This window comes from Gammaproteobacteria bacterium (assembly GCA_029881255.1).
In the GTDB taxonomy this organism is placed as follows: domain Bacteria; phylum Pseudomonadota; class Gammaproteobacteria; order S012-40; family S012-40; genus JAOUMY01.
The window spans coordinates 1-57375 of the sequence record JAOUMY010000003.1 but is presented as its reverse complement, the minus strand read 5'-3'; the positions used below and the strand labels follow the sequence as shown (position 1 = coordinate 57375).

At 49.1% G+C, this 57375-nt stretch carries 56 protein-coding genes and 1 pseudogene (1 of these 57 only partly in view); 31 read left to right on the top strand and 26 right to left on the bottom strand.

Features of this window, described 5'->3' with window-relative positions:
• A protein-coding gene (gene leuA, locus OEZ43_07710; GenBank protein MDH5545461.1) for a 2-isopropylmalate synthase crosses the window boundary here: on the top strand, positions 1-1183 show its 3' portion. The gene continues 536 nt to the left of window position 1, outside the view; the window shows 1183 of its 1719 coding nt (coding positions 537-1719); its start codon lies off the left edge, out of view; the stop codon is at positions 1181-1183.
• 139 nt (positions 1184-1322) lie between these two features.
• Complete coding sequence (locus OEZ43_07705; protein ID MDH5545460.1) at positions 1323-1523, top strand: hypothetical protein; 201 nt, start codon at positions 1323-1325, stop codon at positions 1521-1523.
• Between the two features lie 14 nt (positions 1524-1537).
• Here the strand turns inward: OEZ43_07705 and OEZ43_07700 are convergent, their stop codons facing one another.
• On the bottom strand, positions 1538-2164 hold the full coding sequence (locus OEZ43_07700) for a hypothetical protein (GenBank protein ID MDH5545459.1): 627 nt from the start codon (positions 2162-2164) through the stop codon (positions 1538-1540).
• Between the two features lie 40 nt (positions 2165-2204).
• Positions 2205-3167, bottom strand: a complete 963-nt coding sequence (locus OEZ43_07695; GenBank protein ID MDH5545458.1) for a hypothetical protein — start codon at positions 3165-3167, stop codon at positions 2205-2207.
• A gap of 686 nt (positions 3168-3853) precedes the next feature.
• On the opposite strand from OEZ43_07695, the gene OEZ43_07690 reads away from it, so the two are divergent.
• The 11 genes from OEZ43_07690 (at position 3854) to OEZ43_07640 (ending at position 17740) form a co-directional block, all read left to right on the top strand.
• Positions 3854-4054 (top strand): hypothetical protein, encoded by a 201-nt coding sequence (locus tag OEZ43_07690; protein ID MDH5545457.1) that lies wholly within the window; start codon positions 3854-3856, stop codon positions 4052-4054.
• Positions 3987-7274, top strand: coding sequence for a PKD domain-containing protein (locus OEZ43_07685; GenBank protein MDH5545456.1), 3288 nt, complete (start codon positions 3987-3989; stop codon positions 7272-7274). The genes OEZ43_07690 and OEZ43_07685 overlap by 68 nt, the downstream gene beginning before the upstream one ends.
• 135 nt (positions 7275-7409) lie before the next feature.
• Positions 7410-8657, top strand: coding sequence for an ATP-binding protein (locus tag OEZ43_07680; protein MDH5545455.1), 1248 nt, complete (start codon positions 7410-7412; stop codon positions 8655-8657).
• Positions 8654-10033 carry a sigma-54 dependent transcriptional regulator gene (locus tag OEZ43_07675; GenBank protein MDH5545454.1) on the top strand — a complete coding sequence of 460 codons (1380 nt, stop codon included), beginning with the start codon at positions 8654-8656 and terminating at the stop codon, positions 10031-10033. The genes OEZ43_07680 and OEZ43_07675 overlap by 4 nt, the downstream gene beginning before the upstream one ends.
• Before the next feature lie 17 nt (positions 10034-10050).
• A complete protein-coding gene (gene fliE / locus OEZ43_07670; GenBank protein ID MDH5545453.1) occupies positions 10051-10392 on the top strand; it encodes a flagellar hook-basal body complex protein FliE in 342 nt (113 codons plus the stop codon).
• 35 nt (positions 10393-10427) lie between these two features.
• On the top strand, positions 10428-12194 hold the full coding sequence (gene fliF, locus OEZ43_07665) for a flagellar basal-body MS-ring/collar protein FliF (GenBank protein MDH5545452.1): 1767 nt from the start codon (positions 10428-10430) through the stop codon (positions 12192-12194).
• Positions 12195-12196: 2 nt separating this feature from the next.
• Complete coding sequence (gene fliG / locus OEZ43_07660) at positions 12197-13243, top strand: flagellar motor switch protein FliG (protein ID MDH5545451.1); 1047 nt, start codon at positions 12197-12199, stop codon at positions 13241-13243.
• Positions 13244-13271: 28 nt separating this feature from the next.
• Positions 13272-14018 (top strand): flagellar assembly protein FliH, encoded by a 747-nt coding sequence (locus OEZ43_07655; protein MDH5545450.1) that lies wholly within the window; start codon positions 13272-13274, stop codon positions 14016-14018.
• Positions 14011-15630, top strand: a complete 1620-nt coding sequence (fliI, locus tag OEZ43_07650; GenBank protein MDH5545449.1) for a flagellar protein export ATPase FliI — start codon at positions 14011-14013, stop codon at positions 15628-15630. Before OEZ43_07655 ends, fliI begins: the two co-directional genes overlap by 8 nt.
• Positions 15631-15643: 13 nt before the next feature.
• Positions 15644-16075, top strand: a complete 432-nt coding sequence (fliJ, locus tag OEZ43_07645) for a flagellar export protein FliJ (GenBank protein MDH5545448.1) — start codon at positions 15644-15646, stop codon at positions 16073-16075.
• Positions 16076-16192: 117 nt separating this feature from the next.
• Positions 16193-17740 carry a flagellar hook-length control protein FliK gene (locus OEZ43_07640; protein ID MDH5545447.1) on the top strand — a complete coding sequence of 516 codons (1548 nt, stop codon included), beginning with the start codon at positions 16193-16195 and terminating at the stop codon, positions 17738-17740.
• A 123-nt stretch (positions 17741-17863) separates the two neighbouring features.
• On the opposite strand, the gene OEZ43_07635 is transcribed toward OEZ43_07640, so the two are convergent.
• Positions 17864-17998, bottom strand: a complete 135-nt coding sequence (locus OEZ43_07635; protein ID MDH5545446.1) for a hypothetical protein — start codon at positions 17996-17998, stop codon at positions 17864-17866.
• Positions 17999-18176: 178 nt separating this feature from the next.
• Between OEZ43_07635 and OEZ43_07630 the strand changes: the two genes are divergently transcribed.
• The 4 genes from OEZ43_07630 (at position 18177) to OEZ43_07615 (ending at position 22793) form a co-directional block, all read left to right on the top strand.
• Entirely contained in the window at positions 18177-18803 is a 627-nt protein-coding gene (locus OEZ43_07630) for a sel1 repeat family protein (GenBank protein ID MDH5545445.1), read from the top strand.
• A 7-nt stretch (positions 18804-18810) separates the two neighbouring features.
• Complete coding sequence (locus OEZ43_07625) at positions 18811-20244, top strand: glutamate--cysteine ligase (GenBank protein MDH5545444.1); 1434 nt, start codon at positions 18811-18813, stop codon at positions 20242-20244.
• A complete protein-coding gene (locus OEZ43_07620; protein ID MDH5545443.1) occupies positions 20241-21278 on the top strand; it encodes a M14 family metallopeptidase in 1038 nt (345 codons plus the stop codon). Before OEZ43_07625 ends, OEZ43_07620 begins: the two co-directional genes overlap by 4 nt.
• Before the next feature lie 234 nt (positions 21279-21512).
• Positions 21513-22793: a diguanylate cyclase gene (locus OEZ43_07615; GenBank protein MDH5545442.1), complete on the top strand. Its 1281-nt coding sequence runs from the start codon at positions 21513-21515 to the stop codon at positions 22791-22793.
• 166 nt (positions 22794-22959) lie between these two features.
• Here OEZ43_07615 and OEZ43_07610 read toward each other — a convergent pair whose 3' ends face one another.
• Positions 22960-23382, bottom strand: a complete 423-nt coding sequence (locus OEZ43_07610; GenBank protein ID MDH5545441.1) for a hypothetical protein — start codon at positions 23380-23382, stop codon at positions 22960-22962.
• A gap of 140 nt (positions 23383-23522) precedes the next feature.
• Here OEZ43_07610 and OEZ43_07605 point away from each other — a divergent pair, with 140 nt between their 5' ends.
• Both OEZ43_07605 and OEZ43_07600 read left to right on the top strand, forming a co-directional pair.
• Positions 23523-24734 (top strand): argininosuccinate synthase, encoded by a 1212-nt coding sequence (locus tag OEZ43_07605; protein ID MDH5545440.1) that lies wholly within the window; start codon positions 23523-23525, stop codon positions 24732-24734.
• A 237-nt stretch (positions 24735-24971) separates the two neighbouring features.
• A complete protein-coding gene (locus OEZ43_07600; protein ID MDH5545439.1) occupies positions 24972-25805 on the top strand; it encodes a hypothetical protein in 834 nt (277 codons plus the stop codon).
• Positions 25806-25878: 73 nt separating this feature from the next.
• Here the strand turns inward: OEZ43_07600 and argA are convergent, their stop codons facing one another.
• From argA to OEZ43_07575, 5 genes are all read right to left on the bottom strand, one after another.
• Positions 25879-27198 (bottom strand): amino-acid N-acetyltransferase, encoded by a 1320-nt coding sequence (gene argA / locus OEZ43_07595; GenBank protein ID MDH5545438.1) that lies wholly within the window; start codon positions 27196-27198, stop codon positions 25879-25881.
• Between the two features lie 112 nt (positions 27199-27310).
• Entirely contained in the window at positions 27311-28765 is a 1455-nt protein-coding gene (locus OEZ43_07590) for a DUF5666 domain-containing protein (GenBank protein ID MDH5545437.1), read from the bottom strand.
• Complete coding sequence (locus OEZ43_07585; GenBank protein MDH5545436.1) at positions 28762-29592, bottom strand: DUF6502 family protein; 831 nt, start codon at positions 29590-29592, stop codon at positions 28762-28764. Before OEZ43_07585 ends, OEZ43_07590 begins: the two co-directional genes overlap by 4 nt.
• A 57-nt stretch (positions 29593-29649) precedes the next feature.
• Entirely contained in the window at positions 29650-31098 is a 1449-nt protein-coding gene (locus OEZ43_07580) for a DUF5666 domain-containing protein (protein MDH5545435.1), read from the bottom strand.
• A gap of 322 nt (positions 31099-31420) precedes the next feature.
• Positions 31421-32530 carry a DUF5666 domain-containing protein gene (locus tag OEZ43_07575; protein ID MDH5545434.1) on the bottom strand — a complete coding sequence of 370 codons (1110 nt, stop codon included), beginning with the start codon at positions 32528-32530 and terminating at the stop codon, positions 31421-31423.
• Between the two features lie 271 nt (positions 32531-32801).
• Here OEZ43_07575 and OEZ43_07570 point away from each other — a divergent pair, with 271 nt between their 5' ends.
• The 3 genes from OEZ43_07570 (at position 32802) to OEZ43_07560 (ending at position 36001) form a co-directional block, all read left to right on the top strand.
• The gene (locus OEZ43_07570) at positions 32802-33677 is read left to right on the top strand and encodes a GGDEF domain-containing protein (protein MDH5545433.1); all 876 of its coding nucleotides are present in this window, start codon (positions 32802-32804) and stop codon (positions 33675-33677) included.
• 70 nt (positions 33678-33747) lie between these two features.
• Positions 33748-35598, top strand: coding sequence for a dihydroxy-acid dehydratase (ilvD, locus tag OEZ43_07565; protein MDH5545432.1), 1851 nt, complete (start codon positions 33748-33750; stop codon positions 35596-35598).
• Between the two features lie 28 nt (positions 35599-35626).
• Positions 35627-36001, top strand: a complete 375-nt coding sequence (locus OEZ43_07560) for a hypothetical protein (protein MDH5545431.1) — start codon at positions 35627-35629, stop codon at positions 35999-36001.
• 5 nt (positions 36002-36006) lie between these two features.
• Here the strand turns inward: OEZ43_07560 and OEZ43_07555 are convergent, their stop codons facing one another.
• Both OEZ43_07555 and OEZ43_07550 read right to left on the bottom strand, forming a co-directional pair.
• The gene (locus OEZ43_07555; protein ID MDH5545430.1) at positions 36007-36372 is read right to left on the bottom strand and encodes a response regulator; all 366 of its coding nucleotides are present in this window, start codon (positions 36370-36372) and stop codon (positions 36007-36009) included.
• Between the two features lie 21 nt (positions 36373-36393).
• Positions 36394-36789, bottom strand: coding sequence for a response regulator (locus OEZ43_07550; GenBank protein MDH5545429.1), 396 nt, complete (start codon positions 36787-36789; stop codon positions 36394-36396).
• A 324-nt stretch (positions 36790-37113) separates the two neighbouring features.
• On the opposite strand from OEZ43_07550, the gene OEZ43_07545 reads away from it, so the two are divergent.
• A complete protein-coding gene (locus OEZ43_07545) occupies positions 37114-39330 on the top strand; it encodes an NADP-dependent isocitrate dehydrogenase (protein ID MDH5545428.1) in 2217 nt (738 codons plus the stop codon).
• Here the strand turns inward: OEZ43_07545 and OEZ43_07540 are convergent.
• Both OEZ43_07540 and OEZ43_07535 read right to left on the bottom strand, forming a co-directional pair.
• A complete protein-coding gene (locus OEZ43_07540; protein MDH5545427.1) occupies positions 39327-41195 on the bottom strand; it encodes a hypothetical protein in 1869 nt (622 codons plus the stop codon). The genes OEZ43_07545 and OEZ43_07540 overlap by 4 nt on opposite strands.
• Positions 41167-41847 (bottom strand): response regulator transcription factor, encoded by a 681-nt coding sequence (locus OEZ43_07535; protein ID MDH5545426.1) that lies wholly within the window; start codon positions 41845-41847, stop codon positions 41167-41169. Before OEZ43_07535 ends, OEZ43_07540 begins: the two co-directional genes overlap by 29 nt.
• A 426-nt stretch (positions 41848-42273) precedes the next feature.
• Between OEZ43_07535 and OEZ43_07530 the strand changes: the two genes are divergently transcribed.
• Positions 42274-42753, top strand: coding sequence for a hypothetical protein (locus OEZ43_07530; GenBank protein ID MDH5545425.1), 480 nt, complete (start codon positions 42274-42276; stop codon positions 42751-42753).
• Between the two features lie 180 nt (positions 42754-42933).
• On the opposite strand, the gene OEZ43_07525 is transcribed toward OEZ43_07530, so the two are convergent.
• From OEZ43_07525 to OEZ43_07485, 9 genes are all read right to left on the bottom strand, one after another.
• A complete protein-coding gene (locus tag OEZ43_07525) occupies positions 42934-43362 on the bottom strand; it encodes a hypothetical protein (protein ID MDH5545424.1) in 429 nt (142 codons plus the stop codon).
• 228 nt (positions 43363-43590) lie between these two features.
• Entirely contained in the window at positions 43591-44007 is a 417-nt protein-coding gene (locus OEZ43_07520) for a hypothetical protein (GenBank protein MDH5545423.1), read from the bottom strand.
• A gap of 329 nt (positions 44008-44336) precedes the next feature.
• The gene (locus OEZ43_07515) at positions 44337-44747 is read right to left on the bottom strand and encodes a hypothetical protein (protein ID MDH5545422.1); all 411 of its coding nucleotides are present in this window, start codon (positions 44745-44747) and stop codon (positions 44337-44339) included.
• Positions 44748-44761: 14 nt separating this feature from the next.
• Positions 44762-45235 (bottom strand): hypothetical protein, encoded by a 474-nt coding sequence (locus OEZ43_07510; GenBank protein MDH5545421.1) that lies wholly within the window; start codon positions 45233-45235, stop codon positions 44762-44764.
• A gap of 253 nt (positions 45236-45488) precedes the next feature.
• Complete coding sequence (locus OEZ43_07505) at positions 45489-45959, bottom strand: hypothetical protein (protein MDH5545420.1); 471 nt, start codon at positions 45957-45959, stop codon at positions 45489-45491.
• A 2-nt stretch (positions 45960-45961) separates the two neighbouring features.
• The gene (locus OEZ43_07500; protein MDH5545419.1) at positions 45962-46261 is read right to left on the bottom strand and encodes a PEGA domain-containing protein; all 300 of its coding nucleotides are present in this window, start codon (positions 46259-46261) and stop codon (positions 45962-45964) included.
• Positions 46258-47196, bottom strand: coding sequence for a hypothetical protein (locus tag OEZ43_07495; protein ID MDH5545418.1), 939 nt, complete (start codon positions 47194-47196; stop codon positions 46258-46260). The genes OEZ43_07500 and OEZ43_07495 overlap by 4 nt, the downstream gene beginning before the upstream one ends.
• Positions 47193-47825, bottom strand: coding sequence for a DUF799 domain-containing protein (locus tag OEZ43_07490; protein MDH5545417.1), 633 nt, complete (start codon positions 47823-47825; stop codon positions 47193-47195). The genes OEZ43_07495 and OEZ43_07490 overlap by 4 nt, the downstream gene beginning before the upstream one ends.
• Before the next feature lie 9 nt (positions 47826-47834).
• Positions 47835-48146 carry a hypothetical protein gene (locus tag OEZ43_07485; GenBank protein ID MDH5545416.1) on the bottom strand — a complete coding sequence of 104 codons (312 nt, stop codon included), beginning with the start codon at positions 48144-48146 and terminating at the stop codon, positions 47835-47837.
• Between the two features lie 587 nt (positions 48147-48733).
• Here OEZ43_07485 and OEZ43_07480 point away from each other — a divergent pair.
• Both OEZ43_07480 and OEZ43_07475 read left to right on the top strand, forming a co-directional pair.
• Positions 48734-49171, top strand: coding sequence for a hypothetical protein (locus tag OEZ43_07480; protein ID MDH5545415.1), 438 nt, complete (start codon positions 48734-48736; stop codon positions 49169-49171).
• A gap of 18 nt (positions 49172-49189) precedes the next feature.
• Positions 49190-49684, top strand: a complete 495-nt coding sequence (locus OEZ43_07475; GenBank protein MDH5545414.1) for a hypothetical protein — start codon at positions 49190-49192, stop codon at positions 49682-49684.
• Between the two features lie 215 nt (positions 49685-49899).
• Here OEZ43_07475 and OEZ43_07470 read toward each other — a convergent pair whose 3' ends face one another.
• The 4 genes from OEZ43_07470 to OEZ43_07455 form a co-directional block, all read right to left on the bottom strand.
• Positions 49900-50331, bottom strand: a complete 432-nt coding sequence (locus OEZ43_07470) for a group 1 truncated hemoglobin (GenBank protein MDH5545413.1) — start codon at positions 50329-50331, stop codon at positions 49900-49902.
• An 85-nt stretch (positions 50332-50416) separates the two neighbouring features.
• The gene (locus tag OEZ43_07465) at positions 50417-52165 is read right to left on the bottom strand and encodes a flagellinolysin (protein ID MDH5545412.1); all 1749 of its coding nucleotides are present in this window, start codon (positions 52163-52165) and stop codon (positions 50417-50419) included.
• Positions 52166-52463: 298 nt separating this feature from the next.
• Complete coding sequence (locus OEZ43_07460) at positions 52464-52889, bottom strand: type II toxin-antitoxin system death-on-curing family toxin (GenBank protein MDH5545411.1); 426 nt, start codon at positions 52887-52889, stop codon at positions 52464-52466.
• Positions 52840-53067, bottom strand: a complete 228-nt coding sequence (locus tag OEZ43_07455; GenBank protein ID MDH5545410.1) for an AbrB/MazE/SpoVT family DNA-binding domain-containing protein — start codon at positions 53065-53067, stop codon at positions 52840-52842. Before OEZ43_07455 ends, OEZ43_07460 begins: the two co-directional genes overlap by 50 nt.
• 347 nt (positions 53068-53414) lie before the next feature.
• Between OEZ43_07455 and OEZ43_07450 the strand changes: the two genes are divergently transcribed.
• The 5 genes and pseudogenes from OEZ43_07450 to OEZ43_07430 all read left to right on the top strand — a co-directional run bounded on the left by OEZ43_07450 (position 53415) and on the right by OEZ43_07430 (position 56916).
• Complete coding sequence (locus OEZ43_07450) at positions 53415-54206, top strand: DUF4198 domain-containing protein (protein MDH5545409.1); 792 nt, start codon at positions 53415-53417, stop codon at positions 54204-54206.
• 13 nt (positions 54207-54219) lie between these two features.
• On the top strand, positions 54220-54771 hold the full coding sequence (locus OEZ43_07445) for a hypothetical protein (protein MDH5545408.1): 552 nt from the start codon (positions 54220-54222) through the stop codon (positions 54769-54771).
• Positions 54771-55391: a cobalt transporter CbiM gene (gene cbiM, locus OEZ43_07440; GenBank protein ID MDH5545407.1), complete on the top strand. Its 621-nt coding sequence runs from the start codon at positions 54771-54773 to the stop codon at positions 55389-55391. Before OEZ43_07445 ends, cbiM begins: the two co-directional genes overlap by 1 nt.
• Before the next feature lie 2 nt (positions 55392-55393).
• Positions 55394-56182 carry a cobalt ECF transporter T component CbiQ gene (gene cbiQ, locus OEZ43_07435; protein MDH5545406.1) on the top strand — a complete coding sequence of 263 codons (789 nt, stop codon included), beginning with the start codon at positions 55394-55396 and terminating at the stop codon, positions 56180-56182.
• A gap of 14 nt (positions 56183-56196) precedes the next feature.
• Positions 56197-56916 (top strand): annotated as a pseudogene (locus OEZ43_07430) (energy-coupling factor ABC transporter ATP-binding protein).
• Positions 56917-57375: the final 459 nt, after the last annotated feature.

Here is a 57375-nt window from a genome sequence, read left to right as displayed (position 1 = left end):
TACCAGTACCGAGATGGATTACGCCGTGGAAGTCTGCGACGCGGTCACCGATGTGTGGCAACCGACGCCGCAACACAAATGCATCATCAATCTGCCGTCTACCGTCGAAGTCGCCACGCCGAATGTGTTTGCCGACCAGGTCGAATATTTTGCTACGCGCGTGAAGCGTCGCGACAGCATCGTGCTTTCGGTACACACCCATAACGATAGAGGTTGTGCGGTGGCCTCTGCCGAGCTGGCGATCATGGCCGGTGCCGATCGTGTCGAAGGGACTTTATTGGGTAATGGCGAGCGTACCGGCAATATGGACGTGGTCACCATGGCCATGAATCTGTATAGCCAGGGTATTGATCCGCAACTGGATTTGTCTAACCCGGACGAGATTATCCACGTCGTTACCGAGTGCACCAATATCCCTTTAAATCCGCGTCACCCGTGGATAGGCGAGCTGGTATATACCGCGTTTTCCGGCAGTCATCAGGACGCGATACGCAAATGTCTGCACAAACAAAGAGACGACGAGCATTGGCAGGTGGCCTATCTGCCTATCGACCCCAAAGACTTGGGGCGCGACTACCAGGCTGTGATACGCGTCAATAGCCAATCGGGTAAGGGCGGCGTTGCCTTCGTCATGGAGCGTGATTTTGGTTTGCAATTGCCCCGTTGGGTACAGACCGAGCTGGCGACCCATGTTCAGAAAGTCAGTGAGACGCAAAGCGGCGAAGTCGATAGCGCACAGATCTATGAAATCTTTCGCGAACACTATGTACACGATCAGTCGCCGTTGAGTTTGCACGGCTTCCACATCGACAAGAACGGTCGAGACGTGATTGAAGCGCGGATTAGTAATCAACAGGGTGAGCACACCATGCACGGTGAAGGTGAGGGCACCATGGCCGCCTTCGTCGATGCCTGGCAACAACATTGCGGGCAACAAATCAGTATCGTTGACTATAGCGAACATGCGATGGAAGAGGGCACCGATGCAGTCGCGGTCGCCTATGTGCACGCCAATATCGATGGCCAACGCATCATCGGCGTGGCCTTTGATCAGGACACGATTAGTGCATCGTTGAAGGCCTTGTTGTCGGCGATCAATCGTCACTTTATACGCGCCGGGGTGGATGTGCGCATTGCTGCTAAGTCTGCAAACAAACCGCAGTTGAGTACTATTACCGGCTGAGTTTGTCAGCCGGTGTATGGAATCCCCGAATCGGCGGCAAAAAAGTGTCGAACCCTTGACGGGGTCTGATTTAGGCTTTTTAAGTCGCTGATTTCAATGCCCAATTCTGGGGCATGCTTCTTGCTCAAAGCATTCCGTTATGCAAACAGACGGAACCAGCGGAGCACATTTCTTGGCCAAGACCAAACCAGGCAAGCCAAATCCCAAAGAGCTGCAAGAGGCTTTTAACGCTTTTAATGGCGTAGCCGATCAGCTTACGGCGACTTGTCGCGACACGAGTATGATGAGTCTTTGTGACCTAAAGATCATATTGGCCTTAGGACTAAAGACGTTTAGGTGACGTATACTCTCTCATCAATACCACGTAACTGCCACGCCCATACTTATACCGCTGCCATCAGCGGTATAGTTGCTCGTGGAATCATTAATCTGGTACTTGACGATTTGTACACGCGTAAAAAACAGCAAGGCGATTGCATAGGTATCCATGTAATTTGGATTGCCACCGTCGAATACATAGTTGTATTCGACAGTGTATCCGAGCGCATTTTTGAAATACGTGTAGTCTTGGCACAGGCCAGTGAATTCGCATTCTAGAACGGGTTTTATGTGATAAACCACACCACCGCCAATCATATGCTTTTTTTCCCGGCCCAGTCGAATGAGTCCGGTTCCTTCTGCCACCCACCGCCTGAACCCTGCGCCGCCATTGTCGCCAGTTTGTCTAACAGACATAAAGCCGATTCCCGCTCTAGTTTCAAAATAGTTATTTCGAAGAGTTGAGCCGACTATAACGGAAGCTCCATTTCCGGCGTAAGTTGTTCCTTTCGTCCCATCGGTATAACCGATTTCCAACAATCTGTCTCCGCCAAGGCCAAGTGCTAGGCTGAGGTAACCGCTGAGATCAAGGCTGCTTGCTTGTGTCTGGTTAAATGGGAATAAAAAAACACTTAGTAGTAGCAGTTTGTATGTTTTTGTCATCGACTTCTTCTCATGATGATTTGACGTTTGCTTACAAGGCTTAGCCTTTATCCAACTTGTTGCTTGCCTTCCAGGTTTTGGCGCCGTCTGTTGTTTTCCATGTTCTACCGGAACAAATCAGGCTCATGGTATTCGGGTCACTTTCGCTAACTTTCAGGGCGCCACACCGTCTTCCAGGCGTATCGACAGTTCGCCAAGTTTTTCCGTCGCTAGTGCGTATGTAGAATTCCTCGTTAAAGAGATTCTCAATACGTGGGCTGATTACAAGGGTGTCGTTAGACTCCAAAATACTTGGTATATCACGTATAGATTCCGGTAGCGAAATAGCCGAAAAAGATTTCAATTTGCTGTCACTTTCCCAAATGCCGAAATTTCCGCTTTTTTCACGCGAATTTGCGTAAACGTAATATTTGTCGGGACCGAGATATACACCATAGGATTCAGAGCCATAGTTGTTAAGATACTCGTTCGCCGCGAACTGAGGCTGGCGACTTACCGTACTTTTATGTGCCGTAGTCCAGGAAACACCGGCGTTTCGGGAAACAAATATAGACCCAGCTTTATCGATGAGCATTAATTTTTGTTTGTCTAGAATCCGGATAGTGTCGGCTACTATGCCGTCAGGCAAACTGCGTTTGTATGCCTTTTTTCCATCTACGACGAATAGTTTACTCGGGGGGAATAGACATGCGACAATTTTTTCATGCGACTTGCAATTGCTCATATCAAGCGTCGTATCTATGTCAATAGGGGTTTCCAAAGGAGAGTTCTTGTTGGATAAATCATATCTCGCAATGCTTCCGATAGGGCCTAGTACATATCCTTTGACGTTTAGCGGTCTAGTTTTGTCATCCATACGAGAAATTAGCGTATTGCGGGTGATATGATTACGAATATTATTTATCTTATTTCCTTTAACGTACTTGTTCGGAATCAGAGATATTTCGGTCAAGTTAATCTTTGTCGATTCATTTGGGTAGGCGTTGTTAAGAAAATATTTCATTTCTTCATTGTTGTCCAAATACCAAATAAAAAACTGATTAGTTTTGCTTTGTATTTCAATATTTAGCAATCCGAAATTGGTGACTCTTTTGGAGTTAATAGTGAATGCTAGATTAATGGGGTAGCGATTATATAAGTTGGTTCCGGGTATAGGAACGTTTACAGAATTTATCGTATGATTTCCAGGTGAATGTAAAAATTTTATTTTTCCGCCGAATCGAGAATTTCCTCGTTCTACACCGTCGATAACGACACTTGCGTATTTAAAATTTGGAATACTGGTTGAAATTATCTCGCCAACAAGTAGTCCAGACTTTTCGTGTCCTTCCGGTACTAATGTGTGTTCCACAGGTGTTGTTACGCACGAAAATAGGAAAAGTAAATTCGTTGTTAGAGCTAATTTATAGATTATATTTTTCAAATTGGCGGTTCTCATGAGTGGCGCATATTGCTATGTATATCGTCGGACGTGTTTCTATCTTTAAGTAGGTGCGTGGCAGTTTAGGATCGGCGTTGTTCGATGACGACGATGTAATTGGTATGTTGTCTGTGTTAACTAGTCTTGTAGTATTCGTATAGAACGTTTACAAATATTTAGATCGAGAAATTGTTTGGGAATAAATCCAATAGTGCAGAAAGTAATGCGTGTTTTTTTGTGCCATATGCCAGTTATAGGGAGAGGATTGCTTGAAACTTGATGAAAGAGTTGGAGTTGTTCTGTCGGTTTATCGGAAAATTATGGTTTTGTTGGCAAAAATTGTTATAGATGCGCGTTTGGCTAGTCCGATAGATGTATCAAATACCAAAGAGGAAAGTTTAGATGCGTTTTTATTTTCCAAAGCTGATCACTATCTCGCCTATTCTTCTACTTTCCTCTTGCTTAAATGAATTCCCACTTGATAATCAGGCTCCTGTCGTCCATGCCGGTACGGATCAAAATATTGCTACCGGATCGCTTGTTAAGCTTGATGGTAGCTTGAGCGTGGATCCAGAGGGAAGTCGTATTACCTATAGCTGGAAATTTGTTGACGTTCCAGAAAACAGCGCGGCAACTTTATCGAATCCGACCACTGTTGCGCCCTCATTTATTGCAGACTTGGATGGTGTATATCGAGTTTCCCTCGTCGTGCACGATGAACTTGATAAGTTTGCTGACGATGAAGTGGTGATTGTAGCAAGTACAAAAAATTCTGCTCCTGTTGCAAACGCGGGTAGAGATTCGTCAGCAAAACCCGGTGATAAGGTTACGCTCGACGGGTCTCTTAGTTCGGATTTTGATAGTGACATGCTCACTTATCTTTGGACGTTGGTCGCGCCAGACGGAAGTTCCGCAAGTTTATCTGACGCTACGGCTGCGAGACCTAGTTTCGTTGCCGATGTAGTTGGTGTGTATCGCGCAACATTGGTGGTGAACGACGGAAACCTTGAAAGCGCCGCTGACGAGGTTTTAGTATCAGTCGCATTCCAGGCTGTCCCGATTGCCCACGCAGGAGAAAACCAAACTGCAATCCTGGGTAGGCTAGTTACACTGGACGGTAGCGCTAGCTCGGATGCAAACAACGACTTCATAACGTATAGCTGGTACGTGGTCTCCGTACCTGCTTCCAGTAACGTGATTTCATTGAACAATGCCGCTACAGTTAGTCCGAGTTTTACCCCAGATGTTGAAGGCACATATATTTTCTCACTCACTGTTAATGATGGTACGGACAACAGCAGCCCAGCGACAGTATCAGTACTTGCGGCGGTTGATGCGCCGCCGGTTTCCAGTGCGGGAAGCTCAAAATATGTTACCACTGGAAGCGTGGTGACGCTGGATGGAAGTGCAAGTTATGATCCCAATGGACAACTTCTCTCGTACACTTGGACGACAGTATCGCTTCCAACAGGCAGTATTTCGACTCTGTCGAGCAACAGCGTCGTTTCCCCAAGCTTTACGGCCGACGTGGATGGAGACTATGTTTTTTCCTTGGTCGTTAGCGATGGACAGTTACAAAGTAGCAGTTCAACTGTAACGATTACGGCCGGTGCACCTAATAGTCCGCCGAATGCGCACGCAGGTCCTAGACGATCGTTAATCGTCGGAAATGCGGCTTATCTCAATGCTAGCTTAAGCATCGACCCAGACGGTTCTCCAATTACTTACCTGTGGTCGATTGTGTCTGTACCGGTCGGAAGCAGTGTTACGGCATTGTCTGATCCTACTGTTGTTAATCCAACTTTCGTTGCAGATGTTGAAGGATACTATGTGATATCACTGGTGGTGAACGATGGATATTTTAGTAGTAGCCCAGCCACGGTAACTATTAGTGCGGGCGCAAATATGCCGCCTGTTGCACATGCGGGATATGATAGATCTGTCTTAACCGGATCCCTGGTTGGTCTCGACGGATCACTAAGTACAGACAAGGATGGTTCTATATCTACTTATTCCTGGAATATCGTTTCTGTGCCTACTGGAAGCACACTAAGTATGCTGAATGAACCACTTTCGAGGATTCCTAGTTTTACTCCCGATGTAGATGGAAGCTATGTAATATCGTTATCGGTAAGCGACGGGGTGCTGACGAGTCTATTAAGCCAAGTAGTGATTACTGCCGCGCAAAATGTACCTCCAGTTGCTGACGCTGGTCGTGATCAAACGGTTTTAAGCGGTTCATATGTCGAGCTTTCAGGGGTCGCTAGCAAGGATAATAACGGAGACAACCTGAGTTACTCCTGGTCTATAAATTCAGTACCTGCGACAAGTGGTCTTAGTTTGCTTGATACGCCTACTAGCGTATCGTCGGGATTTGTAGCTGATGTTGACGGCAGCTATGTTATAAATTTAGTTGTGAACGATGGAGTATCCGATAGTGCTGTCGATACTGTCATAATTACTGCAGGTAGCGGAAATGTCGCGCCTGTCGCATACGCAGGAGCTGATCACGCGGTAGCAGTTGGCTCTTCACCCTTTGTCTTTGGCTATCAGAGTTACGATGTTAATTATGACGCGCTGAATTACAACTGGACACTTATTTCTTCTCCGGCCGGTAGTAACGCGACTATCGTCGATCCTGGCGCCAAGTATTTCCAATTTCAAGCAGACCTCATTGGTGACTACGTTTTTAGTCTCATCGTCAACGATGGCACATTGAGTAGTCAAACAGATACGGTAACGATTACAGCAGTTACACCGCAAGTTGTTGCATACGATACAGAGGATTTTCCGCTGCGCGGTTCAATTGGTGTCAACTATGGTTTGTTCGAAATCACTGGTTTATCCTCTGGCGTTACATATAGGGCGACGATTTCAAATACGACGGCTTCTTCGATTTCTCTTTCATTGTATAGTGAGGGTTCGTTTAGCGGCACTTATTGCTTTACCCATTTCGAGTGCGATTTGACTGCCAGTGGAAGTTCGATGTTCTTGCTGGTTGACACGCTCTACAGCGATAACGGTGGTGAATTTTCAATTACTATAGAACCGGCCCCAAGTCCGATTGTAATGGATTTGTCAGAGTTTCCCGATACTTCTGGCAGCGCCCATAAAGGCAAGGTCTATTATGAGGTAACCGGTCTTGCAATTGGAACGGCCTACTATTTTAACTTGGCGAGCATGACTGACTCGGGAACATATCTTAGTGTCTATTCGGACGCAGATTATAGTTCGGTACTTTGCGAACCCTACTACTTCGGCACAGGAGATGACTGTGTAGCTGTCGCTCAGAGTACAAGTGCATATATAGTGGTCGATGCGAGCATAAGCTATTCGGGTTCAGATTTCGTCCTGGAAATTCTCGAATTTAGTGTAACTCCACAAGCGCTATCGCTAAGTACTCCCTTTGATGACACGATAGTAAAAGACGAATACCGATATTATCGCGTCGATGGCTTAATCGCTGGAGGTTTATATTCGATTGAGGTTTCGAATCAGACCGACGACGTAGATGTCTGGGTGTACGACGACGATAACTATGCACGTACGGTTTGTGATGTTGCGTATGCAGGAACGTGGAACGACTCCTGTATCGCAAGCTCCAGCGGTAGCTCGTTATATATCCGCGTAGACGAAAAGAACTCGTTTTCTGACAGCGCTAATTTTACGCTGACGGTAAATCCTTTGTGATTCTGCTGCTGTATGGATTCCCCGAATCCGCGGCAAAAAAGTGACGAAGCCTTGACGGGGTCTGATTTAGCCTTTTTAACTCTCTGAATTTAAAGCCCTAAACAGGGGCATGCTTCTTGCTCAAAGCATTCCGTTATGCAAACAGACGGAATCATCGGAGCACATTTCTTGGCCAAGACCAAACCAGGCAAGCCAAATCCCAAAGAGCTGCAAGAGGCTTTTAACGCTTTTAATGGCGTAGCCGATCAGCTCACGGCGACTTATCGTGCCCTGGAAGATCACATCTCCAATCTCAGTGAAGAGCTGAATTCCGCGCAACACGATCATGGCGAACAACTGGCGGAAAACGCGCGGCTCGCCTCCCGTCTCAGCAATCTACTGGATGCACTGCCCGCCGGAGTTGTGGTTATCGATAACCGCGGCCGTATTCAAGAGACCAATCCAGCTGCGCGCGAATTACTTGCGATGGAACTCGACGGCGCGCTGTGGCGCGATGTGGTCGAACAAGGTTTTCTGCAATCCGGTGGCTCCTTTACCGGTCAGGAAGCGATTACGCTCGCTGGTCGTTGGGTGTCGATTTCCACCTGTCCTTTAGGTAACGAGCCGGGGCAGATAATTCTACTCAACGACATCACCGAAGCTCGCGGTCTGCAAACCGCCCTCGAACGTTACAAGCGTCTATCCGCCATGGGCGAGATGAGTGCCAAGGTTGCCCATCAGATACGCACACCGCTGGCCTCGGCACTGTTATATGTTTCCAATCTGACCAAGCAAGGCATTAAAGAAACCGATCGCAATCGTTTTGCCGACAAGGCGCTGGATCGCATGCGTCACATGGAAAAAGTGGTCAACGATATGTTGTCCTTCACCCGTGACGCGGCGACGGTGTTACAGGAAGTCGACCTCGGACAGCTACTCAACGACCTTGGCCAATATATGGAAGCGCAGGTGAGTGAGGCCGGTGCGATGTTACACCTCCAGCCGCCGCAACAAGAGATCCTGTTGCGCGCCAATCGCGATGCCTTGTTGAGCGTAATGCAAAACCTGGTTTCCAATGCGCTACAGGCCTGTGGCGAACAGGCACAGATTCACATCGTCACTGATTTACCGAGACAAACACAGAGTTTGCCCTCGGTAGATATTTATATCGCCGACAACGGTCCCGGCATTTCTGCCGAAGATCAGAAGCGAATTTTTGAGCCGTTTTTTACCACCAAGTCCAAAGGCACAGGCCTGGGCCTGGCCGTCGCCCAGAACGTCGTCCAGGCCCATGGCGGCAGCCTGTGGTTGGGTAAAAGCGATGAACAAGGAACGACTTTTGTTATGCGCCTGCCGATTATGAACAGCACACCCGCCCCCGAATCCAAGAGGAGTCAAGCATGAGCCACACCAGCGTACTGATCGTAGAAGACGATGCGAGTTTGCGCGAGGCGCTCACCGACACTTTGCAGATCGCAGGTTATAACGTGCTCGAAGCAGACAACGGTCACGCGGCGCTGGAGTGTCTGGAAAACGATAACGTCGGCATGGTGATTAGCGATGTGCAAATGGACGGCATGGATGGTCACACACTGCTGAAAAAAATGCGCGAGCTACATCCGGAAATTCCGACGGTGTTGATGACTGCCTACGGCACTATCCAGAAAGCCGTCGAAGCCATGCACGATGGCGCGATTGATTATTTGGTTAAGCCTTTCGAGGCCGAAGTGCTGGTGAATATGGTTGCCAATCATGTGTTGGGGCAGGAGACTGTCGACGGCGACATGATTGCCGAAGATCCAAAAACAAAAGAGGTTTTGGCACTCGTCGCCAAGGTCGCCGACAGCGAAGCAACGGTGTTGATTTCTGGTGAGAGCGGTACCGGTAAAGAAGTCTTTGCCCATCAGATTCATCAAATGTCGCCGCGGCATAAAGGTCCGTTTGTGGCGCTCAATTGCGCCGCGATTCCGGAAAACATGCTCGAAGCGATGTTGTTCGGATATGAAAAAGGCGCGTTTACCGGCGCATATAAATCCAGCCCGGGTAAGTTTGAACTGGCCAATGGCGGCACACTATTACTCGATGAAATTTCCGAGATGGACATCGGCCTGCAAGCCAAACTCTTGCGTGTGTTACAGGAGCGCGAAGTCGAACGTCTAGGCGGAAATAAACTTATTCCCCTGGATGTGCGCGTACTCGCCACCACCAACCGCGACATGAAAAAGGAAGTCGCCAACGGACGTTTTCGTGAAGACTTGTATTACCGCCTCAATGTCTTTCCTATTCATTTACCGCCGCTGCGTGATCGCAAACAAGACGTGGTGCCATTGATGCAATTTTTACTGCGTCGGCATACGCGCAGTGGTGGACCAGTGCCAGAACTCAGCGATGCTGCACAGCAAAAACTGATGGGGCATAGCTGGCCAGGAAACGTGCGTGAACTGGACAACGTCGCCCAGCGTGCGCTGATTTTGCAGGTCAATCAACGCATCGACGATGAACAAATCATGTTTGAACCTTCGTCGATGAATACTAGCTCGCCCAGCAGTGCAAGCGCGCCAAGGCCCATAGAAACAGACGACGAAAATTCGCAAGGGCAACTCGGTGACAGTCTGCGCGACAGAGAACACGTTTTGATATTGGAGGCCTTAAAGGCGTCCAACGGTAGCCGCAAAACTGCGGCAGAAAAACTCGGCGTCAGTCAGCGCACCTTGCGCTACAAACTGGCGCGCATGCGCGAAGACGGTATCGAAGTCCCCAGCGCCTACGGCAATTTTTAACAGAGGAAGGAGCCGATATGAATGACTTAAATATGAGCCGCATGATGTCAGATTTGCACCGACTTGCTTCGCAGGCGAGGGCGCAGGTGCCACATGTGTCGACTCAAAACGCACAGCCAGTGACCAATGATCAACCCCCCGGTTTTGGTTCACTGTTTCAGAAAGCAGTTAACGAAGTGAATAACGCGCAACAGAATGCGGCGACGTTGAAGAAAGCCTTTGAAGCCGGCGTCGAAGGTGTGGATTTGCCGCAAGTAATGGTAGCGAAGGAAAAGGCCAGCGTCGCATTCGAGGCCTTGCTCACGGTACGCAAGGAATTACTCAAAGCCTATCAAGATGTGATGAGCATGCAGGTGTAGTGGCGAAACGTTTTACTAAACAGGCGTAAAAAAGTATGGCGGTTCCAGCAGAAAATCTTCCTCAAAATCCCAATGCAGCGGGTCGTACCGATATGGCGACGACGGACCTGGATACGCGCCTGCCTGTCGATACCATGCAGGATTATTCCGATGAGGATTTAACTGAAAAGCCGATGGTGGCGCGTTTTCGCGCCTTATCCCGTCGGCAGCAAATGCAGTTGGTTATCGGTGTCGCGGCGGCCTTCACCGTGATTATTGCCATCTTCATGTATACCACCGAAAAGAATTATGAGTTGCTCTATGCAGGTCTCTCGCAACAATCCAGCGCTGATATCGTGCAGGTGTTAGATCAAGAGGGGATACCGTATCAACTGGATGACAAGACCGGTGAGATAAAAGTGCCGGGGGATAAAGTGCATGAGGTACGTTTGCGTCTTGCGACCCAGGGGCTACCTCAGCAGGAAGGTACTGGCTTTGAGATGTTGGCCGAGCAGCAGGGCTTCGGTACCAGCCAGTTTATGGAGCAGGCACGTTATCACAAGGCGATAGAAGGTGAACTTGCCCGTTCGATCACAGCGATGTCATCAATCGAATCTGCGCGTGTGCATCTTGCCATACCTAAACAGTCTGTGTTTATTCGCGATCGCAAAGAACCAACCGCATCGGTGATGGTGAAACTCGGTCGCGGGCTTTCACTCGATGAAAGTCAGGTTGCAGCGATTGTGCATTTGGTCGCATCAAGCATACCCGAACTCAAATCCGATAATGTTACCGTCGTCGACGAACGCGGACGCATGTTAACTAAGCGACACATGTCAGGTGACATGGCGCTGTCTTCTGCGCAATTCGATTTCAAACAAAAGATGGAAGAGTATTACATTCATCGTATCGAACGGATACTGACGCCGGTCGTTGGTTTCGAGGCATTGCGTGCGCAAGTCGATGCCGACATCGACTTCACCATGACCGAGAGCACCGCCGAAAAATTCAATCCGGATTTGCCTTCGATACGCAGTGAACAAACCGTGCGTGAAGAGAGCCGCGGTGGTGATGTAAGCGGCGTACCGGGTGCTCTGACCAATCAACCGCCGGGCGCGGGCGAGGCTCCCGAGACTTTGCCCGCAGACGGCAAAGGTGCTTCTCAGGCCCCGTCTAAGAAGAGTGATCGTTCCACTTTTAACTATGAATTGGATAAAACCATCAGCCACACGCGCAAGGCGCCGGGCACGCTGAAAAGGCTGTCGGTGGCGGTCGTGATGGACGATAAAGTGGTTGTGGGAGCCGACGGCAGTGTTGCCCGCGCCACCTACTCTCCCGAGGAAATCGAGAGTATTCGGTCACTTGTACGCGAGGCGGTAGGGTTTAGCGAACAGCGTGGCGATAGCCTGAATATCATCAACGCCGCCTTCCAGATCTCCCAGGATATTCCGCCAGCACCGAGTGGTCCGCTGTGGGAACAACCCTGGTTTATCGATCTGGCCAAGCAGGGCGTAGGTGTGTTGGCGGTGCTGGTGATCATCCTGCTGGTAGTGCGTCCGGTAATACGCGCCATGACCACGCCGGAAGAGGTCGAGGAAGAGGAACAAGTTCAAGAGGACGAAGGTTCGCAGTCTGCAGAAGACATCCACTACGACCCTCAACGTCCTGGTGGTTTGAGTCTGGAAGACTGGGCGGCGCTTGGCGTCAGTCACGAGGAATACCAACGTATGCTGGAAGTGCTGCGTAAGATGGTGAACGAAGATCCGCGCATCGTGGCGCAGGTTGTGAAGACCTGGCTGGCGCTGGATGAAGAAGAGGATTAAACATGGCCGAAGACAATCCATTAGCGCCGCAGAATGGCGATCCCCGTCTCGGGCCTCCGCTTACCGGCCTGGAGCGTGCCTCGATTCTGATGCTCACCCTGGGTGAGGAAGAAGCGGCCAGTGTTATGAAACACATGGAGCCGAAAGAGGTGCAACGCATCGGTATGGCCATGGCCAGCCTCAAGAACGTCACCAAGATCCAGGTTACACGCGTCGTCAAAGAGTTTTATGACATTGTTGAAACGGCGACTGCACTTGGCCTCGATACCGACGAATATATACGCAACGTACTCGTTAAAGCCCTCGGTGAAGACAAGGCCGCAGGACTCATCGACCGCATACTCATGGGCGGTCATATCAAAGGTCTCGAAGCCTTTAAGTGGATGGACCCGAAATCGATTGCCGATCTCATTCGCAACGAACATCCGCAAATTATCGCCATCGTGTTGACCTTCCTCGAACACGATCAGGCAGCGGAAGTCTTAACCATGTTCTCCGAACCCGTGCGCGTCGACGTCATTTTGCGTATCGCCACACTCGAGGGTATCCAGCCTTCTGCACTGCAGGAGCTGAACGATATTATGGAACGTCAATTTGCAGGTAACGCCAACGTGAAATCTTCTTCTGTAGGTGGTGTTAAGGCCGCCGCCAATATCCTCAACTTTGTTGATACGGCCACAGAAACCGAAATCATCGACAACATCAAAGACGTGGACAACGAGCTTGCCGAAAACATTCAAGAGCTCATGTTCGTATTCGACAATCTCAACGATGTCGACGATCGCGGTATCCAGTCACTGCTCAAGGAAATTTCCACCGAAGATCTGGTGGTGGCGCTCAAGGGTTCCGACGACGCGATGAAGAACAAGTTCTTCAAGAATATGTCACGGCGCGCAGCGGACATACTCAAAGACGATCTGGAGTCCAAGGGGCCGGTACGCGTCAGCGATGTGGAAGCGGCGCAGAAAGGTATCGTGGCAGTTGCCAGACGCATGGCCGAGGCGGGCGAGATCATGCTTGCCGGCACCGGCGGCGAAGAATTTATTTAATTTGGCGTGTCCATAGAAGGAGCATCGGATGCCAATAAAGAAAGTAAATCCCAGTGACGCGTTTTCGCAGATTGCGGTTTGGGATCTGCCAACGTTCGACGAACAACCCGACGCGCGTCTGGTGAATGTCAGCAAGAAGTCCAAGTTGAAAATGCCTACTGCCGATGAATTGGAAAAGATTCAGAAGACGGCATATGACGAAGCGTTTCAACGGGGACTGGTAGAGGGCCGGGCCCACGGCAAAGAAGAAGGACGCGCCGAAGGTCACGCAATCGGTGTGGAAGAAGGACGGCACCAGGGACACGAACAGGCCTATCGCGATGCGCAGCCCGAATTGATGGCGCAACTCGATATGGTCAGAAAACTCATTTTGAGTTTCGATGCGCCCCTATTACAGCTTGATGACGAAGTTGAACAAGAATTGGTGGCAGTGGCGATTGCCATCGCCAAACATGTGGTACGCCGTGAATTACGAACCGACCCCGGACAAGTGGTTGCAGCGGTACGCAAAGCTGTTGCGATCTTACCGATTAACAGCCGCAATGTTCGTGTGTATCTACATCCGGAAGACGCGGCCCTGGTGCGCGAAAGTTTTTCCATGCCCGATGCCAGCGAAGAAGAACAGCGCTGGAAGATCGTCGAAGACCCAGCCTTAACGCGAGGCGGTTGCAATGTGGAAACCGATGAGTCCCGCATTGATGCCACTATAGAATCACAGCTTGCCGCGACCATCGCCAAAGTATTAGGCGGCGAGCGCGAGGGCGATCATGAGTGACGACCCGCTCAAGCGAAGACGGCATAACTGGAGTAAACGATTACATAAATATGCGGAGCGTTTAGACGGTCCGCTTCCCATGGCCTGTGACAGGCCACACCCCCGCAGTAGTCAGTGGCGTGATCGTCTGCATTTTCACCATGAACGACTTGAAGGCCGTTCTGCCATTCCACCCCGTCGACCCATTCCGCGTTTATATCGTTTGGAAGGTCCGCATCCACGTAGTGCAGAGTGGACCGAGCGTCTACAGGTCTATGAAAAGCGTCTTGATGAACCCATGCCTTTGCTCGTCGAGGGCAAGCTCAAGCGTATTGTCGGCCTGACACTGGAGGCTACCGGCGTGCAGGCGCCCATCGGCGCCCGTTGTCTGGTCGCCAATAGCGATGGCAAGAATGTCGAGGCCGAAGTCGTGGGATTTTCCGAGGACAAACTCTTTCTCATGCCTACCGGAGACATGCGCGGTATCACGCCCAACGCGCGGGTGGTCCCGACAGGACAGACGTATGAGGCTCCCGTTGGCGAAGGCCTGCTCGGGCGGGTTATCGATGGACGCGGTCGTCCGTTGGATGGTCTCGGGCCTCTGGATGCAGACGAATATGTGCCCATGCAGGGAAGACCGATCAACCCCTTATCGCGCAATCAGATCAGCGAACCACTCGATGTTGGCGTGCGCGCCATCAACTCTATGCTCACCGTCGGCAAGGGGCAGCGTATCGGTTTGTTTGCCGGTAGTGGTGTGGGCAAATCGGTATTGCTCGGGATGATGACGCGCTTTACCGAGGCCGAGGTAATTGTCGTCGGCCTGATCGGTGAACGTGGGCGTGAGGTAAAAGAGTTTATCTATAACACCCTGGGCGAAGAGGGAATGTCGCGCTCAGTCGTCGTTGCGGCGCCCGCCGATGCGCCCCCGGTGTTGCGTCTGCACGGTGCGTCATTGGCCACGCGCATTGCCGAGTATTTTCGTGACCAGGGCAAGAACGTATTACTGCTAATGGATTCGTTGACTCGTTATGCCCAGGCGCAACGGGAGATTGCTTTGGCCATCGGCGAACCGCCAGCGACCCGTGGCTATCCGCCATCGGTGTTCGCGCGGATTCCGCAATTGGTAGAGCGCGCCGGCAATGGCGATGTTGGTGGCGGCTCGATTACGGCTTTTTACACGGTGCTCGCCGAGGGTGACGACCAGCAAGACCCGATTGCCGATGCGGCGCGGGCCATACTCGATGGCCACATCGTGTTGTCGCGCAGTATTGCCGAGATGGGGCGTTATCCGGCCATTGATATCGAACAGTCGATTAGCCGGGTCATGACCGAGATTGTCGATCCGACCCATTTGCGCGCGGCGCGACTGTTTAAACAACACTACTCGAATTATGAGCGCAACCGCGATCTGATCAGCGTGGGGGCTTATAGTGCGGGCAGCGATCCGGCAGTGGACGCGGCAATCAAGATGCAGCCATTGATCAATGCCTTTTTGTCCCAGGACATGGGCGAGCCGGTGGATTTTCCCAGCAGCCGTGGATTACTGTTGCAGGCCATGCAGGTTCAGGAGGCCAAGCAGCAACAACGGCAGGCAGCGCCAGGTCCCGTGCCGGCTGCGGCTCGCGTTTAGGTCGGGATAGGCCATGAAAGGTAGCCAACGACTGAAGCCGGTTCAACGCCTCAACGAATTCCGCGAGGATCAGGCGGCAAGGGCGCTTGGTGCCCACAATGCACAACTGGCCAATCACCGCAAGCGCCTGGATGATTTGTTGCAATACCAGCAGGAATACGGGCGACAGTTTCTGAGCCTGGGCCAGAACGGCATACCGGCGCGAAAACTGAGGGATTATCAGGCGTTTATGGATAACCTCACCCGCGCGATCGAACAGCAGCGCCAGATCATCCAGCAGTTCGAGGCGGAAAACGAACGACTCAAACGGCAATGGCTGGCCGTCCACCACCGCACCAAGGCGGTCGATAAGGTGGTCGAGCGCATGGTTCAGGGGGAAAATCGCGCCGAGGAGCGGCGTATTCAGAAGGAACTGGACGACCGTTTTAATCGAGATAAGTCTTAAAATTCATTTTCTTAGCTTTGGTCATCCTACACATCTCGCCAGACCATAAAGCCTGATCCTCCCAATTGGCACCCCACTTGCTGATAGCTCACTAGAAACTAGCGAGGATCATCTCCAATGATGGATGCAATGGCCAATATATTCCTGGATCAGGGCAGCTTGAGTCAGAGCGGCGTCGGTGCCGCCGGCATGGGCGCTGGTCAGGGCAAACAGTCCGGTGATCGGTTTGCTGCCGAGATGCGCAAGCAGGAACAACAGACTCCGGCGTCGAAAACCTCTCAGGCAAGCGAGCGCAGCAGCAAGAACGACACACCGGCGACACGCAATGAACAAAACAACGCCGCTTCCCGTTCTCAGGAAAATGCCGATCAGCAAACTGTGGCAGACAAGGTCGAGACCAAGCCAGCACAGGGGCAGAGCGAAAAGGATGAACAATCCGGCCAGGGGCCACAACAGGCTGCGCAACGCATGGAAGAAAAGGCTGATGATGAGAAGGCCTTGCCGGCGCAGGCCGAGCATGGACAAACACAATCCTCAGAAAAACACGCGATGCTAGCCGAACTCTTTCGCCAAATGGTGGAAGATAAATTGAAGGCTGGCGAGCTCCCCGAGCTGACCACAGAAGAATCCATTGATGATCTGTCTTCCCTGTTGCCCGAACTGGAAGATCTGATAGTCGGTGGCGAAGAAGAAACTGATCCCACCACAACATTGGAGGCGCTGGTCGCCGAGGTTTCCGAAACCTCCGATGACACCGCTACTGAAGAGGTAGTGGAATTGCCACAGGAGGTTGTGAACATGGTTGCACAGGCGGATGTAGAGGTTGAAGACCTGGCGGAAGATATCGAAGAAACTGCGGCTGAATTGGCCCGTCGTGGTGCGGTCAGAGCGGATCAGATACCGCAACACCTCAAAAGTGGCGAGCGTGAAAAGCCCTCGGAAAAACAGCTTGTCTCAGCAGATGAACTTGCCAGCGAAGAAGAATCAGAACATCTGGTTCAGGAGACTTTGCGCCAACTCGAACGCAATAGTACCCGCTTCGAGACCATCGTCGAGGCACGCAATGCGCAGCAGAAACAGCAGTCCGCGGCTGAATTGTTTGATCAGTTGACGGAAAAGATGAGCCTGATTGGTGGCGCGGAAAGAGGGGCGGGTAGCACCAATAGCGCCAGCGCCGGTGTGCGTCCCCTGTCTGCCACGGGAACGCCGTCCTATGTGATGAACACGCCATTAGAAAGCGAGGAATGGGGTGCGGTGTTTAGCAAGCGCATCAATTTTCTGGTGAAAAATGGCGTGCAAACCGCTGAGCTAAGACTAGACCCTCCGGAGATGGGTCGAGTGAACATCAAGATCAAGATGTCGCAGGAACATGCGTCTATTCAATTTACGGCGCAGCACAATAATGTGCGTGAGGCGATAGAAACGGCGATGCCACGTCTGCGCGATATGTTGTCGGAAAGCGGTTTGTCTCTCGGCAATGTGGATGTCTCGACTCAGCAATTTGCCCAACGCCAGCACGATGGTGCGCACGGTCAGGAAGGACGTCTGGGTAAACCGATTTTTCCTGGATCTGGTGGCGACAACGGGGAAGACGATGTCGTAAGCGAATCGAGTGGAAAAATGAGAGGTTTAAGCACCGATAACCTGGTTGACTACTACGCATAGGGCGGTTTGCCTTATGTCGACAAGACATGATGAGTGTGCCCGGCGCATATCCGATGAGTTAACCAAAATCACCAGGGGTTTACCGTCAGAGGCATCGTCGATGACGGGTGCGCGCAAACGTGTTTACTGGGAAGTATTGCCGTCTTGTATGGCCACTGCGGAGGCCAGGACAGGAGTTGTGGGCTCGCCGGGAAGATGGCTATAGGCCATTACGCACAGGCTGATCAAGAACAAAAAAATCATTTCTTTCTCGCTCATCGAGTATCCCCCCGGCGTGTATCAAGCACTTTTGAATCATTTGGTCGGCGAATCCTATCATAGCCGGCGCCCTTGCTCAAAAATCAATCGCGCTCAATCGTTCAGTTTCTCTGGGCGCAATGGTATTCTGCGTCTTTATTTTTCTACGTTTTCTGGCCAACTATTTGATCCGTAAAAGATGCATATTCGTGTCGTAGTCAAATTTTTATGTCTGTTCCTGGTCACGTCTGTTGTGGTTGCGGCGGCTCCAGAACAGGAAGAGAAACAAGATCCTCCCCTGGATTGGTCGAAAAAAGTCGTATCCCGTGGTTTCGGACAGGGTAAAGAGGAATTGCGCCCGGATCAGCGCCAGGTCTACAAATCGGGAGAGAACGCCTATTTCTTCGGTAACTATCAACAGGCCATGAAACTTTGGCGACCGCTGGCGGAGCAGGGCAATGCCGATGCGCAGGCCAATATCGGCTGGATGTTGCAGGCAGGTTTGGGTGTCGATGCGGATCTCGCCCAGGCGCGACGCTGGTATGAACAGGCCGCGCAGGCGCAACATCCAATTGCACTCAATAATCTTGGTGTTCTATACGAACAAGGCCTGGGGGTGAGCGTCAATCTCGCCGAGGCCTATCATTATTATCGCCGCTCGGCGGAACTGGGCTATCGCTTTGCCCAATACAATCTCGCCAAATTAATGCTCGACGGGCGTGGAACTGAACGGGATTTGCAAGGAGCAAAGCAATGGCTGCAAAAAGCGGCGAGCCAGGACGTGGACGCCGCCAAATCTGCCTTGGCATCGATGACAGACAACTGAGATTAGAATGGGCGAAGAGATACTCACCAGCCAGTTTTCCGAAGAAGACTACCAGAACTATGCGCAGCATTTGCTGGCAGAGACCCAGCGACTCAAACAGCAATTTGAGGATAATGATTTCTGCGTCGATCAGGCCGTCGGCGGCCTGGAGCAAGAGGCGTGGTTAATCGCTCAAGACGCCACACCCTCTCCCGATAATGCACTTTTATTAAACGAGTTACCCAAAGAGGTCATCGCGCCGGAACTGTCGCGATTCAATTTCGAACTCAATGTCTGTCCGCAGTTGCTCAGTGGAAAAGGATTGATGCGCATGCATCAGGAACTGGAACAACACTGGCAGGAATGCGCGCAAATCGCCGATCGTCAAAATGATCGCATACTCATGGTCGGCATATTGGCGACACTGCAGGACGACGATCTTACCCTGGAAAATATGTCGCCGTTGAATCGCTATCGCGCCTTGAATGAACAGGTGATGTTGGCGCGCAAGGGCAAGCCGCTGCATCTGGATATCAATGGTCGCGAGCATCTGATTTCGCGGCACAATGATGTGATGCTGGAGTCGGCGGCGACCTCGTTTCAATTGCATCGACAGATTCCGGCCAGGGCATCCAAACGCTATTTAAACGCCGCCACGATTGCCTCGGCGGCGACCGTTGCGCTTGGCGCGAATTCACCCTTTTTGTTTGGGCGCAGTCTATGGGAAGAAACGCGTATACCTTTGTTTGAGAGTTCGGTTGAAAGTGGTGGTTATGGTGACGCCGCTAGTGGGCCGATCAAACGGGTAGGTTTTGGCAGTGGCTATGTCCAGCATTCGGTATTCGAATGTTTCCAGGAAAACCTCAATCATTTTCCGATACTATTGCCGGTTAAACTCGATGACGATGCCGCGCGACTGCCGTATCTGCGTTTGCACAACGGTACTATCTGGCGCTGGAATCGTCCCCTGATCGGTTTTGAAAAAAACGGCCAGACACACTTACGCATTGAGCATCGAGTGATTGCTGCGGGGCCAACGATAGTTGATGAAATGGCCAATGCTGCCTTCTTCTACGGTTTGCAGGAGACGCTGGCCAATAGCGATATCGCGCCGGAAACGCTTTTGCCGTTTAGCGTGGCACGGGATAATTTTTACGAAGCCGCACGCCTGGGATTGCGCGCGACCAATCAATGGTTAGACGGTAAGCGTGGTTCACTGAAAAATTTAATCCTGGATCGACTGCTTGAAGATGCAATGCAAGGTTTGCGTGTCTTGCAAGTCGATGAACAGGACAGCCGGTTTTATCTCGATATCATACGCGCGCGCGCCGAGAGTGGTATGACAGGCGCGCAATGGCAGCGAGAATTTGTCGAAAAACGCAGCGCCGATATGGTCGCGCTGACACACGCCTATTATCAGGCGCAAAACTCCGGTAAACCGGTACACGAGTGGTTGGTATGAACGAATTGTCGATATTTGAGTCTTTGCCCGCTGGGTTTCTGGAGAGTAGCGCGGCCGATTTATACAAGATTTTGCCCGGCCCAAGTCTGATCCATCTGCGTGGAAAGCTGCCGGAAAATCTGTTTGCGTCGGTGTTGTTACACGGTAATGAAGACGTGGGTTTACAAGCCGTGCAACGATTTCTTCGGCAACAACAGGAAAAGACTCTGCCCAAAGGATTAATACTCTTTGTCGGTAATGTTGCCGCTGCCGCCAAAGGTATGCGTCGTCTCGATGATCAACTGGATTACAACCGCGTGTGGTTGGGGGGGGAGGATTGCGAAAACTCACCTGAACATAGTTTAGTGTGTGATGTGATGCACTACGCCCGCGCGCAAAAATTGTTTGCCAGTGTCGACTTTCACAATAACACCGGTTTGAATCCGCATTACGCCTGCGTCAATCGCCTCGACCATCGTTTTTTTCATCTCGCGACATTGTTTAATCGCACCGTGGTCTATTTCACTCGTCCTCATGGCGTGCAATCAATGGCAATGGCCGAACTGTGCCCCAGCGTGACGGTAGAGTGTGGGCGCGCCGGTGATGAACTTGGATATGCGCACGCCAGTGAATATCTTTCCGCCCTGATGCATTTACATGAAATTCCTGAGCACCCGGTTGCTTCACACGATATCGATCTTTATCACACCGTTGCCACAGTGAAAGTTCCGGAGCAATACAGTTTTGGTTTTGGTTTTGGTGAAGAAGAGACGGATATTCAGTTTCTTCCTGAACTAGACCATCTGAATTTCCGCGAACTCGCGCCTGACACTTTGATCGGCCGAACGCGCGCGGGGGGAACTGTGCATTTTGAAGTCATCGACGAAAACGGCGAGGAAGTCGAAGCCGAATACTTTCGTTTTGAAAATAGTGAAATCCGTTTCGCCAAGGGAATGATGCCGTCGATGTTGACCCTGGATGCCAAAGTTATACGGCAAGATTGTCTTTGCTATTTGATGGAGCGTTATCCGCTAAAAAGTAGTGTAAGTTTGTAGCACTTTCCCGCCTGTTGATACCTGCCTTAAAAACGTCTACACCCGCTGAGTTTAATGCTTGGGCAAAAACCATTTAACACAAGCATACAGGCATATTTTTTCCGCAATACGTTCAAGCAAACAGCTGTAAGTGCCGACAAACTGGGAAGAAACGGAAATACTTTGTCTAAACATGCGGCTAACCCTTAGTAGTCCCGAGGTAATCCAAGGCTTTTTGAACATCTGAGTCCATCAATGGAAGTCCGTAGAAAAATTTGGTTAATTCCCACTTTTAGCGCCCTAATCTTTGTGGTGTTCATTATTTCCATGCTGGCCGTTTTTATGTCCAGTCAATCTGTCTCCGACAGGGTCGAATCTTTAAACACGATCTATATGCCTTTTTCCCAGCATGTCAGCAAAATCTCCGCGAATCTGAATGGTTTGCAAGACGCGTTTGAGGAAACCGTTCTCCTGGGTGACAAGCGTGCATTGGAAAAGGCGAAGGAATATGCAGAGGAAATCAATCATTCCATTGATGAAATGCAGGTGATTAGTCAGCACATTGTAGGGCTCAACACCTTTCACCAGATGTTTCACGACTATAACGACGTGGCGGGGAAGCTGTCACTGGATTTGCTGGATAAGGATATGTCGCAGCTGTCGGCGCAGATTACCCGGACAGCGCTACTGCGTAACCAACTCGAAGCGTATCTGGTCAATATGCAGGAACAGGTAAAGACGGAATTTCATAACACCTTCGAGGAAAGTCAGAGTGAACTGCAACGCGTCACGACACTGGTGTTGATACTGGTTGGACTGATGACGGCTTTGCTTGGTGGAGGGTCTTTTATTCTGGTACGCAATTTTTCCACGCGTCTGCAAATGGTTTTGGACTTTGCGCGCAATGTGGAAGGGGGTAATTACGAGGTTAGTCTCAAGGAAAACTGGAACGACGAATTCTCGATTTTGATGCGTGCCTTAAATGCTATGGCCAATAGCATCAAGTCGTCCACGGACAAACTGAATGTTCTGGCCAATACCGACGCGCTGACGGGCATTTATAATCGGCATGCATTGATGTTGCGTCTGAATGAGGAGTTCCATTCCGTGTCGCGGCATGGCCACAAAATGAGTGTGTGCATGTGCGACATCGACAGGTTTAAAGGCGTAAACGATACGCATGGTCATCATGTTGGTGACCGAATTATCAGCGAATTCGCTAACTGCGTGAGAGACGGATTGCGTACTGAGGATGTGGTTGGTCGTTATGGAGGCGACGAATTCTTTGTCATTTTGCCCTATACCGATCAGGAAAAGGCCTATATCGCGATAGAGCGTATCCGTAAAAGATGGGAAAGCATGGAGTTCCGAAGCGATGATGATAAAACATTCAAAGTCACGGGAAGCTTCGGTATCGCCCAGATGCGTCCGGGCATGACAGTGGAAGATTTGATGCAAACGGCAGATAATGCATTGTATACCGCGAAGAGTGGTGGACGTAACCGTGTTGAGTTGGCTGGGGACGATGATAACTAGCCAAGATTTCGGGGAATCGAACCGGTACTCGTTTGCACAATGACCAGCATATATCGAAAAAAAACCGGGATTTCTATTCTCGCATCATGGCGCAAAACATCACCATCAAAACCGCTGCTCGCACATCAGTATCTTCCCGGCTTCCGTCGTTTTTCCCGGGTGCAACCTAGAAAAATATCGGCTTGTCACTATCTACCGGTTTATTTTCCGGATCGTCATCGGCATATTGCTCAGCAACAACAAAATGTGAACGAATCTCTTTTTCCAGCGAAGCGACATCGATATCCTGTCCATTTTTCAGCTCATCCAGGGCCTGCAGGTAGACCTCGAGACTCTTTTGCGATGAGGTGAGTATCTGGGTGATACGATCGTGGAATTGCAGGGCTTCGAGTATCGCCATTACATCGGCGGTGGTTGAGCTGTCCGTATCGCTCTGCTGTAGCTTGCTCAAGAGTTCCTGAAAAACCTTCATCAGGGTACCGATATCGCGATCAGACTGTTTTACCACCAGCCCAAGATGGCGTTGCAGGGTTTTGCTCAGCAGGCGGCTGATATCCTGAAATTGGTTTAAGCTGTTGGTTTGGCCCATGTTCTCTCCTGATTGCCTGCTTCGTCACACTTTTTCGTCCAATTATAGCCACCACTTAAGCACCTCCCCTCGACCATACCCGTGGGTCTTGATAAAATCAGCGCCCTTTTCCGTCTCAGCTTTTCTATAGAGGGCGTAACATGTCACAAATCAAGAAGGTGGTGCTGGCCTATTCAGGCGGCCTCGATACTTCCATTATTCTGAAATGGTTGCAGGATGAGTACCAGTGCGAGGTGGTCACCTTCACTGCGGACATCGGCCAGGGCGAGGAAGTGGAACCGGCCCGTGCCAAGGCCAAGGCCATGGGGGTGAGCGAGATCTATATCGACGATCTGCGCGAAGAGTATGCCCGTGATTTCGTGTTTCCCATGTTCCGCGCCAACACGATTTATGAAGGGGAATATCTACTGGGCACTTCGATCGCCCGTCCCCTGATTTCCAAACGCCAGATCGAGATTGCCAATGAGACCGGCGCTGATGCGGTATCACACGGCGCAACAGGTAAAGGTAACGACCAGGTGCGCTTTGAGCTGGGTTATTACGCATTAAAGCCAGACGTACATGTCATCGCCCCGTGGCGTGAATGGGATCTGACTTCCCGTGAGAAGCTTCTGGGCTATGCCGAACAGCATGGCATTCCCATAGAGCAAAAACGCGGTAAAAAGTCGCCTTATTCCATGGATGCGAACTTGCTGCACATCTCTTACGAAGGCGATCAGCTGGAAAACCCCTGGTTGGAACCGGAAGAGTCGATGTGGCGCTGGACGGTATCACCCGAGGCCGCGCCTGACGCGCCGGTTTATATCGAGCTTACCTATCGCCAGGGTGACATTGTCGCCGTGGATGGCAAGGAGATGTCACCTGCGGAAGTGATGATCCTGCTCAACCGCATAGGCGGCGAGAACGGGATTGGTCGCGCCGACATCGTCGAAAATCGCTATGTGGGCATGAAGTCTCGCGGCTGTTACGAAACGCCTGCAGGCACGATTATGTTGAAAGGCCATCGCGCGATTGAGTCGATTACCCTCGATCGCGAAACCGCCCACCTTAAAGACGAACTGATGCCACGCTATGCGAGCATGATATACAACGGCTATTGGTGGAGCCCGGAGCGCAGAATGTTGCAGCAGGCGATCGATGCCTCTCAGACGAGCGTCAACGGTACGGTCAGATTGAAGCTATATAAAGGCAATGTGATTGTGGTTGGTCGTGAGTCGGCTACCGATAGTCTGTTTGACGCCAATATCGCCACCTTTGAGGATGATGCTGGCGCCTATAACCAGAAAGACGCCGAAGGTTTTATCAAACTCAACGCCCTGCGCATGCGTATCGCCGCAAAGCTTCGCGCTTAGTTTTGTGTTTCAGAAACGAAGCGCCTGTTTGGCGCTTCGTTAATCTGGACTCAGAGCACTTCCAGAATTCATTTCCATCTCTTTAGAAGTTCTCTTAGCCAGCAAGAACTGTGATGTCCTTGGCATAAGTTGTTTGCATCGGCTTTACGTTATGTGATGAATGCCCATGATGTAATCGCCTGTTTGGGAGTAGACTATTTGCATACTTATTATATAAATGCAGTACAGGTGGTAAGAATGAATTCAAATGCATTTGAGCACAAAAGTGCCTATCAGATCAGGCGCGAAAAGGCCGGTACACGTGGCGGCCTGTTAGTAACCATACTTGTGTTGCTAATTCTCGCGGCAAATATCGACAGCGTCTTTGCGGCATCAACACCGCATTTCAAGATAACTTCCATGGGATATAACCTCGATAAGGTTAGGGTAGCGTTGCAAGAGGTCAAAAACGCAGAGTTTGAATACTATGCCTATCGGGCAGAGACTGGTGATATGTCATCGGTTTCAGGTAGTGATGTGGTGGTGATGGACGGCATAAACGACTTGTCCGCTTTCATCGACATGGTAGAGCGCATGCCAGAGGCCATCATCGTGGTGGTTGGTGATAGTCTTATTGGCCAGGGTTTAATGCTCGATAATCTGATCGTGACCCACGCCTTTGTCGCCGACGATACCGTGGTTGCAATACTGAAAATGAAGGCGATCAATCCGCAGTTGCGTCAGGCGCAACTCCTACATGGCATCTTTGGTGAAAGTGTTTATGATCAAATCGCGTTTCAGCAACAAGATATAAAACCAGTTGATGTTGAGCAGGCCGTGCGTTATGCAAACATGTCTCTGGAAAATGATTTCGAGGCGCCTCGTGGTTATATCCTTCAGCAAGGCGCGCAACATGTGATTGCCAACGTCGAAGATAATCGCGCGGTGTCTTATGTGGAGTTATATATCGACAATCGTTTCGTGAGTCGTGACTATGAAGCGCCGTATGAGTTTGATGTAAGCGATATCAAGCGCGCGCAGTTTATTGCCTATGACACATCGGCAAACTCCAGTCGCCTGGGTATGAAATAGCAGTATGTCGTTTCGATCTTAAAAGCATTTCACTTCACCTCGAAAGATACACCTGCAGCGTGTTTCCTCGCGCCTAGTCCTGCGCAAGCGGTTTGATAAATACCTTGGATTTACGTTGATAGTTATAAAGCTGCTGTTTCTTTAACGGCAAAACATCAACACTGTTTTCCTCATATCCCCGTTCCAGAAACCAATGCCCACTGCGTGACGACAATACGAACAAACGCTGAAAGCCCTGGGTGCGTGCCTGTTTTTCCATGGTATGTAACAAGGTATCGCCGCGCCCGCCATTCTGGTAATCCTTGTGCACTGCAAGACACGCCATTTCCACTGCGGATTCTTCAGGATACGGATAGAGTGCGGCGCAGCCGATAATCATGCCGTCACGTTCCAGCACCGTGAAATGATTCACCTCGGTCTCCAGTAATTCACGTGAACGCCTGACGAGTATGCCTTCCTCTTCTAAAGGGCGAATCAATTCCAGGATGCCACCGACATCATCGATATTTGCCTGACGTAAGGTATCGTAATTGTCGGTGGTAATCAGCGTGCCGATACCGTCGCGGGTGAACAACTCGCGCAACAGGGCGCCATCAGTTTGATAATCCACCAGATGCACGCGTCTAACGCCGTTTTTAGCGGCACGCAGTCCGCTTAACAAGTGAAGATTGTCTTTACCACTCTGTTGGGCACACGTTTCGGCCTGGGTGGTGCTTAACTGACGTACGGCTTCGCCATCGTCATCACAAATATTGGCCTCATCGGTAAACAGAATCAGCTTGTCTGCCTTGAGTAAAATGGAAACATCGGTGGCCACGTCTTCTGCGCCGATGTTGAATGCCTCGCCGGTGAGCGAGTAGCCCACGGGAGAAATGAGTACAACAGCGCCGAGATCCAGTATGGAATTGATTGCGTCCTTGTCGATACGACGAACTTCCCCTGAATGTCCATAGTCGACGCCATCACGTACGCCTAAAGGCTTTGCCATTACCAGGTTGCCACCGAGTATACGTATGCGTGCCCCTGCCATTGGCGAATTGGCCAGCCCGGTGGAAAAGCGTGCTTCCAACTGACTGCGTATACGTCCAACGGTAGACTGCACCACATTCATTGCTTCTACACTTGTGGCGCGTATTCCCTTATGCAGTGGCGCGTCGATACTATGCGCCTTAAGCGATGACTCTATCTGCGGACGCGCGCCATGAACTAACACCAGTCTTACCCCCAGACTATTGAGTAGAGCGATATCGTGGACGATGCCACGGATGCAGTCTTCTTCGATGATAGCCTCGCCGCCCACATACACCACAAACGTACGCCGACGATGCGCGTTGATATATGGCGAGGATTGTCTGAACCAGTTGACGAATGGATCAGTGTTTTGGGCAGACATAGTGTCAAAATCTCCGGAATACGTATTGGCGTTTATCATAACAATGAAAACATTCACCCACTAGCGCTGTAGTGGGTGAATGGAATGTTAAAGGTGAAAGTAGGTGGATTGATCAGGGTTCGTTCGGGCTGGCGATGACCAGATGGGTTACTTCGTCGTAGTAACCCATTATCTCAACCTGTTTACCAACGATGTAATTCGCCTGATCTTCCGCCGACATTTGACTGATGTCTATGGTTATCCCGGAAATCTTGATTGAAGTCAGGTCTGGCAAATGGTTTTCTGCCACCAGGCCGTTGATTTCCACCCATTGCTGGCTTGCATTGCTGAGCGTGAATTCAGGGTCGTCGCGCTCTATGTGTGTGGCGATCAGGATATCTTCCGCTTCATCATAATAAGCACTGACTTCCACGAAATCATTTTCACGCAAGTGGTCCAGATTCATATAACGAACAGGTTCGAAACCGTCGTTGCGCTCATCATTGAACACGCTGGTATTGGTGGTCAGAAAAGTCCTGTTGAGCAGTTTGAAGCTATGTGCAGTGGAATCTACCCACTCGACATAGGCCTGAACTTTAAGATTGGCCTCGGCGCGTATCTCAATCTCCTCGGCAAGCAATTCGTCTTTGGCGTTGATACTGCCATTGACAGAAAGCTTGGCACCATCGCGTAACACGGCACCCTGGGGTTTGAACTCGGTAGTGCTGCTTACCACCACGGTTTGACCGTTGAGATTAAAAGTCTGTGCAGTGGCATTGTAGTCAGCGACAACGCCTTCCAGCTCGATTTCCTGACCCTTCTCCAGACGATATTTTTTCTTGCCATCACCTTCGAGTTTGATTCGCGAGGCGATAAGGCGATTGCTTACCGTATCAATGCCTTCGGTGCTGCGCACTTCAACAAACATGTCATTGAGTAACTGATTGCTGGGGATATTGACCAGTTCTGCGGAACGATAATCTACCGTCATATCGCCAATCAGGAATACCTGGGTATCGAGACTCTTGATTAAACCGGAAACCTCAATCGCTTCTCCACTAGTGTGCGCCAGTTTCTTCACTTCGACCCGAGTGGCGTAAATAAAACCGTCACCAGAATTGAAGCCGCTGACTTCCACGATATTTCCTGTCTGAATCTCATCTACTCTGGTAATGGTGTCGATCTGGCTACCAAAAACCGTTTCAGGACTGACGATAATGGTTTGGCCCATAATATTGAGAGTGTTGTCAACCGAGGTATTGTTTGCCAGCACGGTACCCTCGACATCGTCAGAATAGGTAATGGATTTCGCAAATCCTGCGAGGCCGTTTTCATCGATCTCGCCTTGTATGTTGACTATCATGCCGACTTTCAATTCGGTTTCCAGGGCGTTTTCGATATCGTCTATCGTCACCTTGGTATTATTGGTCTCAAACTTGATACCGTTGACAAGTACGCTGCCGAAACCGGTGATGACGCCAACGGCCTGGTCTTTAAAACCTGTGCCCGTAATGCCGCCACCTTCACATGCGAAGAGTGACAGGGTGAGCAGCAGAGCGCTCGATGTTTTCCACAGTTGTTGTTTCATGAGTCCTGTTCCTCTGGGCCATCGTCTTCGAAGTAGTAGATGCCAATACCAGCAGCCTTGTGGTTTTTCCCTTTTTGATCGGGATTCAGACTGGCGTCTCTACCTGCCATGATGGCGTCAAAATATATCAATAACTCCTGGCCCTTCACTTCCAGCATGGCGCGGATTTCTTCTCGCGCGTCTTCTGGCAATTCGTCGTAACTTACTTTACGTTGAAAAAATGCTTGTTCACCGCTGTAAATGTTTCGGTCTACGGTATCGATCAGCCCGGAAGTATCACGGCCAAACAATTTCAGCTTCTCTGCCTGGCTGGTGCTAGGTATGTAACCGAGTTTGAGTATTTCGATACTGTCGTCGGCTAACACCTTGACTACGCCTACCTGTTCCAATTCGTCCAAGATTGCTCTGGGTGGAACGTCGCCACTGTATTTCTTGGTCAGCGCGCTAAACGAGGGACTGTTTCCTTCAAATTTCAATCGTACCGGTTTGGCGTTTTCGTCCTGATAATCCTTGTCGTGTATCCATCCGAATATGACGCGTGCAGCGCGGTTATAGTGTTCGGCAAGTTCCGTGTCTGAGCGGATATCCAACAGTTTCACACGTCGTACATCCTTGCGCGTTAGCCCCGTAATCGTGGCAATGCGTGAGTCTGAAACCTTCTTGCCTTCAACACCGAATTCCTCGCGTGCAACATCCACATAGGCTTTCTTGGCGATGTCCGTAAACCCTGCGAAGGGTATGCCGTTACGCAGCAAGATACGCACAAGCGATCGACACACTCGGTAGATCGCTGACGTCAATATCTTTTTGGTATCTTGCTCACTCATAATGCTTTACTGCTTTCCAGTTAGTAGTGGAGACATCCCTGTCTCCGTTTCATCCTATTACTCTTCTACAGACACATCCGTCGCTGTGAAAAGTCCGTTGGCGTATGTTCCTCGCATCTCGATTTCCATGCCAACACCAAAGCTTTTTCCGTCTATGGCACTTACATCAACTGCAACGCCAGCGACGAGTAACTGTCCATTGTCCTGCACGGCGTCGATATCGCCACGCAGCTCCACTTCGATCACACCGTTATTTGCATCTTCGGCGTCATCGCGCTCCAATTTGTTAGCAACCAGGTTGCCACTTTCATCTTTGTGCGCCTTCAACTGGACCCAGTCGCCGACAGCGAGATGGCTCAGGTTGAAATATTTGACTGGCTCGATATCGCCAGAGTTGCGCTCATCGACCATCACGGTCAGATTATTAACCGATACGACTTGTCCAAATACTGTAACGGTATGTTGGGCAGGGTCGACGGCTTCGAGCATCCCATCCATTTCGATTTTGGCTTCGGCGCGGAACTTGATTTCTTCGGCGATGAATGCGCCGTTCGAATCAAACTCCCCTTCGACCTCGACTTTGGTACCAGCAAGCAATAGGCTTGCATCTCCGTGTTCGAATTCGGTCTTCTCGCGAAGTAACACCTTTTGGCCGTTGATTTCGACTTCGGTCAAATCGGCGTTAACCGCGCCAGTGACCAGACCTTCGATCTCCATTTCTTCGCCGTCTTCGCGTTTTTCGCCTTTGCCATCCTTGTTTTCGAGTTGAATCTTGGAGGCGATCAGGTTTTGGTTTCCGTCAAGTCCTTCTGTGCTCTTAACCTCAACGTACATACCATCAGCCAGGCTTACACCTTCGAAATCTTCCAGTACGGCACTCAGGTGGTTCACTGTCATGCCGCCGATAACAAACGTAGCGTCTGTCAGTTGGGAGATCACGCCTTTCAATTCCATTTCTTCACCAACGGTGAAGTCGGCCTTTTTCAATTCAATACGCGTCGCGTATATGCTTCCGGTGCCCGAGGAGTAGCCGCTTACTTCTACGATGTTGTTGGCACCAAGTTGATCAATCGTCAACACATCAACGAGCTGGCTTTCAAACTTGGTATCCAGATCGACAGTGACAGTCTGCCCCATGATGTTCAGTGTACCGACGCCACCAGAAACCGTGTTCTCAAGCACCATACCTTCGATTTCGCTCTCGAACGTAATCTTGGCTGCCTTACCGGTCTGGCCATCGGCATTGATGTCACCTTCCAGGGTGATATACATGCCAACCTTGAGCTGGCTCTCTGCACCTGTGGCGTCATCTACGGTAAAGGCGGCATTATCGGTTTCAAATTCCACGCCATTTATATAGACGCTACCGAAGCCGGTGATGACCCCAGAGGTCAAATATCCGGTTTTCGCCTGTGTAGTTGTCGGGTCCTGTGTACTATTACAGGCCGCCAGGCCCAGGGCCGTCATTACCGCCAATGTTGTTAATTTCAGAGTCTTACGTTTCATCTCTGCGTCTCCTGTGTATGTTATCGTCATTTCAGCGCGTAGTAATTAGGAATTTTTTCCCAACTTGCTAATTGGGATTTTCGTCCCAATTTGAGTTTTCTTGATGTCTATTTGCTGAAACAGGGGGAGTGGGTCTCTGGGATGAGACATGGGTCACAAATATGAGTCAGGCAAGGGTGGGCGAGGTGATACCTAATATATAGGCATGACAGAAGCCAGTAGGAATGGCTTATCCGAGTCTCAGCTGAGTTTGGTTTTTTTTCCACATTGTCAGGCGGGAATAAAAAAGGGGGCCGAAGCCCCCTTTTGCGCCGGATAAGTTTTAATCTCTGTCATTTTCGCGATCATCGTCGTGATCTTCAGAGTCATTATCAGATCCAGAATGGTTCTCACCATCGTCACTGCTATGATTGTTATCGCGACTGTCGTCATTCAGTTCGTTTTCTGCGCTATCGCTATTGTTCTTGAACTCGACTTTGTCGACAAACAACCGGCCTTGGTCATCGAAGCTGCCTTTGACTTCAATTCGCTGTCCTGCCACCAGGCCTGTGGCAGTGCCGTGCTCGTAGTTAGTATTGGCATCGATGACAACACTCACTCCAGAAACACTCAGGCTACCATCACTTGCCTGAACCAGGATACCTTCGACTTCCGCCTTATGGGTGCTGCTGTCGCTGCGATGTCTGTAGGTTTCCAGCTCGATATTGGTGGCCAGTATTGCGCTATCGTTAGAGCCGAGGCTTTTGACTTCCACCAATTGACCGTCTTTCAGACCTTGTGAATCGAAGTCTTTAAGTTGGGCATTGGAGTAGTCCACTGTCAGATCACCAATCTGAAACGTGGAATCGGTCAGGTTGCTCACCAGGCCTTTTACTTCCACTTCGGTTTCCGCCAGATAGGTATCTGCCTTTACTTTGATGCGAGTGGCCTGGATCCGTCCATCACCAGTGGGGTAACCACTGACTTCCACGAACAGAGAAGTATTCAGATCTGAAAGCTGGGTGATCGCAGCCAGTTCGCTGAACAGGCGTGTGTTCTGGTCAACCACTATGGTCTGGCCCATTACCACCAGCGTATTGTCCACGGCGAGATTGTTCACACTAATCTGTCCTTCAACTTCATTGTCAAACACGATGCGCGTGGCGGTGCCATGGCTGCCATCGTCATTTACGCTGCCTTCAACGGTAACGTACATGCCTTCTGCCAGATCATTTTTAGTTGCACTGTTGTCATCAACCTGCACCTGTGTATTTGAGGTGTCAAAGGCGATGCCATTGACTGTCAGCTCATTGAGCTTGGTGATCACGCCAGAAGTGACGTGTACAACTTTGTCACGACCGGTCTCGGTGAGAATATCGTCTAAATTACAAGCGCTTAAGCTTGCGATCACAGCAGCTGACAGTAGTCCTTTTGTAAATAGTGAGCGGTTCATAATCGTTTCTCCATAAAAAAGTAGGGGGACTTCGTTTTTGGTTTTTGAGAATATTTTCTCAAATTCCTTGTTGAGAAGTATATGTCCGCGCATAGACAAATTCCAGAGCAGAAGAATTAACGTTTGGAAAGATTCCAGAAAGTGTGTTTGTTGTGCAGGCGAGTTGAGCTCCGGACTGCTTATTGCTTCGAGATCGTTATCAATAAGTCATGTTCCTGGAGCGAGTTACTTGGATCAGTTTTTCTCTCAAATGTCCTACCGGCAAATTTTTATGATCTCTACCGTGTCGCTAGTGGTATTGGGATTGACGGACTATGTGACGGGCACAGCCCTGTCGTTTTCGGTTTTTTATATCGCGCCAATATTTCTCAGTAGCTGGTATATCGATCGAAAAGTAGGTTATTTCATGGCGGCGATGTCGGCATCGGTATGGATGTTGGCTGATGTGTTTTCCCATAGCACTGAAACTGCGGCGTATATCCATATATGGAATACCATGGTGCGCTTCGCCTTTTTCGCCGTCGCGACTTTTATGCTTTCTGTCATAAAAGACAAACTCGAACTCGAGCAAAAGCTGGCAGATACCGATCCGCTGACTAATTTATCCAATCGCAGGCATTTTCAGGAAATATGCGACGCGGAGTTGATGCGCGCGCGACGCTATGGTGAACCATTTACCGTGTGTTACATCGATCTGGACAATTTTAAGTATATAAACGACACCCGTGGTCACGATGTAGGAGATGACGTTTTGCGCGAAGTTGCCAAGGTGTTGCGCGCCCATTTACGTCGTACCGATATCTCTGCCCGTCTGGGTGGGGACGAGTTTGCCGGGTTATTTCCGGTCACCGATTTTGAATCAGCAAAGGTGTTAATCAACAAGCTACACCCATTATTGAATGACGCTATGCAACACCGTAACTGGCCGATTACCTTTAGTGTCGGCGCGGTTAGCTATCATCAGCCGGTACATGACAGCCGCGAATTAATCCGCATGGTGGACGAGACCATGTATTCCATCAAAAAGAGTGGCAAGAACAGCGTTCGCCATCTTTGCTGGCCTGATGACTTCGAAAAAGGTGGACGCGAAAACAATGTGACCACCTTTCCTTCTTTCAACGGACGGCGAAACAAGCGCACAGATTAGGATTGCGCCACCGAGTTTTGGTAGAATCCCTGGTTCCAATAACCAGGATAGACCAAAGGAAAAATCTGCCATGCCGGTATATCGCTCCAAAACCTCCACCTCAGGCCGCAATATGGCGGGTGCCCGTTCCCTGTGGCGTGCCACAGGCATGACCGACGCGGATTTCGACAAACCGATAATTGCGGTGGCCAATTCATTTACCCAGTTCGTACCGGGTCATGTGCATCTTAAAGACCTGGGGCAGATGGTGTGTCGCGAGATCGAAGCGGCAGGCGGCGTGGCCAAGGAGTTTAATACCATTGCCGTGGACGATGGTATTGCCATGGGACATGGCGGAATGTTGTATTCGCTACCCTCGCGGGAGATTATCGCGGATGCAGTGGAATATATGGTCAATGCCCACTGCGCCGACGCGTTGGTGTGCATCTCCAACTGCGACAAGATTACCCCGGGAATGCTCAATGCCGCGTTGCGTCTGAATATTCCGACGATTTTCGTGTCCGGTGGTCCGATGGAATCTGGAAAGGCGCTAATCGGTGGAAAAGAGGTTCATCTCGATCTGGTTGACGCGATGGTATCTGCCGCCAATCCAAAAGAAACCGACGAGAATGTCGCAATCATGGAACGTTCCGCGTGTCCGACCTGTGGTTCCTGTTCCGGTATGTTTACCGCCAACTCCATGAACTGTTTGACCGAGGCTTTGGGATTATCGCTACCGGGGAATGGTAGTTTGCTTGCAACACATGCCTTCCGCAAAGATTTGTTCCTGCAAGCGGGGCGTCGCATAGTTGATCTGGCGCGACGTTATTACGAGCAGGAAGACAATAGCGTGTTACCGCGTTCGATAGCGAATTTTCAAGCGTTTGAAAATGCCATGTGTCTCGATATCGCCATGGGCGGTTCCACCAATACGATTTTGCATTTGCTTGCCGCAGCGGAAGAAGGCGAAGTGAATTTCACCATGAACGACATCGACAGGTTGTCGCGCAAGGTGCCGCAATTGTGCAAGGTTGCGCCCAGTACACAGCTTTATCATATGGAAGACGTGCACCGCGCCGGTGGTGTATTAGGCATACTCGGCCAACTGGACAGCGCCGACTTAATCAATCGTCAGGTCGCCACTGTACATTCCGCGACTATGGGTGAGGCCTTGAACAACTGGGATATTAGTCGTACCTCAGACGAATCGGTCAGAAAATTTTATTCTGCTGCACCGGGAAATGTTCGCACCACCGAAGCCTTTAGTCAGGAAAAACTTTGGCCTACACTGGATGAAGACAGGAGCAATGGTTGTATACGTGACATGCAACATGCGTTTAGCACCGAAGGTGGCCTGGCTGTTCTGTATGGCAACATCGCCCTTGACGGTTGCGTGGTTAAAACAGCAGGCGTTGACGAAAGCATACTTAAGTTCTCAGGCCCTGCCAGGATCTTTGAAAGTCAGGATGCGGCAGTGGAAGGCATACTTGGCGACAAGATCAAAGCCGGTGATGTCGTGATCATACGCTACGAGGGACCCCGTGGCGGACCTGGCATGCAGGAGATGTTGTATCCGACTTCATATATCAAATCGAAAGGTTTGGGTAAGGCCTGCGCGTTGATTACCGATGGGCGTTTTTCCGGTGGCACTTCCGGTCTGTCCATAGGCCATGTGTCACCAGAAGCGGCGGAAGGTGGCGCGATAGGTTTGGTCAAAGAAGGTGATACGATAGAAATCGACATTCCCAATCGTAGCATCCGCGTGGCACTGAGTGACGCGGAATTGGAAAAGCGTCGGACGGCGATGGAAAACAAAGGCGCATCAGCATGGAAACCGGTAAATCGCCAACGTGCGGTATCGAGCGCGCTCAAGGCGTACGCAGCTATGACGACAAGCGCATCAAGAGGCGCAGTACGTGATGTTTCTCAGTTAGAGAAGTAAGACGTAACGAGCAAGAAAGGATTTTGAAGTGAATGAAATCGTAACGGAAACGGTCGTTGCAGAAAAGATCGCGGACAATATCGTATTGGTGGTGGCCAAGGAGGGCGTCGAAATAAACGCTATCAATGCCATACAATCAAACCACATCATTGAAGAAGCCATGGGTTGTAACTATGGAATGATTATTGACCGCAAGAATGACTATTCGATTGATCCGGTAAACGTCTATCAACTTCTCAATACGATCGAACGCCTGAAAGTGATTGCGCTTGTCCTGCATAAGAAATCTTCGATGAGTCTGGTGAGCACGGAAGAACATCTGTTCAAAGGGCCGTTAAAAGCATTTACGGATCTAGACGCGGCAATTGAATGGACGAAGAAGCAACTACTTAATTTTGAGTGAAACCCTTAGGGTTTATCGAGGAGTTGTTCGATACGTTGTTGCAGGTCGTCTATATCGAATGGCTTGGTCACATAGTCATCGGCACCGGCTGCCAGGCCTGATTTCTTATCGTTTTCGGAGGCGTAGGCAGACACCAGTATGATTGGAATATGGCGAGTTTGTTCGTCGTTTTTTAATTTGCGGCACACGGCCGTGCCATCCACTCTAGGCATCGCGACGTCGAGCAGAATAAGGTCTGGCGTTCGCGATTCCACGCTTTCCAGACACGCCTGTCCATCGTCAACTGTTTTGCACTCATACACTCCATCCAGCATTTCCTGGAATATGGTCTGATTTAAGGGTTCATCGTCAGCGACCAAAATATATTTCATTTCACAGACTCACTTTGGACATTAGCTTTTGGCCTGTATCCTTTCAACCAATTCGATTATGGCATCGACGGTGAAAGGTTTTGTTATCACATCGTACGCGCCTTTTTGTATGGCCTTTTCTCTCGTCTGCGCGTCATGATGACCGGTTAGTACGTAAACCACAGGCGGTTTAGCCACAGCAATTTTGGAAAATTCATCGAGTACTTCGAAGCCATCCATTTCGGGCATAGTGATATCGAGTAATACCAGGGAGAGGACATTGTCGCGGTAGATGTCCAAGGCCTCGCGCGGGCTGGCAGTGGCGTGAACGCGCCAGCTCTCGAGTATTTCAAATACCTCGAGCAGAAACTCAATATTCGTTGGCTCATCATCAACAATGAGTACCGAATAGGGTTGGTTTTTCAATTCTTCGTTCACATCTGCGCCTGAAAAATGCAATTATCGACTACAATGTATTGGCCTCTAACGCTAGATAGCTATTTCCGTTGTGTGCCGGTCGGAATACAGCTTTCCGAACATTAGGGGTATATACGGGTTTTCCAGCAGCTATAATCGGCATCATTGCTCTTTATATTTACGAGGGTTCTATTGTGTTTTCTTTCACGGCCATAGACTGATCCTCAAAAAGAGGGGATTTTGTACGGCCCCGCCGCTTTGCGTTAAAATACGCCGCTTTGTTTTCAACTATATACCTCTCGGGCATCTACGGGAGGCTTAACCCAAGGACACTAATTGACTGATATGGCAAAGATTATCTATACGCTCACCGATGAAGCGCCGGCACTGGCCACCCATTCGTTTCTACCCGTGGTAAAAGCCTTTGCCCAGGCCGCAGGCGTTGTTATCGAAACCCGTGATATCTCTCTGGCTGGAAGAATATTAGCCAATTTCCCTGGGTTTCTAAAGGAAGAACAACGAATTGGTGATGCCTTGGCCGAACTGGGAGCGCTGGCCAAACAACCTGAAGCCAATATCATCAAATTACCCAATATCAGCGCGTCGATACCGCAATTAACGGCGGTGATTAAAGAACTTCAAGACCAGGGCTATGCCGTTCCCAATTATCCGGCGGCGCCAAAAAACGCCGACGAGGAAAAGATCAAGACAGCATACGGTAAGGTGCTGGGTAGCGCTGTTAATCCCGTGCTCCGAGAAGGGAACTCCGACCGACGCGCCCCCGCCTCGGTAAAGAATTATGCTAAAACACATCCCCATACTATGGGCGCATGGACGAGTGACTCAAAATCCCTGGTTCGACATATGGAGCAAGGGGATTTCTACGGATCTGAAAAATCCATCACCATGGACAAAGCAGGAGAGTTTCGTATCGAGTTTCTTGCCGGCGATGGCGGCGTTCAAATGTTGAAGGATAAGTCGTCATTACAGGCTGGTGAAGTCATCGATTGCTCGGTTATGAATTATCGTGCGCTAAGTGCATTCTTGCGTAACGCCATCTCCGAAGCGAAAGCGCAAGGTGTGTTGTTTTCCGTTCATCTCAAAGCGACCATGATGAAGGTGTCTGATCCGATCATCTTCGGCGCGGCAGTAGCGGCCTATTTTCATGACGTCTTTGACAAGCACGCCGAAGCATTGGCCAAGGCAGGCGTGAGCCCGAATAACGGTCTCGGCGATTTACTGACAAGAATCAAGACGCTTCCCTCTGACGTACAGTCCGCGATCGAAGCAGACATCAAGGACTGTATTGATAACGGCGCCGATATAGCGATGGTGGATTCCGACAAGGGGATTACCAATCTACATGTACCGAGTGATGTTATCGTTGACGCTTCCATGCCGGCGATGATTCGAAACTCCGGCAGAATGTGGAACCGCCAGGGTAAACCGCAGGACACGATGGCGGTAATTCCCGATCGTAATTATGCCGGTGTCTACGAAGAAACCATCAACTTCTGCAAAGCCAATGGCGCCTTCGATCCTGCCACTATGGGTACAGTGCCGAACGTAGGTTTAATGGCGCAAAAGGCTGAGGAATACGGTTCACATGACAAGACGTTTCAACTGAGCGCAAACGGAAAGGTCCGCGTTGTCGACGCAAATGGTACGACGCTAATGGAACAGGAAGTGGAAGCAGGCGATATTTTCCGTATGTGTCAGACCAAGGATGCGCCAGTGCGTGACTGGGTGAAACTAGCGGTGACGCGTGCGCGCTTGTCGCATACGCCGGCTATTTTCTGGTTGGATGAAAATCGCGCGCATGACGCGCAGATCATACGCAAGGTTAAACAATACCTGCCCGAACACGATACCAGTGGGCTGGATATTCGAATTTTGTCACCGGTTGAAGCAACACGTTTTACGTTGCAACAAATTAAACAAGGCAAGGATGTGATCTCGGTAACGGGAAATGTTTTGCGTGACTATCTCACCGACTTGTTTCCAATATTAGAACTGGGAACCTCGGCCAAAATGTTGTCCATCGTTCCGTTGATGAATGGTGGTGGACTGTTTGAAACCGGTGCAGGTGGCTCGGCGCCAAAACATGTGCAGCAGCTAATCGACGAAAACCACTTGCGTTGGGATTCCTTGGGTGAATTTTTAGCGCTGGCCGCATCGTTTGAACACCTGGCGGTGAATTTCAACAACGGTAAGGCGCAGGTATTGGCCGATACGCTGGATCAGGCCACCAGTGTTTTTCTGGACAAAAATAAATCGCCGTCATCCAAAGTAGGTGAACTCGATACCCGTGGCAGTCACTTTTATCTGACGCTTTATTGGGCGCAAGCCTTGGCGGCTCAGGAAAAAGACGCCGAGCTTAAGCAGCGTTTTAGGTCACTGGCAAAGTCACTGACAGACAACGAATCAGTAATTGTCGACGAGCTTAAGCGCGTTCAAGGGGCTGCGGTAAATTTGAAGGGATATTACAAGCCGGATGCAAAAGCGGTGTCGACGGTGATGCGACCAAGCGCCACTTTTAATTCAGCATTGGATGCGCTTTAGCAAACAGCCACCTCGTTACTGACAGGAAGTAAGGACAGGCGGACTTCAGTGCCCATGTCATCGCTGTCGATATCGAGCTGAATGCCGGCTTCCAGAGCGCGTTTACGCATATTGCTCAAGCCGCGCCCGGTAGACGGTTTTTTGATCTCGAAACCTTTGCCGTTATCGCGGATGAGAACTCCATTAGGCGAGGTTTCCACGGTGACGGTGGTTGCTTTGGCGTGTTTAATGATATTGGTAAAAACTTCCTGAATGATGCGCAATAAGTGCATCATTTCACTTCGGCTGAGGTGGCGTGTATCTGGTTCCTCAAACACGCGCCAGTGAAATTGCCCCCCGTGACGCTGCAACAAAGGCTCTATGCGTTGACGCATCGCACCCAACAAAGTATTGAGGTTGCCCGGTTCAACATCGACGGTGTCTATCATCAAGCGTAATTCGCTTAGGGCCTGGCTGATCGTCTGATGTAGCGGCGTATTTTCATTGCCTTCACTATGGGCCAAGGCCGTGAGTAAGTGCCCGCCTAAGCCGTCGTGCAATTCACGCATTATCCGTTCGCGCTCGGCGTAAACAGCCTGCTGGGTTTCCAGTATTTTGAGTCGCTCATAACTTGCGGCCAATTCACGATGTTTTTCTTCTACGCGTTGGTTCAATTCAAGATTAAGTTTTTCTGTCTGCTCCGTTGAACTGACAAAGCGCGCGGTAATATCGGCGGCAAGCACGAGGCTGAGAAACAAGGGACAAATTTGAAATGTCATCGGTCGCAGATGGTGGTCGCTAAATATGGCAAAGCTAATGTCATATCCACCCATGACAAAAATCAGCGACATCACCACTAAATATGGCATGGCATTGTTAGAGAAGTGGCGTCCTTGCCACAGTAGCCAGAGTATCCAAATACCCTGAATGGCACTTCCGATGTGCCAAAAAACACTAATGTCCTGTTGGTAACGAATCGGCGCCATCATCGCCACGATGCCAAAGGTTACGGCGTGTAAAAAAAAGAGTTTCTCATCCAGGCCACCGCCCTGTAGTCCAAGTTGGCGTTTTACCATGAGAACCACGCCATAAATAAACCAGGAACCCAACACCAGTATTCCCCAATGGAATAAATGAAATGGAAAAGCGGCATTGGAAAACGTGGTATACAACCACAATGAAGCAATTGCACTGACGACAAAAAACTTTCGATGTATGTTTTTTTGCGGACGCAGCATCCACATCCAGGCATTGAACACCGTAATGCCTAACATGGTTATGAGTGAGGCAATTGCTGGCATAACCACGGTCGCAAAATGATAGTTGTAATAGGGTGCGAGTACGTTCAGTGGACCAATATAAACAGGGTTGAGCCCAGAGTTGTTGCCAGCATATCCGGCGACCAACAAAGTGATGGTGTTTTCTCCTTGCTGCAACATCTGCGACGGCAATTCAAATAAGAGCGGACGTTTCCAGTTTAGCGTGTATGGTATTTCCATACTGCCGCCGTCATCGACGAAGATGTCATTGATATAAAGTGCCGCGTTCTGACTGACGCGCGGTAAATATACGCCCCAACGCTGCGTAGGCGTTTCCGCAAGATTCACTTTGAAGCGATAAGTGACTTTGCCTTCGAAATCTTTACGCGAGAAGTTCCAGTTATCCGGTAGCGTTACGTGTTGCCAGTTATCGTCTTGCGTATCCAGTAGTGAGTCGGCGTGTACGTTCAATTCACCTTGTTTGAGCACATGAACACTATCGCCCAATTCCGGATAAAATATGTCTTGGACATTCCACAAAAAAAACAGGCCCGCGCAGACCGAAATCCACGTCATTAACCAGACGACTCGATTAGAGTCAGTTGATACCAAGTCGGGATGCTGCATGTAGGGCTTCTATTTTGTTATGAATTGCCAGCTTGCTATAGATCTTGCGTATATGCGTGCTAACGGTATTGAGGCTAATGTGTAACTCCCTGGCAATTTCCACGCGTTTAAATCCATGGGCAACCATGCGTAGAATCTCGCGTTCGCGTTCACTGAGTGAGGTATCTCCAGCGGTATTTTGTTCGTCTGTGGTTTTATCTTTGCCCAGCAAGTCCAATAGATAGCAGGCCACCTTGGGGTCTATCGGACTGCCGCCGTCGAGGACAGATTGGATATTTTCCGTTATAGAGGCGGAGTCGCTATCTTTGAGTAGATAACCTTTGGCTCCGGCACGCAAAGCCTCTATGACATGTTTCTGGTCACTGAACACGCTGATGACCATGCAGTCTGTCATGCAATCGCTAGCGGTGATCACCTTGATCAACTCCACGCCGCTACCATCGGGTAATCCCAGGTCGGTAACCACCAGTCTCGGCCGGTAAGTAAAGAATGCTGTTTTTGCCGCCTGCAGTGTTGCCACTGTTGCGATTACGTTTAGTTCCGGTTGTGTGGATAGAATACTCGCCAGGCGCTGACGTAAGGTGTCATCGTCCTCGACCAGAAGTACGTCATGGACAGTATTTTTGGCCAATTGGGGTAAGGGTGTGCTCATAAGGCCTCAATGGGTAGGTAAAGACAATACACTCTATCCAGATACCTATTATTTTAGTTATGAATCTCCCCGGGCATAGCTCTAAATAATACGAGTTTTTTTCTCTGATGGAGCAAAAATAGTGCAGAGTTCCCTCGCAAGCTATCATACCCCCAGTGAACACCGGTACAAAATCACCTGTTTAGGTGATTGCGGCGTGGTGTCTGGTAAATTGAAGTGACTACCTTCCCCGTAGTGTTGTTTTATCCCATCGCAGACTGGAATAGTGTTGCCGACTTTAAGAGGCGCCCGGGGACAATTATGACAGTTTGGTAATACTCGCCATTTCACCTAAAACATAGGCTATTCTTCATGGAAGATTCATTGAATCAACCCAAGAATAGGGTCATACAAAAACACTTCCTGAAGAGAAGTGGGGAGGTCCAAATGCTGAAATACATCCTAATGCTGACATTGGCAAGCCTGACAGTTGGCTGCGCGATCACGCCAGGTGTCGATCTTGTTCGCGAAAAAAACATCGCAATACAGACGGATGACTCCGCCAAGGGCGAGCTACGCAATATCAAGATTGAAAAATACGATGACAAGATACTTATTACCGGTTTGGTATCGCGGGATACTCAGATCCGTTTACTGAAAGGACATGTCCATATCGATGTATTCGACAAGTCAAACGTCATTCAGAAAAGTGTTGAGAGTGACTACCGCTTTCGTAGAACAGTTGCGAGAACTGCAAAGACCGCCCGCTTTGCCGCGTCACTGGATATAGAACCGGGGCCAAATAGCCGGGTCGTGGTGTCCCATCATGACTCCAAAACAGCGACCGAGCCTGGCAGAGCTCAACCGGAGTTGCCGCCAGTGCTTGATAATGTCAACGAAGGTGGTGGCCTGTTTATTATTGAATAAGAACGCGCAGGCGTAAGAGCATAATCCGAAAAGGCGCTGGACACATTCAGCGCCTTTTCTGTTTATCAGCTTTGCATTCCTTCAAGATCTAATAGGGTATTAAGCTCGATGAGCGTCCACTAGATTGTTGTAGAGTATCGAGAAGTGTATCTATAGGCAGATAACGCACAACAAAAGCACTTACTCAGGTATTACCCACATATAGGCTTTGCTAGTCTGACGGTGACGCCAGTAAGCCTTTACTTTCGCCTTAACATTCGTACTTTCGTTTGCGGTTTTGACCGAGGCAAGAGACACGACTTTGGCTTGTTGATCGACGTTATCGTTAATCACTGTTGTTTTCTTATGCACGATGACGTCTTCTGATACTTCAACGCCGCCCTGGGAGGCGGAGAGTTCCACTAAAGCCTTTTTAAACAGAACATCACGGGTTTGATTGGGATCGAAGTGTTCGGACATGCTCACAACAACGCCCTCAGACGGAACGTAGTTAACCCAGCAAGGCATGCCGTTACGACCAAACTCGTTTGGTCCACAGTTTTTCCCGCCAGTACTCGCACACGCAGAAACACCCAAAATAAATAGTAAAATAAGTGAATTATTGATCATCGTTCAAGGTTATCCGAACAAGCGCTTGATATAAGACGCATATCGGTTGGTGAGGAGGGGAACTTGAGCAAGACTCATAGTTAAGCTGTTTCCATTGCTCTGACGGTCGCCTGTGGAGGAGGGTGACGGGAGTATATCAACTTGTTCACTGTATCTCAGTATTATCAAAATAAAAACGGGCCCGACAGGGCCCGCCAAGTAAAGATGCTGTTACTCTACAGTTTGTGATCACATATTGTTTGGTTGGACTAAAGCGTCCAGGCGTTGAAAGTAATCGTTTAGCTCAGTCTGGCTTTGAGTATCGTTCATGGAAACCTTTGTCGCTAGATTTACATCAATGCGCTTAGCGCCTCCGTCTACTTCGCTAATATTGACTACAACTGGGCTCTTCGTTCTTCCCAGCGGGTCACGCGCCTGTACGACGCCGTTTCTGCTATCGACACTGGTAATTTCCCAGCCCATTGCCTCGGTCGCAATAACTACCCTGTCCTGAAGAAAATCGGCATCGTAGGTGTCATCATAAAAGCGTGGTCCATGTGTGACCAGCGCGGAATTACTACCTGCTTGTTCTGCGATGGAAACTGCGGCACCAACGGCTAAAACAAGGCCCATGATTGATATAGAAACTAACTTGGAATTTTTCATATTATTACCTCGAAAGTTTTCACTTGGCCAACGATTATGCGCAAGTGTTGTAATTTGGGTATCGGCTAGAGGGAGCAAGGTTAAATGAATGCAGAGAGAGAAAATCGGAACTGGCGCATGCTTTTCCTGGCGTATGTGAACCAATTCACGAACATGATCGTCGATCGAATAATCAACTAATTAAAACGTACTAGAGGGGAAAATTAGGTTTAAAACCAGATAAAACTGCGTCGGATAGAGGAATTCATTCTCACTGGAAAACAGACTAGACGCTCCAACGCTAGTTCGGCTTTAGACCAAAAATGAGTCTACTTCAAACTATGATTTTATTAGTTTACCGAAATATGAATGTGATCGTTGTGGCCGGATACAGAGTAGTTGTTTCCCAGTTTTTTCTTTAAGTGAGGGCCAAAATTTTCGCGCTTGCTGGCAAAAGATTCAAAGGAATCCTGTATGGCATCGACTATCGCTTTAATCGCTCCTCCCTGTGGATAGCCGATCGCGATCTTGGTACCGTTGACACGGGAAATATCGACAGCCTTACTTTGCATGTGTCGACTGGGCAAGGTGTGGGAATCTTTGGCAGAAGAAATATATATTTTATCCAGGGTGAAGCCGCTGGCAACATCAGCTTTTATGCAGTGATTCAGGCCGTTGATCAAAACCTGGGCTACATCCTTATTTACCGAGTTCGCGAATTCAACGACAACACTATTAATTGAGGATGGAATCGTAGGCATTTTAAACTCCTTTATTATAACAATTTATAGGTTTTGGCATTTATGACGAGTTGCCAGGCTTTCTTCGCCGCTTCTAACTGGCTTGTATTGGCATTAGGCTCCATATGACCCGCCCACTCGGGCGCGATGTCTCCGTTAGGTAAGATATGCTCATAGTAAGCAGTTTGCGAAAGTGCCTCATAGCAAATGATGCCCATTACTACCGTCGCATCGCCTAGAGTAGAACGGCTTGGTTTTTTATCATCCAGGCAATCTGCTAAAACCACGACAAGTTCATCCGGATTTCGCCGCGATAGTATGTTTTCGATTTGCATCTTTTCAGAATATACAAAGCGCTTTAATTCAGGGTTCCAGAGATATTTTCCCGTCATCTGGCTAAGCTCGACCAACAGGGGGTCCGAATACATGGGAGGTGAGGGGGAATCTCCAGACTGGCATCCAAAGAAAATTATCACGATGCTAACGAAAAAAAAGCGGTCTAATTTCATACATGCTCTGCGTTTGGAAAATTTCCATTAAGAACTACATATATCGCTATCACACAAGCTATTACGGTTTTGGGGTCAACTTTAGCTATTTGACTGGGTCTACAATTTGAAATATACACCAATTTATCCACAGTTATCCTTTTGCGAATAAAATGTTACTGATGCAAGAAACTTAAAAGTTCAGCAACGACCGTCGATGGCGAGATTACTTCACTATTTCAAAATACCTTTCAAATTTAGTTTAAATGTCTCGTTATCGAAAACGAAAACCGACAGATAGACTATGTGTGATATCGCTAAGCGTGCCAAATTCGATCTCTGGTGAGTACTCAAAGAACATTTGATTGGACGGACTTAATTCATACATGGCGCGCATATGGGCCTTTAAAAACAAACCAGAAATGTTGTCAGTTTTGTCGATGTGCAGTCTGGGCCCTAAAGAAAATCCATATTGCGGACTGATATCGCCTATTCTATGGGTATAGAATGAGCCGGCGCCAAAGTCGACCGCGTTTCCGTCTCGGTTTAATTGAAAGCCTGCAAGTAGCGCCAAATCGGTCGAACGGTTAAATCCTTTGTGATAACCCAAGGCAGCCTTGATTGGTAGGGTATTATCAAGCACTCCACCAACAGCAATTTCTAATGCTGAGTCGCCTCTGTCTGCCAAAGAGATCGTGGAAACGGTTATTAATGCAACACCAAGCAGCTTTGCGCCTAATTTCATAACTACTCCAGATTGCAACTTACGACTTCTTGTGTGTCACTAACATAAATTGTTTTCTGACACGCCTTGCCATGATTTTCAACGACTACCTGATGTGTGCCTGAGGGCAATGCCAGCACCGCAGCCAGGCCATCATACTCATTCGCTTGACCTACTTTTTTACCATCGACATAAACAATAGACGATCCCGGTTGAACTTTGAAAATAACGGTACCACTCTGGTCGCCTGCCTGAACCGCGGTTCTCGGAGCTGCACAGGAAAAAATGCTTAGGCAAAACAATAAAAAAATCAGTTTTTTCATTTACTGTTCTCCAATACTTCCTGCCCTACCTTAAACCCTGAACCTTCTACAATACTGCAAATAGCAGCCTGATCCAGGTCCGAACTTCCAATCAATGTCTCCACACGAATCTTTCCAACCCGAGCCCCCGGCTTCATTATGATGGCATTTGTGCTAGGGTTTCGAATTTTTCGCGGCGCGGCTCTTACGACTAAGATATCACCAATGTTCAATCCGCTTGGCGCTCCGGCGCCAATAATAATCCCGTCGCTGGTGTCGATAACCTGCGTCTTCCATTCAAGCGCATTGAGTGAAGACATCATATTGCCAACCAGCTTAGCAATAGCGCCATTCAATGCGCGGTCTCCGAGCGTGGCATCGTAGGTTGACTTGCCTCCAAAACCGAGGGTTTGCGAAGACTCATTTGTTGCGGATGCTTCACCAAACTCAGAAAAAAAGGCAACGCCGGACTGTGGGTCTACTAATCGAATAGAAACTTTGGCGCGCGCTACTTGTGTCTTCGTTTTGCTCAGTCCCGCATCCACCCATTCTGTTTTCGTACCGAATTCAGTTACTGCGCCGAAAACAAGCGCGGAAACACCGACAAAATCATTGCTTTGTCCCTGTAGTTCGTTTTCAGATCTAAGGTCTTTGAGGTTTTCCCGTTCGACCACAATATAACGACCCGCCTTGATCAAATGAGATGCAAGCATGTCGCTAGCCTGTCCGCCAAGATCATTGATCTGACCAAACAGATTGTTTCCGTATCCTGTTTTGTCTTCAAACTTTGCAATAGCAATTCGATGCTTCAGTCCCTGAACAACGGGAACGGTTAAATTTGCCGATGACATTTCAATTGGCGTCTCAGTGGCGGGAACTTCTCTAATCTCTGAGGCACAACCTGAAATGAGTATCAAAACAAAAGAAAGAGCAGTTATTGCCGCTGTTATCCTCATTTAGCGATACCCCACGCTTGCATAAATGGTCCATTCGGAATAGTCGAATACATCGTCGTTGTATTTTCGTCTGCGATAGGCTCGTAGGGAACAACGGCGGCATGTATAGCCGCATTAATCAGTGCTCCAACTAAACCTCCATTGTTATTGCTGTTTGGCGCTTTGGAAAGTAGTCTATGCATTTTCCAAAGCAAGTTCCCAGTCTGTGCGTCGTACAACTCCATGTCTAAGCCCACATTGACGGTTGAACTTAATACAATATACTTGGAGCTCCATTCGGTAACTCGCGTCTTAATTATGGCATCTGCGCCAAATATTTCGTTAAATTTCTTTGGATCAAGTTGGTTGATCATTGCCGCCTCTTCCAACTTGTTGGCATTGAAAATTTCGCGCACCATTTCCGGAGATATGACGTAAAAACCCCGCTCCGCCAAACGAGTGGATATGATGGGATAAAGCTTCTCCTCAACTTCGGTATTTGACGTCAGATTTTCAGGCGGTAGAACGGCAATTACGCGAGGTGGAGCAGTGTTCAACGAGTCATGCACAAACTCAGGATGCAAGCCCACGCAACCAGAGGCGACAACGGAAAAGAAGATAAGCAATAAAATAAAATATGTTTGATTCATGATTAACACCTAGTCGTTCTTCTTGTATTTTTCAAGTATGAGTTTCATAGCGTTTTCCGAGTAAGGGTGGTGTCTAATCTCAGTGTTGATTTCCTCGATACCCTGATTAATATGGCCTTTCGTGATTAGGTAAGTGCCATAGCTGGAATGAACGCCGGGTAAGCGTTCGTTGTATTTGATTGCTTTCTCGTAGTATTCAGAGCAATCTTCCTGCTTCTTAAAGTGGCAGGACTGAGCGCTACGATATTGGTTCCAAGCCGGGTGCGCGACACAACCACTAATGATGATGGAAAGGAGGGCCACAAAGACTTTGTGATTCATCTATAAATCCTTATTTTTTTAATTGGGCCAAGTCTATGTTATTTCTTTAATAAAAGTAAATAACTTTTGTAAACGCAATAACCCATATTTTCACTCAATTTTCTAGTACAAAGGGAGTAGTCGATAGTAGCGCCTACCCGTTGCACGAGAAATGGGATTTGTATGCTTTGCTTCGTTATGCCTACACCGAGATGGTTATCCCAAAAAAAGATTGAAGTGTAGATTCTTTGTTGTTGCGAGTCATGTGTTTGAAAAAGAAAAAGTTGTCGAATAATTATATTTCGATTTTTTGCTGTTATGCGGACAGACAAGGCGGGGATATTCCTGGTATCCGAATAGCCACTAAGTTCGATGAAGTATACGGTCGATATTTTCCTTCGTGTTCATGGATGAACTGACAAAATTCCCAACTAACCGCTAAAGCGGCAATATTAAACTCGCCATTATACTCCCTATCTGATTCTCTGAAGTGTAAATATCGCACACGCTCTAATCGCATTTATGCACATTAGTAGATTTCCTTCCTGAGTAAGGTCTTTAGTGTGGACGCGCTGTTCACGCGACTAAAAATATCATAGGAGACCTGTATGTTTAATAAGAAACGATATCTCGGCTTGATGCTGATGACATTGTTAAGTATTCCGATGGCTGCAAGCGCTGGTCCGATTTATGGCGTTCCCTCGGACGTGTTGTTTTCTAAATGTCAGAATGGTGACAATTCCGCATGCCGAGACTTTGTCGACAGACACTACCGTATACCCTGGTTTGAAAAATCCCTTGCAAGAATATTTGGCGCCCAGGAATTGTATATTCACCTCCCTGGTCCATCTGATGAGCCTGTTTACTATCCTAATTTGATAAAGCAAAGCCGCCTTTTGTTTGTTGATATGTTTAAAGAGGACTGGAAGAGAGTATTTGACAATGGTTTTACAGACCCAAGTCCTATTGAAAGCCACCTCAAAAAGTTGCAACAAATTAGGGCGAATATTCAGGCAGAAATTAACGCAGTTAACAAAGGCTTATAACTTTGCAAGGAATCGAACATGAAATATTTCACCAATTTAAAAAGACTGTCGCTAGCAAGCATGTCAGCAGTCATTCTCACTTTCAACCTGTCACTTATTGAGGCTCACGCCGATGTGTCTCGGTCGGTTACAGGTAGTACATATTACGAAGTAACCAAACAGTGCGTGGAAGATCTCAGTGCTGGTGCGACAGATAGCATGCCTTGTTTCCTGATTGACGATTTTCGTGTGTTGGGCCCAATGGTAGAGAAACTAATGGCCGATTTGCGATTTGTTGATCACACTCATGAAGAGCCTCAGATCGTTATACCATGGCCTGTTGGCCCTCAATGTTTAAGTTGTCCACCAGAATTCGTCAAAGAGCTTCTTCTCGATAGAGAGAAAGCAATGAATCTTGTCGAAATCAATAAAGCAAAATTTTCTGGTCCTTCCACTCAAGAGAAATTGCAGGTACTTTCCGAGATATTAAGTGCTGTAGATGCCAGAATCGCAGTTATAGAGGAAAATATGTAGTCGAAAGCCAAGGGAATGAGGAGGAATTGTCTACAATCACCTCATTCCCCTTTTCTAATATTCCTTTACCAATAAAGACAGCAACATTCAATTTAGGTGGTGTACACCTGGCTTCAGTTAGCGATCTCGTCAGGGTAGCGGCGCGAGGGCGAGGAAAGCGTAGTCATAGGAGAATGCGATGTTTTATTCGAGTTCAGCAGCGCCTTGAGTATTGTTTACCTCGGCTCCGGAATAATCACCCGCTTCTCATACTTCCACGACGTTGCATAAAATTCTGAAATACTGTTCTTCACGATTTGTTTGCGAAAGGCATTGTCGATACGTATCCAGCGTTCGATCAGTTCCTCGGCCAGGCCTTCTTCGAGTAATGACTCGCGCAGTAATTCGGTGCGTATATCAAACAATTTATCAGTGATAAACATGGCGCGATGGGCCATATACGGTTCTTTGCCGAGATAGGGTTTTTTACCGCCCATTTTTTCCGCCATAAATTGCGTCTGGCGTTTTTCTATGGCGGTTTGGTCGTGGCCTTCAAAAAAGCGTCCTAGCCACGGGTGTTGATAGACCTTGTCGTAAAAACGCTTGTGTACGCGATCGAGGGTTTCGATGCCGCCAACGCGGTCGAGTAGGGTGGTTTTGTTTGTCATATAGAGTCCGGTGCTAGTGTTCCAGCTATTTTGCCTGCCATCTCAGAAAAAGGTAGGCTAGAATCGTTGGATCGAATGATAACCATTAGCCAAAACTGCTATTGAGTAGGGATAGAACCAGGTTGCCAGTGGTATTTGATTGCGCCATCATGGAAGTGGCCGCATTGTCGAGCAATTTTGTTTTCAAGAGACTGCTCATTTCAACTGCGTAGTCGGCATCTTCGATTGCAGATCGTGAACGGGAATAAGACTCGTGATTGGTTTCAAGTTGCGCAAGCATATGTTCTACACGATTCAGTTGCGCCCCGTAACGTGCGCGTTGGCTGTTCACAGTATCAAGTGCAGTATCAATTAGGGTTACTGCTTCCTGCGCACGCTTGACGACATCAAGGTTTCGTAGATGGAGTAAGGATGTGGAGAATTGCTTAAGATCAACCTGCATGGCATCACCAGGGTTGGCGCCATACTGAAACATGTAATGTAATTGCCCCAAGGAGCGGCGCGTACCTGATGTAGTGGTAGCAGCGCTAGCCACAACCGGAAAAGTGACGTCGAAAAGTGTCGGATTTTCCTGAAAACCTTCGATATCGGGAATGACTCCTTCGGCACTCGTATCTGCTCTTAATGGGGCTCCACCCGCTTCAAGCCCGCCAATTGCTCCCACATCTTCCGCATTGGCCAGGTCAAGGCCCAGATAATTGGTATTGATATAGGCATTTAGTTTGCTCATAAATTGCGACTCGTTGTTATATCTGGCAGGGCCTGTCAGACCGGCAACAGAATTGATAGCGTCGTACAGGTATCGGGAGCCGTGAGTCATCATAGTATTGTTTAGTTCCGTAAAAAGCTGGTCCATGCTCGCGCTATTAGAAATTAAAACATCATTGATATAACGTTGCGCAAGATAGGATTTTGAGCGCATAGCGCTGGTGTCTGCCCAGGCGGTGAGGTCTTCAGTTTTTACTACGTTGACTCCACCGTCGGCAGCCACACGCTCGTCACCGCCAATAAGTAATTCGCCAGCACCCTCTTTGAACCATTCTGGTAGTGCTGCCATATCGACATTACGGTGCATCACAGCCTTGGTCATTTCTCTGGCTATGATACGATCAAGATAAAGAGGACCGCCACCACCATTTGGGATTTGCGCTCCGCCAAACATATTCATATCCAATGTTAGTGTTAAGCCGGTACCTAATCGAGACGGCGCATCATATGTGGCTGTAATCTTCGCACCTTCCGGTCCAATCGAGCCAGTATCATCAAACACTACTTCCAAGGGTTCATTGAGGTTGGCTGTAATACCATACCAAGTGCTCACCGCGTTTTCCGCTTCCTGCATCCATGTTGCTTTGAGTGCATACAATAAATCGTCTTGTGGTTCGCCAACCGAGACGGCAATCGTTCCTTCCACTAGCGGTGTTAAAAGATGGATGCCATTGAATTCAGTTTTGTTGAAAGTCGACTGAATTTCCATCGTCAGTTGATCCACTTCGAGTTGCAGATTGCGTCTGTCTCCAACGCTGACAGTAGCTGTGTTAGCTGCTCGCAGCGAGAGTTCTCGCATGCGTTGTAACATACCATTGACTTCAGACAATCCGCCGTCGGCAACTTGCAGCATTGAAACAGCATCGTTAAGGTTTCTTTGTCCGACGCGCATGCCGCGTATTTGGGAGGTAAAACGTGTAGAGATAGCTAACCCTGCCGCATCATCACGTGCAGAATTAATTCTTAGTCCGCTTGCCAGCCGCGTAGTCGTCACCGACATAGATCGCGCATTATTGTTATAGATACGGTCAAGCATCAGACCGCTTAGGTTTGACGCTATTTTCATTTAATAAATCAATGTTTTCTTTTTATCTCTCATATATATATCGTGCATAGTTCACATGTTTTTTAGACTGACTTGCGGATTATTTGTGCCAAATACTGGAGTGGGTCTAAATGCTTAGGGCGAAGGGAGTATTTTGGAGGATGGGGGGCGAACTAAATCCTGGGTTTGATAGATCACGCTACTGGACTGGTCGCGATTGTACGCGATCGAGGGTTTCGATGCCGCCAACAAGGTCGAGTAAGGTGAGTTTTTGTGTCATATAGAGTCCACTGGGTGACCTAGGGCTGTTTACAGGATTCTAAAGAGTACTACTATTGTTTAGCAGCAATTCCGCCAACTGATCACGAGATAATTCGCCAATTGCAACTTTTAGCGTCCAATCGAATAGGTCTTGGTTGCTTAGCGTCGGTTCGAAACCATTCAACACCATAAACGTCAACATGCATGCGGCGGCGGTCCGTTTGTTGCCGTCCAGGAATGGATGATTTTTCGCTATGGACAGACAATATTGCGCCGCCGTTTGAAAAATATCGTTCGAATGGGAGAATGTTTGATGCGCTTGATCTACCGCCGATTCGAGCAAACCTTGGTCACGCAATCCGTGAAGCCCACCAAACACATTGATTTGTGAGTGGTGTATTGCTAGTACGACTTCAATGGAAAGAAAACGCGTTTCAGGCATCAGAAAGCTTTTTGAACGCTGCGCGATATTTCTCAAGGACATGATCGTGTGCTGCCATAGCCTCTTCGTATTCCGGTGTTACTGGAATGAGAATCAATTGGCCATTTTCTTTTTTGATCTCAAACTTTTGACCTTCTTTTAGATGTAGCTCTTCCACAATCTCTGAAGGAATTGTCGTGACATAGCTGGTGCCGACTTTACGTAGAGAAACACTACCCATAATTCTTCTCCGGGGTTGAATATATATTGAAATATATATCGGCCGGGATGATTGTCAAGATAAGAGTTCTGGAGATCCCCTTGGATAAAACAATCATGGGCGAATACGATTTGTTCCTCCTATTACTCCTCAAGAAACCAATCACTTAGCAACACCGTGTGAAGTATGAAAAAAATTAAATATTTCATACTTTTTACATTTGGCGTTATACTGAGCGGGCCTCTGCCGATCGGGGCCTGTGTCTGAGCTGACTAGGTTTTTAAGGCTGGCTGTACAGGGAGGGTGGTGTATCCGGTCTGGTTGCTGGCAGATAAAACATATAAATTCAACAGATTACAGGTCGCCATATGTTTCGTTCTACTTACTCCGTTTCGCGCTTCCGCGCATTATTCCTATTGATACTCCTTGGCGGGTTTGGCCAGGCCCAGGCCCATTTTCAGATGATTATTCCCTCGGATGACATGGTCGCCCAGGGGGAATCACGTAGTCTTAAACTGGACCTGTTATTTTGGCATCCGTTTGAGAACAAAGGCATGCACATGGCGGCGCCGGTGCAGTTTGGGGTGATGGTCAATGGCAAGAAGCAGGATTTACTCGGCGAACTTAAGTCATTGAAAATGAGCGATATGGAGGGTAAGGCCTTCGATATGTTCAAGGCCCGCTATGCGATGCGCAAGCCGGGTGACCATACCTTTTATGTAGAACCCCAACCCTATTGGGAGCCGAGCGAGGACTCGTTCATCGTGCACTACACCAAGGTCATCGTGAATGGTTTTGGTCTGGAAGAGGGTTGGGATCAGGACGTGGGCTTGAAAACCGAGATTACGCCGTTGACCCGTCCATATGGTTTGTGGGCGGGCAATGTGTTCCAGGGCATCGTCAAGGTAAAGGGTAAGCCTGTCCCGTATGCCGAAGTGGAAGTCGAATTTTATAACCCGGACGGTGCGCGCAAGGCACCGGCGGACCCGATGATTACGCAAGTGATCAAGGCCGATGGCAATGGTGTGTTTACCTACGCCATGCCGTTTAAAGCTTGGTGGGGTTTCGCGGCATTGAATACCGATGACAAAAAAATGAAACACGAGGGCAAGGACAAGCCGGTGGAAATCGGCGCGGTGTTATGGGTAAAGACGCATTGATCGGGGGAAACGCATGAAGCCTTGGATAGCTTTTTTAGTATTGATGTTTTCGGCGGGCGCGGCGCAGGCGCATAAGCTGAATATTTTTACCTATGCCGAGTCGGGCAAGATTTTTGTGGAGTCGTATTTTTCTGACGGGATTATTCCCAAGGATGCAAAGGTGACGGTGAGCGATGGCGACAATGCGATGTTGCTCGAAGGCGTGGTCAATGAAGAAGGCAATTACACCTTTGCTACACCGTCGGTGAAAAAGATTCAGATCAAGGTAGACGCCGGTTTGGGTCATATCGTCAAGGCGACATTGGAAGGCGGGGAAATGACCTCGGTTTCGGCAGACCCTTCCAATGCCGTCAGTGACGATGCAACTAGTTCGACAGCAAGTAGCGGCATCGATGCACAAATACGCAAGGCGGTTGCCGACGCGAATCGACCATTAGCGCGCGAGTTGTCGGAATTGAAAAACAAAGTGTATACCAGCGATATCGTCGGCGGTGTCGGTTTTATCGTCGGCATACTCGGGGTGTTTGCCTTTCTCAAGGCGCGTAAAGAAGGTGAAAAGGCGTAATGCACATATCAGAAGGCATACTGCAAGGGCCAACCATCGCAACCGGTTTTGCGGTCGCCGCTATCGGTGCGGCCTTGACCATGCGCAAAATGGATCTGGAAGAGATTCCAAAAATCTCGGTGATCACGGCGCTATTTTTTGTGGCCTCCTTGATTAAAGTGCCGATCGGTGTCGCGAGTATTCATTTAATTCTCAACGGTGTTGCCGGTATCGTGCTCGGTAAACGCGCCTTTGTGGCGATTATGATCGGGATTATTTTTCAGGCGATTATCTTTGGCCATGGCGGGATATCGGTTATCGGCGTGAACACGGCGATGATGGGGACGGGCGCGCTGGCGGCTTATGGTGTTTGGCAGTTGCGTCATCGCGTTGGCTTTGCCAAGAAAGAATTGATCTTCGCCTTTCTTGCCGCGGCAACGGCGACGATAACCTCCGGTTCGATTCTGGCGCTGGCACTGGTGAGTACCGGCGAAGAGTTTCTGACCAATGCGTCGATCATATTCACGATGCATATTCCGATTATGATTGTTGAAGGCATAGTCGCGTCGGCGATTGTGGGTTTTTTATTAAAGGCCAAACCGGAAGTGCTTGCCGGTTATCGTGCACCTGGGAGTGAGTAAGTATGGCATTGGATATCGATCGTTACGCAGGTAATGCCTCGGCGCTTCAACGCTGGGACCCGCGCATCAAGATTTTTTCGCTTGGTGTGTTTGCCTTTTGTATCGCCTTGCTCGATTCGATTCCTCTCGTCATGATCGGTTTTCTATTGGCTGCCACCCTGGTGGTAATGTCGCGCCTGCCGTTGCATTTTGTACAACACGGCCTGGAATTCGTTTTAATCTTTTTGATTCCCTTCTTTATTGTATTGCCGCTGACCATACCGGGTGAGGCAATGTTTCATGTGTTTGGGATAGCCTTTGCGTGGGAAGGGCTACGTCTGGCGGTCATGATTGTGTTCAAGGCAATCTCGGTGGTGATGACCACGTATGCGATCTTTGGTACGACGCGTTTCGATACGGCAATGATTGCCTTGCAACGTCTGCGCTGTCCGACAATTCTGGTGCAGATGTTTTTGTTTACCTATCGTTTTATTTTTGTCTTCGTCGAGGAAATCAAACGCAAGGACACGGCGATGAAGTCCCGTGGTTTTGAAAAGCGTTTCGATATGCGCACACTGACCACGGTCGGCAATTTCATCGGCACACTCATCATCCGCAGTTTTGAGCGCACTGAGCGCGTGTATAAGGCGATGTTGTCCAAGGGCTATACCGGCGAGTTTCACACCCTGCGCGTATTTCAGGCGGAAACAAAAGACTGGATAAAGGCGGTGTTGATTATTTGCATCGCGGTGGCGCTGACCTATGTCGACGTAATTGAATTTTTTCCCATCGCCCAAAAGGCATGGTATTGAGGCAGGTGAAATTTATGAATAACACACCGGTGGCGATTAAAGTAAACAATGTGGCGTTTACCTATTCCGATGGACACGAGGTGCTCAAGGGTGCCGATTGTGTGATACGCAAAGGCGAAAAAGTGGCCTTGATCGGGCCGAACGGCGCGGGTAAATCGACGTTTATGAGTCTGCTCAATGGCGTCTCCATGCCGACTTCGGGTTCGATTGAAATCGAAGGCATGGAAGTACGCAAAGAAAATCTCGGTGATATCCGCCGTCGCGTGGGCATCGTGTTTCAAGACCCGGATGATCAGTTGTTTTCGCCGACGGTGTTTGATGACGTGGCCTTTGGTCCTCTGAATCTCGGCCTGCCGCGAGAAGAAATACAGCAACGTGTCGACGAAGCCCTGGAGACGGTTGGTCTCAAAGGTTATGAAGATCGCTCGTCGTTTCATTTGTCTTTTGGTGAACGCAAGCGTTTAGCATTGGCAACGGTGTTGTCGTATCAACCGGACATCCTGGTATTCGATGAGCCGTCGACTAATATGGACCCGCTCAATCGCCGCAAACTGATACAGTGGTTACAGGAATCCGATCGCACGATTATTTTGTGTACCCATGATCTCGATATCGCGTTGGATGTGTGTGATCGTTGTTTGATGTTGTCCGATGGCAAGTTTGTCGCCGACGGTCATGCCCAACACATCTTGCAAGACAAGCAATTACTCGAACAATACAATCTCGAATTACCGCTGGCGATTATGACGCATGAGTTGCTCGAGGAGCGTCTGCGTAGTGGCACTATGGATGACGAACACAAGCGTATTATCGCCAAGTTTCTGCACGCCCATCGACATACACACGGACCGGATGCAGAAGAACATATTCACATTCACTTCCATCACGGGCATAGCGAAGGGCATAGTCACGAGCACCATGATCACGATCATCCACATACCCATGAGCATGAAGAGCATGTGGAGCCGGTAGCACAGGGTGAAGACGTGGTCGTATTCGAAGAAGTTGCGGTGGGTGTGCATTTAGATGTTGACGCGCATACCCACAGCCATGACCATCCTCACGATCACGATCACGATCACGATCACGATCACGATCACGATCACGATCACGATCACGATCACGATCACGATCACGATCACGATCACGATCACGATCACGATCACGATCACGATCACGATCACGATCACGAT

Excerpts from the sequence above, each read along its gene's own strand:
- OEZ43_07705 (MDH5545460.1), top strand. The coding sequence starts at position 1,323 with ATGCAAACAGACGGAACCAGCGGAGCACATTTCTTGGCCAAGACCAAA.
- OEZ43_07700 (MDH5545459.1), bottom strand. The coding sequence starts at position 2,164 with ATGACAAAAACATACAAACTGCTACTACTAAGTGTTTTTTTATTCCCA.
- OEZ43_07695 (MDH5545458.1), bottom strand. The coding sequence starts at position 3,167 with ATGAAATATTTTCTTAACAACGCCTACCCAAATGAATCGACAAAGATT.
- OEZ43_07685 (MDH5545456.1), top strand. The coding sequence starts at position 3,987 with ATGCGTTTTTATTTTCCAAAGCTGATCACTATCTCGCCTATTCTTCTA.
- OEZ43_07680 (MDH5545455.1), top strand. The coding sequence starts at position 7,410 with ATGCAAACAGACGGAATCATCGGAGCACATTTCTTGGCCAAGACCAAA.
- OEZ43_07675 (MDH5545454.1), top strand. The coding sequence starts at position 8,654 with ATGAGCCACACCAGCGTACTGATCGTAGAAGACGATGCGAGTTTGCGC.
- fliE (MDH5545453.1), top strand. The coding sequence starts at position 10,051 with ATGAATGACTTAAATATGAGCCGCATGATGTCAGATTTGCACCGACTT.
- fliF (MDH5545452.1), top strand. The coding sequence starts at position 10,428 with ATGGCGGTTCCAGCAGAAAATCTTCCTCAAAATCCCAATGCAGCGGGT.
- fliG (MDH5545451.1), top strand. The coding sequence starts at position 12,197 with ATGGCCGAAGACAATCCATTAGCGCCGCAGAATGGCGATCCCCGTCTC.
- OEZ43_07655 (MDH5545450.1), top strand. The coding sequence starts at position 13,272 with ATGCCAATAAAGAAAGTAAATCCCAGTGACGCGTTTTCGCAGATTGCG.
- fliI (MDH5545449.1), top strand. The coding sequence starts at position 14,011 with ATGAGTGACGACCCGCTCAAGCGAAGACGGCATAACTGGAGTAAACGA.
- fliJ (MDH5545448.1), top strand. The coding sequence starts at position 15,644 with ATGAAAGGTAGCCAACGACTGAAGCCGGTTCAACGCCTCAACGAATTC.
- OEZ43_07640 (MDH5545447.1), top strand. The coding sequence starts at position 16,193 with ATGATGGATGCAATGGCCAATATATTCCTGGATCAGGGCAGCTTGAGT.
- OEZ43_07635 (MDH5545446.1), bottom strand. The coding sequence starts at position 17,998 with ATGAGCGAGAAAGAAATGATTTTTTTGTTCTTGATCAGCCTGTGCGTA.
- OEZ43_07630 (MDH5545445.1), top strand. The coding sequence starts at position 18,177 with ATGCATATTCGTGTCGTAGTCAAATTTTTATGTCTGTTCCTGGTCACG.
- OEZ43_07625 (MDH5545444.1), top strand. The coding sequence starts at position 18,811 with ATGGGCGAAGAGATACTCACCAGCCAGTTTTCCGAAGAAGACTACCAG.
- OEZ43_07620 (MDH5545443.1), top strand. The coding sequence starts at position 20,241 with ATGAACGAATTGTCGATATTTGAGTCTTTGCCCGCTGGGTTTCTGGAG.
- OEZ43_07615 (MDH5545442.1), top strand. The coding sequence starts at position 21,513 with ATGGAAGTCCGTAGAAAAATTTGGTTAATTCCCACTTTTAGCGCCCTA.
- OEZ43_07610 (MDH5545441.1), bottom strand. The coding sequence starts at position 23,382 with ATGGGCCAAACCAACAGCTTAAACCAATTTCAGGATATCAGCCGCCTG.
- OEZ43_07605 (MDH5545440.1), top strand. The coding sequence starts at position 23,523 with ATGTCACAAATCAAGAAGGTGGTGCTGGCCTATTCAGGCGGCCTCGAT.
- OEZ43_07600 (MDH5545439.1), top strand. The coding sequence starts at position 24,972 with ATGAATTCAAATGCATTTGAGCACAAAAGTGCCTATCAGATCAGGCGC.
- argA (MDH5545438.1), bottom strand. The coding sequence starts at position 27,198 with ATGTCTGCCCAAAACACTGATCCATTCGTCAACTGGTTCAGACAATCC.
- OEZ43_07590 (MDH5545437.1), bottom strand. The coding sequence starts at position 28,765 with ATGAAACAACAACTGTGGAAAACATCGAGCGCTCTGCTGCTCACCCTG.
- OEZ43_07585 (MDH5545436.1), bottom strand. The coding sequence starts at position 29,592 with ATGAGTGAGCAAGATACCAAAAAGATATTGACGTCAGCGATCTACCGA.
- OEZ43_07580 (MDH5545435.1), bottom strand. The coding sequence starts at position 31,098 with ATGAAACGTAAGACTCTGAAATTAACAACATTGGCGGTAATGACGGCC.
- OEZ43_07575 (MDH5545434.1), bottom strand. The coding sequence starts at position 32,530 with ATGAACCGCTCACTATTTACAAAAGGACTACTGTCAGCTGCTGTGATC.
- OEZ43_07570 (MDH5545433.1), top strand. The coding sequence starts at position 32,802 with ATGATCTCTACCGTGTCGCTAGTGGTATTGGGATTGACGGACTATGTG.
- ilvD (MDH5545432.1), top strand. The coding sequence starts at position 33,748 with ATGCCGGTATATCGCTCCAAAACCTCCACCTCAGGCCGCAATATGGCG.
- OEZ43_07555 (MDH5545430.1), bottom strand. The coding sequence starts at position 36,372 with ATGAAATATATTTTGGTCGCTGACGATGAACCCTTAAATCAGACCATA.
- OEZ43_07545 (MDH5545428.1), top strand. The coding sequence starts at position 37,114 with ATGGCAAAGATTATCTATACGCTCACCGATGAAGCGCCGGCACTGGCC.
- OEZ43_07540 (MDH5545427.1), bottom strand. The coding sequence starts at position 41,195 with ATGCAGCATCCCGACTTGGTATCAACTGACTCTAATCGAGTCGTCTGG.
- OEZ43_07535 (MDH5545426.1), bottom strand. The coding sequence starts at position 41,847 with ATGAGCACACCCTTACCCCAATTGGCCAAAAATACTGTCCATGACGTA.
- OEZ43_07530 (MDH5545425.1), top strand. The coding sequence starts at position 42,274 with ATGCTGAAATACATCCTAATGCTGACATTGGCAAGCCTGACAGTTGGC.
- OEZ43_07525 (MDH5545424.1), bottom strand. The coding sequence starts at position 43,362 with ATGATCAATAATTCACTTATTTTACTATTTATTTTGGGTGTTTCTGCG.
- OEZ43_07520 (MDH5545423.1), bottom strand. The coding sequence starts at position 44,007 with ATGAAAAATTCCAAGTTAGTTTCTATATCAATCATGGGCCTTGTTTTA.
- OEZ43_07515 (MDH5545422.1), bottom strand. The coding sequence starts at position 44,747 with ATGCCTACGATTCCATCCTCAATTAATAGTGTTGTCGTTGAATTCGCG.
- OEZ43_07510 (MDH5545421.1), bottom strand. The coding sequence starts at position 45,235 with ATGAAATTAGACCGCTTTTTTTTCGTTAGCATCGTGATAATTTTCTTT.
- OEZ43_07505 (MDH5545420.1), bottom strand. The coding sequence starts at position 45,959 with ATGAAATTAGGCGCAAAGCTGCTTGGTGTTGCATTAATAACCGTTTCC.
- OEZ43_07500 (MDH5545419.1), bottom strand. The coding sequence starts at position 46,261 with ATGAAAAAACTGATTTTTTTATTGTTTTGCCTAAGCATTTTTTCCTGT.
- OEZ43_07495 (MDH5545418.1), bottom strand. The coding sequence starts at position 47,196 with ATGAGGATAACAGCGGCAATAACTGCTCTTTCTTTTGTTTTGATACTC.
- OEZ43_07490 (MDH5545417.1), bottom strand. The coding sequence starts at position 47,825 with ATGAATCAAACATATTTTATTTTATTGCTTATCTTCTTTTCCGTTGTC.
- OEZ43_07485 (MDH5545416.1), bottom strand. The coding sequence starts at position 48,146 with ATGAATCACAAAGTCTTTGTGGCCCTCCTTTCCATCATCATTAGTGGT.
- OEZ43_07480 (MDH5545415.1), top strand. The coding sequence starts at position 48,734 with ATGTTTAATAAGAAACGATATCTCGGCTTGATGCTGATGACATTGTTA.
- OEZ43_07475 (MDH5545414.1), top strand. The coding sequence starts at position 49,190 with ATGAAATATTTCACCAATTTAAAAAGACTGTCGCTAGCAAGCATGTCA.
- OEZ43_07470 (MDH5545413.1), bottom strand. The coding sequence starts at position 50,331 with ATGACAAACAAAACCACCCTACTCGACCGCGTTGGCGGCATCGAAACC.
- OEZ43_07465 (MDH5545412.1), bottom strand. The coding sequence starts at position 52,165 with ATGAAAATAGCGTCAAACCTAAGCGGTCTGATGCTTGACCGTATCTAT.
- OEZ43_07460 (MDH5545411.1), bottom strand. The coding sequence starts at position 52,889 with ATGTCCTTGAGAAATATCGCGCAGCGTTCAAAAAGCTTTCTGATGCCT.
- OEZ43_07455 (MDH5545410.1), bottom strand. The coding sequence starts at position 53,067 with ATGGGTAGTGTTTCTCTACGTAAAGTCGGCACCAGCTATGTCACGACA.
- OEZ43_07450 (MDH5545409.1), top strand. The coding sequence starts at position 53,415 with ATGTTTCGTTCTACTTACTCCGTTTCGCGCTTCCGCGCATTATTCCTA.
- OEZ43_07445 (MDH5545408.1), top strand. The coding sequence starts at position 54,220 with ATGAAGCCTTGGATAGCTTTTTTAGTATTGATGTTTTCGGCGGGCGCG.
- cbiM (MDH5545407.1), top strand. The coding sequence starts at position 54,771 with ATGCACATATCAGAAGGCATACTGCAAGGGCCAACCATCGCAACCGGT.
- cbiQ (MDH5545406.1), top strand. The coding sequence starts at position 55,394 with ATGGCATTGGATATCGATCGTTACGCAGGTAATGCCTCGGCGCTTCAA.